The sequence below is a fragment of the Candidatus Nitrosotalea bavarica genome (assembly GCF_900167955.1).
Lineage (GTDB): Archaea > Thermoproteota > Nitrososphaeria > Nitrososphaerales > Nitrosopumilaceae > Nitrosotalea > Nitrosotalea bavarica.
The window spans coordinates 55565-112426 of sequence record NZ_FUYK01000009.1 but is presented as its reverse complement, the minus strand read 5'-3'; the positions used below and the strand labels follow the sequence as shown (position 1 = coordinate 112426).

Sequence of the window (56862 nt, the reverse complement as noted above, 5' to 3'; positions counted from 1 at the left end):
ATGATGTCATGAATATCACTAAAATAATTGGTTTTTAATTTCAGGTGTGAAATACGGTTCACAGTATGCTAAATTTAGCTGACAAACCGTTCCATTCAATTCAGCATACGCTTTGCTTTATTTATAATAAAAAACTAAAAATTCGTGGATAACCTCGATTGGATATATCCTACGCCTATCCTCCACACAGAGATTTATTGCATCATCTGAATTGCAGTATTTCTCTGCGGATGGATTTTCTTTAGGTGAATTGCCAGTGCCTGATTCGACTGCTGAAACTCACAACAAAGTGGACATTGTTCCATTTTATTTAATGCGGGTTCTTCAAAGAAAATGTATTTAAGGTTTTGCTTCAGACCTCTAAAATAATTTTATAATAAATTTTTGAAAAATAATTTTGTTATAATTTTTTGAAATAAATTAAAAATGATATTTGAGAAGATTCATCTGAATAAAATTTAGAACAATCATTGATTCAAAATTAGATTGTTTCAAAAAGAATGTAATGTATAAATTATAATTCCCACATATTAAGAACGTAAATATTATAATTTCCATAAAATTCTTGTTAAATTTTAATAAATTATACAATTCCTACTCATAGTTAAACCTTTTTATCTATGTAAACCGAAATTCTTATAAGATATAATATGGCTCGCGAATCTTTTGGTGGCGGTGGACGTTGTCCTCGTTGTGGAAAAGGTCCCATGGTAACTGATAATACTACAGGAGAAATGTTTTGTGGAGGTTGCGGTTTTGTACTTACTGAACGTGTAGAAGAATCTGGTCCAGAATGGAGATCATTTTCTAAAGAAGAACATGAAGATCGAAGTAGAACTGGAACTCCAACTTCACTAGCAATGCATGATATGGGACTTGCAACAATAATTGGTCCTGCTGACAAAGATGCATCTGGAAAACCACTTTCTGCTTCCATGAAAAGTACAATTGAGAGATTGAGAACTTGGGATAGTAGAAGTCAAGTTCATGAGCCAGTTGATAGAAACTTTAGACAGGCTTTCAGTGAGCTTGATAGATTAAAAGATAAACTTGCGTTATCGGATGCAGTAATTGAAAAAACTGCTTATATTTACAGAAAGGCACTTGATAAAGGCCTTGTCAGAGGCAGATCAATTCCAGGACTTGTAGCTGCTGCATTGTATGCGGCATGTAGAGATACTGAAACTCCAAGAACACTTACTGATGTTGCAAATGGAATTAACATAAAACGAAAGGATGTTGCAAGATGTTACAGACTTTTGTTGCGAGAACTTGATTTGAAAATGCCAGTTGTTGATCCAATAAAATGTGTTGCAAGAATTGCAAGTAAAGCCGGTTTGAGTGAGAAAACAAAAAGAAGAGCTCTACAAATCCTAAAAGATGCTGCAGAAATTGAGATTTCTGCTGGGAAAGACCCAATGGGACTTGCAGCCGCTGCATTGTATTTATCATGTGTCATGAATGGAGAGAACAAAACCCAGAAAGATGTTGCACAAGCTGCAGGAGTAACTGAAGTAACAATCAGAAATAGATACAAGGGATTGAAGGAATCTCTCAAGCTCTAAACTTTTTATAAAATTTTTTTCAATCTTTCGAATTAAAAATTATTCAATTTTTCTTAAAATTATTTTAGCAAGAATTTTTAAATTGAAAAATAGTTTTTACTTTACAGTATTTTGAAATTTAGTGGCGTGGCCCTTGTTCGTAGACAAGTAGAGATTACCTCTTTTATCCTCACCCAAGTGCGGATTCTATTATTTCAGTCTACGGAGCCACGCTCGTTTAAGCAGTAGATTTTACATCTTTCTGCATTATGTGGTATAATACATCATCATATTTATCATTTTACACATATTTTTTCATGTTTCTATAGTATTTTACTAAAATATTATAAAAAACTCTTGCATAACTTACAATCACAATATCAGTGTGATGTACCTTTTTGAAGATTCGTCAGCAATGAAGATTTTAAGATCTTATCCTCGACAAACTAATCTATACAATATATGAATTTAGAGTTAGATGAAACTCTCAGGTAAAGTCGCAATTGTTACGGGCGGCAGTAGAGGAATTGGTAAATCTACCGCAATTCTACTTGCACAACATGGTGCAGATGTCGTAATTACATCAAAGGATAAAACAAATCTTGAAAATGCAGTAAAAGAAATAAAAAATGCTATAGCAATTGTTGGTGACATTCGAAAGAGAACAGATGTAGAGAATGTTGTAAAAAGTACTCTAGAGCATTTTGGTAAAATCGACATTCTAGTAAATAATGCCGGTATTTTTCCCAAAGTAAAACCACTACATGAAATTTCCGAAGAAGAGTGGAATGAAGTAATTGATGTAAACTTGACTGGACAATTTCGTTTCACAAAAGCTGTGATACCACATTTGATGAAAACGGGTGGTTGTATTGTTAATGTTTCATCAAATGCAGGATTGAAATCATTTGAAAATTTTGAAGCAGATGCGTATACTGCTTCAAAAGGAGCATTGGTCTTGCTTACAAAGGCATGGGCAATAGAGTATGCCAAGTATAAAATACGCGTAAACTGTGTTTGTCCTGGAATTGTAGAAACCGATATGACACAGCCATATCTTGGAAATGAAATTGATAGATCAATGGCAGTAGCAGAGCATCCAATTGGAAGAATAGGAGTGCCAGAAGATGTTGCAAAAGCTATACTTTATCTGGTTTCTGAAGATTCATCGTGGATTACAGGTGCAATTTTACCCATAGATGGTGGTTCCATCACAAAATAATCACCCTAATCAAATTAATAGAACCTAGTACAAGACCATAACATGACACCAAAAAGGAGTCGTACGGTTAAGATAATCATCATGCTTTCAATTATTTGGTTTGCCTCTGCATTACCGGTACCTTTCCTAGTTGGTACTAATCCAACTCCTCAGCAATCCGAACAATTCAAAACCTATTTGGAAATAGCTCTTATAGTTGCCATACCTTTTACTGCAATGGGTATTGCTTGGACTCTCAAACCTGAACTTACTACACGTGGTTAGCCAAGAAACTCTACCGCTCCCAGTCCTTCAGGTGTTGTTTTTATCCACCTGGTCCTTCCAATTCTTTCAACTTCTATAAACTTCCATTCATTTAGAAGTGGTTGGATAATGTTTTTGTCAAGACTTGCAAATCTGGCTTGCTGAAAATTCTCTTCTCGTGCATTTACGACAATAAGTTTTTTTTCGTATGCAATCTTTGCCATTTCTTTTTTAGTGATTCTCCCTCCATTTTCTTGTATTATTTTTAAAGCTTGAACCAAAATTGGCTTTGGAGTATGAATTTCATAAGCGGGTAATTTGACAACCGATTTAAGGCCTAATGATAGTTGTTCTCCTTTTACACTAGAGTAACTTTCTGGTTCTGCATAATATGGTGTAAGTTTTGTCTTTCCCTGAAACATCATGCATGCCATCATACATGCAATTGCCTGAATTTTTGATCCCGAAGAGCAGTTAACAAAAATATCATTACCTTCTTCTTTTTGTACAATTTCTTTTAATGCTCTTAAGATTTTGAAAAGATCAAATCTGTTGGAGTATGCAATTTGTACTTCGATCTTTTCTTTTTTTAGCTGAGTTTTAATTTTCTCCATAAAACCTTGTGCCCTATCCTTTGATGGTTCTTCATGCATGAGAAGCCATACTCGGTCTGCTTTCATCTGTTTAGCAGGAATTGCAATTCTATCTATCTCAAAGCCTACTGGTGCTATGTGTATACGAAGATTTACTATTTTACTCATGTTAGTATGTATAGTTATCATACTATGGTGATGATATATAATAATTATGCATTTCATGAATAAACATGCAACAAAAATTCACATCAGAGCAAATCAAAGTCTCTGTTTATCCTAGAGTAAGATCAGTTTTTGAAAACTAGTCCTTCATCCAAGGTGTAGTTTCTAGATAATCTATTGACTTTATCATCTCATCAAATTTTGTCACGACTGCGGTCACTGCTCGAAATTCTTCATACATCATTTTTTCTTCGTCTTGTGATAGAACTTGATTTTCTGCAATATCAAAGAATTTGTCTTCCTTAGTTAGATGTTCATCAAGATATACTGCATATGCCTTTAGAAATCTTGCAACTGGCTCCCTTTGATCCTCCCCAGATTTCCATTTTTGTAAATATTTTGAAATATTCGATGCTATTCTTCTTCCAAACTCGTGTTCAATCATGAATACTCGGATCTCTTGTTTTAGAGAATCATAGGTTGCAACACATGGAAAATACTGATCTTCTTCTCTTGCATAATGTACCGCATCCAAAAATTCTGATATGATTAAAACTATTATTTCAATGTCAGAAAAGGGAATATCTTTACTCTCATAGAGTTTGACATAACATTTGATAACTATTTTTTCTAGTCTACGTATTTGTCTGTGATCGTTTCTTAATATCTCGGTTCCACTCATATCCGATTTCTGTTAATATCTCAAGGGTTTACTGTAAATAGTATTACTTTTTTTGGGTTGTATTGGATTATAGCAAAATGTGGAACAGATGAACCTACACCATAATATCCTGCAGGTCCTCCTAAACCTAATCTGATTAGATAATCGCTGGTTTGATCTATATCAATTTCTTTACTTTCCAATATATGTCCAGAGATCTTTTCATTTTTTGGTTTAATCTTGGAGTATATTTCATGAATTTTACCTCCCCTACGAGTTATTGCTGTCTCCATATGCTGATGTCCACATAGTATGATGTGATTGTTAACATGTTTTCCAACCTCATTAAAAGCAGATGATGCCTTGTAATGATATCCATGATAACTAAAGAATTCAAAGCCTTCATCAGTAAGTCGCTGCCAATTTCTTTGATAGAGCCAAGCTTCACTATCAGCATTTCTAGGAGTTATTTTCTTTGGATCCAATGGTCCTCCATGAATACAAAAAAGACCATTTTTTGGATCGACATACTCTAGATTACCAAATGTTCCATCATTATTTTGTTTAAAGAAGGAAAGATCCTCATTACTGAGCTTTTCATGTGCGTCCATACTTTCAAAAGAACTGGCGCTAACTTTTTTACCACTTAAGAATCCTTCATCATGATTTCCCATAACAGAAAAAATTGGATAATTCTTCTCAAGTGATTTTAGTTTTGAAATTACTTTTTTTGGATGAATACCACGCTCAAGTAAATCACCCAGATTGATGATTCTAGAGAAAGAGCCATATTTTTTTATAAATTCATTACTTGATACAGTATCAATTATTAGGTCAAGCGCATCGATATCAGCATGAATATCAGAAAATACTAGGTCCAATACACTATCTAATGTTTCAGCCTAATTTGAAATTTATGACATAAAATTCATTTCAATATTTGTATAGTATTTTGAATTATTGTTTTATGTATCTCAATACAACTGATTCTAGGATTTTAGAATAAGAAAGTAAAAGTTAGATCTTAGATAAATAAATCAAATTTCATATTAGTATCAATATCATAGCTTGCATCCTCATTACATTTACCCTATGAGGATGCAATCGTTTTATTATTCGGGATCAAATTTTTGGATAGATTGTTTTGGAATATGAAGATCTCGAAATATATCTGAATGAATTATCTTGGCCAAAATTTCAAGACCTACAACTGTTCTTGGGCCAGGTTTGCTAAAGTATTCATTTGAATTTACTGCATAGACTTCACCTTGTTTTACTGCTTTGAGCGAACTCCAATTTTTATTTTCAAGTAATTTTTCATATTCAAGAACAGTTCTCTTGACATCAAATCCACATGCCATTAGTACTAGAATATCAGGATCAAATTTTACTATCTCATCAATCTCCATTTTTCTTGACTTATCTCCTGTAGAGCTTATTCCATTTATACCGCCTGCTATCTCTACCATCTGAGGAACCCAATGACCAGCTGTAAACAGTGGATCTAACCATTCTATACAAACAACATTGGGTCTTGATATCTTTGGAATATTTTTGATATAATCTATTCTCTTTTGTAACTGTACCACAAAATCTCTTGCCTTTTCTTGTTTTCCTACTTTATTTCCTACTTGAATTATATTTTGTAATATATCATCAAGGTTGCTAGGATCTAAAACGAGAATTTCTGTTTTTCCTTCAAGCAATGTTACTGCCCTGTTGATTTCTCTGGTATATGGGGAACATACTTCACATATTCCCTGTGCTACAATAAGTTCTGGATTTGCTTTTTTTAGAACTTGCTCATCTAAAATGTAAATGTCTTTTCCTGTTTGTACTAGTTCTATTACTTTATTGTCAATTTCCTGACTAGACATTTTTTCTGGATCAAATGAGGCATGAATTACCCTAGGTTTTGATTTGGCATCTATTGGATAATTGCATTCATGGGTAACGGCAAGAACTTGGTCTCCTGCTCCTAGTTCGTATAATATTTCAGTTGCACTTGGAAGAAAGGAGACAATTCTAGTTTGCATTATATCATAAAATTTGATTCAATCTCTTAAGCTTTAGTAAATAAAATTTCAATCACAATCTTTTTTAAGGTATTATACCGTTCGGTACAGTACTAAATGATATATGTGTTGCAAGTGGAACTAACAAAAAAAGGTCTACAAAAGATACGAAAGGATTTGTTGGAAAATTACTTGAAAATATATGATCCGTTTATCTAGTCTCATGCCTGAAATGTAATCACGTCTAATTCAAAAATAATATTGAGTATAATTCTAGTATCATCTCTGTTTTCACTTGGTTTGTTTGTTCCATCTTTTGCTTCTCCATATGCTGTTCAGAATCCAATAGGTACAAATTCTACAAGTGCTACATCATCTGGAAATCTAGCAAGTCCTAATCCAATGGTCAAATCACCGTAACAACTGATAGAACCTCATATAGTTTTGGAGATACAATTACAATATCAGGAAGTACAATGATTTACATTTCTGGTCAACCGGTCACTCTCATAATCAAAAGTCCCATAGGAAATATTGTCCACCTTGAACAAGTGCCTCTAGGATCTGATAGAACATACTCTACATCAGTAGATGCAAACACAGCACTCTGGCAATCTTTAGGTATGTATCAGATACAAGTACAGTTTGGTAGTAATAGTAACACAGCTCAGACAACCTTTCAATTCAGCGGTTCATCTGGTGGAACTACAACAACTACATCTGGTATAACAATTTCAACTGATAAAACATCATACAATGTTGGGGATATTGTAAAAATAACAGGTTCAGGTTTTCCACCCAATAATCTTGTCGTATTAACTGGAGGCGGTGTACTAACTATTCAGGCTGATGGTAATGGAAATTTTGCCACTTCGTGGGGCGTGGCTAGCATATATCTGGAAGCCATAGTATTGAAGCAAGTAGCAAGATCAATGGTCAGATAGTAACTGCACAAATAACATTTTATGTTAATTCTGGAATTAATCCAATACCACCTCCAAATCAACCACTTCCACCACCAACAACAATGCCAACTAATTCTACTACTGCAAAAATTCCGAATTGGGTAAAAGCTGTTTTTGGCTTTTATGCACAAGGAAAATTATCTGACAGTGATTTAATCCAAGCATTACAATTCCTAATACAGCAAGGAATAATCAAACTATCTTAGATTTCATCATGGTCTTACCGGTGTCAAGAAAACTATTGATCACCAGTCATCTTGACAGAACCTGAAATTGGTATCTTTCGTCAGGATTCTCGTATCACTGGAAGTATGGGTTACAAAAAAATTCTTGTCTATATTCCCCCACTATTTTTAAGTGCAAAATCTATAGTGCTGCCTACATCTCCTCAAAACTTAAGAATAGCCCAAGCCTCGATTTGATTGATGACTGCTTTTACAGTTATTGGAGGCCCATCTTCAGAACAACTAGCAAAAAGAATAGCTTCTAGATTAAAATCAAAGTTTGTAAGATGTGAATTACGAGTATTCCCAGATGGAGAAAGCAAGATTACCCTCAAGGACAAGCCAGAGGGGAAAATAATAGTGGTCCAGTCAATTTATCCCCCAGTTGATTCTAATCTAATTCATAGTTTAGCTATTGTCTCACAAGCACGATCTTATTCTTCTCAAGTTTATGCAGTAATCCCATACATGGGATATGCAAGGCAAGACAGACAATTTCTGCCTGGTGAAATAATTACCATGGAACTTGTTGCAAAGATGTTCAAGGCGGCTGGTGCAACCAAGATAATTGTTGTAGATATTCACAGTATTACTGCATTAAAACAACTACAGATTCCTGCAAAAAATGTCAGTGCAGTAGAAGAATTGGTCAAGTATTTCAAAAAACTGTCACTCAACAATCCTCTTGTGGTATCACCAGACAAGGGAGGAATAGAAAGGGCTAGAAATTTTGCAAATCTTCTTGGTGTTGATTTTATTGCTCTAGAAAAACATCGGGACAAAAAAACTGGTAAAGTAGAGATCAAGACAAAAAAACATGATGGAGTAAAAGGACGAGACATTATTCTAGTTGATGACATGATAAGTACTGGAGGCAGTATTGTAAAAGCAGCAGAATTTTTAAAGAAACAAAAAAGTGGAAAAATTTATGCTTGTTGTACACATGCTTTACTAATTGGAGATGCAGAAAAAAATATAATAAAAGCTGGAGTAACAAAAATAATCAGCACCAATACCATACCAAGTAAGACATCTGTTGTAGATGTCTCATCAATTATTGTAAAGGCTATAGTCTGAATGTTACAAAGCTTCTTTGTATTACCAGGTCAATATGAAGACCTTGCAAGAGATGAAGTCATTTCAATATCAAAAATCTATGATCCTAAAACAAGTTCAAGCTCAGAATCAAGACTGGTTATACTAAAATCTAAAGTGTCATGGAAAAAAATTGCAAGCAGAGCAACATTTGTCAGAAATTCTGGAAACATTGTAGATACTTTTGATGACATATCAAAGATTGATCCGCCCATACCAAAACCTGTGTCATTTGTTTGTAGAACAATAAATTTGTCATCAAGAAAGCTTAGTCCGTCTTTATTAGAAAGACAAGCAGGACAAGTGCTCAAAAATAGATGGGGCTCCAAGGTATCACTATCAAATCCTCATCTTACAGTATATCTCATCATTACAGATTCAGAGCAGTATATCGGCTATGCAGACGTAAAAATTGAGCCAAAACTACCGATAAAGGCAATCAAGCATCCTCATGAATTAGACTTGAAGCTTAGCAGATGCATTGTAAACCTTTCACAGCTAAAAGAAGGAAAAACACTTTGTGATCCCTTTTGTGGTACTGGAACAATTTTGCTGCAAGCAGAGTCAATGGGAATGAAATCCATTGGAATTGATTTTGATCCATTAATGTGTGATATAACTAGAAAAAATCTTGCTGCAAATGGATTCAAGTCAAAGGTGATAAATTCTGGCTACAATGAAATACAAAATCTCAAGGGTACAATAGATGCAATAGTAACAGATCTTCCTTATGGAATTGCATCAAGGGCATCTGTCTCTCCAAAGAAACTAATCAAGGATTTTGTTTCCATATTACCAAAGAGAAAAAAGCTTGTAATAGTGTACAAAAAAGGTCTAGATGTAGAAGAAATGAACAAAGCAAAGAAATACGAGATCTATAGGCATAAGAGCCTGACGAGGGTTATTGCTGTAAGATGAAACTAGTATTTTTGGGAACATCGGCCGCACAGCCAACTGCTGAACGAGGCATGACTTGCATTTGTCTTGTATTAGACAGAGAGATTTTGATGTTTGATGCAGGAGAGGGTGCTCAAATTGCATTTCAAAAATCAAAGATTGGCTGGAATAAAAAAATGAAAATATTTGTGACACATTTGCATGGAGACCATTGTGTTGGAATTTTAGGTCTATTGCAGACAATGTCATTACAAAATAGAACAGAGTCTGTTGATATCTATGGTCCAACAGGAATTGAGGAATTTATTGCAGCAAATCTTAAGATACTAAATTTTGGTCTAACTTTTCCTATCAGAATAATTAGGATAAAGGAGGGACTAGTCTTTGAAGACTCTACGTATAGCGTTCATGTCTGTGAAGCAGAGCACTCGATTCCGGCGTATTCCTATCTCTTTACTGAAAAAGACAAGCCTGGCAAGTTTTATCCACAAAAGGCCAAGGAATTGGGCATTCCAGAGGGAAAACTTTGGCATGAACTTCAAAATGATACTGAAATCAAGATAGGAGACAAGACAATCAAGCCCTCAGATGTCATGGGAGAGAAACGAAAAGGCAAGAAGATTGGCATATCAGGAGATACAAGACCTACCCAGAAGCTTGAGGAATTTTTCAAAGATTGTGATTATATTACATTTGATTCTACTTATTCAGATACACTAAGGGATAAAGCAAAAGAAAATTATCATTCTACTGCAAAGGAAGCAGCAGAACTTGCAAAAAGAGCTAGAGTTTCCAATTTAATCTTGACACATTTTTCAGCAAGATATGAAGATGTCAAAGAGCTTGTCAATGAAGCAAAGACAATTCATGATTCAGTAATTGCAGCAAAGGATCTTTTAGAAGTTAACATCAAGTGAAATGTTTGAAAAAATATCAAACCAATTAAAGAAAGCAGAAAAAATTGTATTTGTTACAGGAGCTGGAATTTCTCAAGAGAGTGGAATTCCCACATTTCGTGGAAAAGATGGCCTTTGGAGAAAATATGACCCAATGAAACTTGCAACAATAGATGCATTTTATGAAGATCCAAAGCTTGTTTGGGAGTGGTATGAAGAAAGAAGAAAGAACATACTTGCTGCAAATCCAAATCCTGGGCATACTGCAATAGCAGAACTTGAAAAATACAAACAAGTTTCTGTACTGACTCAAAATATTGATGGACTACACCAGAGGGCAGGAAGTACCAGAGTCTATGAACTACATGGTAGTATCATTACAATAAAATGCACTGTTTGTGATTTCAAGGATAAGATAGTATCTAGTTTTTCACAACTTCCTCCACTATGCAAGTGTGGAAACATGTTAAGACCGGATGTTGTTTGGTTTGGAGAATCACTTCCACAGGATGTATGGAAGTCTGCAATAGAACAGGCTAGTTCTTGTGATGTGATGGTTGTTGTTGGAACTTCGCTTGCTGTATCGCCAGCTAATCTCTTGCCTGTATATGCCAAACAAAATGGTGCGACAATGATCGAAGTAAATATTGAGCAGACACCAATGTCATCAAGCATGGATATTTCCCTAAGATCATCTGCGGCAAGTACTCTTCCAGTTCTAGTCAGCACTATATCAGAATAGGCAATTTCTAATTTTATGTAAATTTTAGATTAATTTCATAAAGTTGATAGGAAATATTCTTTATTCGTTGATAGATGATGATAAATTATAAAGATTAAAGTATATTTATGTAATAAATCATACTAATTATTAAATAAGATGAAGACGTATAAGAAATAATGCAGAAAGATGCAAATTCTGGCAAATGAGTTTGCGTGACCCTGCGAAAAATGGTATATAGTTAAGTACAAAAAAATGTACGAATGGCAAGAGAAAGCTTTTGCCTATACAGGGTCACGCCGTTACACCTTTTCATATTTTATAAAATTTTAAAAAATAGCATTGAATTTAGTTATGATTTATTGTGATAATATGCCAGTCATAGTAGAGTTTTGTGCATTTGAAGGAGCATATGCAGAAGCATGTAAGGTTCCATAAATGGCATTATCTATAGTCATTTCAATCAAGTGTGGTGTGTTTGGAACATCTTTAACTTCAGTTGTGAATTTTGAAGAATAAAAAGTACCAGTAAATAAAATAGTAGAGTTGTTTCTCATTGTGACAATTACCGATTTTGTCTGTCCAGATGAATCATCAAAATTTAACATTGTATTGTTTCCTTGGTTTGTTGTAGTTAGTTGAACCACATTATAGTAATTTGGTAAAGTCGGTAAAGATGTACCAGCAACTTTGGAATATGGAGTTATTTGTAACCCACTTGAAGGATTTACTGCTGGAGCATCAGGTTTTGCTGTAAGTGTTGTAACTTGTACAGGATCACCAACATTTAGTGAACATTGACCAAATTGAATTATGTGGGTAAGTTCTGTCTGTCCGTTTATAACTTGAGCCATTTCAGGAACAGAAATTTCACATGTATCACCAGTCTTTTCAAAAACTTGACCGGTGTAGTTTTGTTGGTTTACATATTGTGAAGGAAGCTGGTTAACAGTAGTAGGGGTATTATTATTCAAAGAACTAGAGTTTGTACTTGTGGATGTTCCAGTAGAATTAGCATTGACGAGTTTTTCACCTACACTTATCGCCTTAATTTCTGCTGATTTAGAAGCATTGACGACATATGGATTACTAGTGATATTATCAATTTTTTCCTTGACTGTCTTAAGTGCCGGCTCAGTTTGAAAGATCTTTGATGAATTAGGTATCAAAATAATTAATGTGACCGCTATAATACCAATTATGATTAATTTGCCTATCAAACGATTGTTTGTCTTGGGATTTTCATAAAAAAGTAGAAATGTATACTATTTGAGTAAATGTGATAAATTTATCCAGTTATTCTACAATCTCAGGAGCTAGCCAATTAGATATTTTGTCAAGATCCTTAGAATGGATGATTACCTTGATTGGGCCCATGGCAGATTCTTCTGATTCTTCGCATATTGCTATAACATCAACATAGGCTGCCTGTTTATTGAGATAGAACCAAGTGGTATCGCCCTTTGTATTATACCGCATTTGCCTTCGGTAAATTCGATTAGCTCGATTTTTTTTAATTGTCTCTTGAATTTTCAAGAGGGATTCAAGTTCATTTGAAGTGGCCTTTATGCTTCCTTCTTTATACTGAAAATCGTTACTTTGGATAACTTTTGATACTGCAAGTCTTACCTTGGCTGGATCTTCTGAAGGATTAACTGTTGCATAGACTTCAATCTTGCAAGCAACTTTTGGAATTCTCAATTCATCCAACCTTTTATGACATGATATGCAGTATCAACAAGCTCTTCAATTGTCATATTGTTATTAGAGATTGTTTCATCTGCAAGAGCAATCGATTCACTCATACCAACTCCAATTTCTCTAGAGTCTCTTTTTGTAAAATCATCACGGTCAGATGGTGCATCAGTTCTACCCCTTTCTGTGAGAAACTTGTATCTAATATCTCCAGATGCATGTATGGCAAGAATTTTTACTGTACCAATTTTTTTTAAAATATTAACTTCTGCAAGTGATCTAACTCCATCCACTAGTACAACAACAGATTTTGAATTTTTAATATCATCTATTATTAATTCTGCCACAGCACCTGGGCCATTTTTTTCTCGTAGCTCAATCATGAGTTTTCCAAGATTTGATCCGGTAGGCTCTATTTTTCTTCGCGTAGCTTCTACTCTTACAGCATCTCCCATTGTAATTTTATCAAAGCCCTTTGATTTCAGACCCTCTGCTATTGTGGTTTTTCCTGCACCAGGCATTCCTGTGAGACATATGATAAGTTTAGACACACTCACAAACTTCATCTTCCAGTCTATGAAGCTACCGGAAATCATTATAGATACTATAATCTGAATTCCAATAATGCGTACTTTTATCGCCGTTGAAATTCATAATGAGGAAATACTAAATGCAATCACCAAAATTCAATCAGATTTTATGATAAAAGCAACTCCTGTAAATAAACAGAATATGCATTTCACATTACTTTTCTTAGGTGAGATTGATGAAAAGACTGCAGAAAATGTGAAAAAAGAGTTATCTTCAATTTCATTCAAACCGATCGAGATAAAATTTACCCATATAGGTGCATTTCCAAATCCAAGATTTCCACGTGTTATTTGGATAGGAGTGGATAAAGTAGCATCAGAGCAATTAATTGATCTTGCTACCCAAGTAGGAAAAAAACTAGAGCCGTTGGGATTCAAATCAGACAAACCTTTCAAGCCGCATCTTACAATATTTAGAATTAAAAACAAAGTAGATGATATTTCACAAACTCTAGAAAAATTCAAGACAGTTGATTATTTAGGTAAAGAAGTAATAACAGAGTTAAAGTTGAAGCAAAGCATCTTAACTCCAAATGGCCCCATATACTCTGATTTACAGGTGATTTTAGCAAAATGAGAAACATTTTGGAACAAGCTAGGAATGCATCAATTCCCACAAAACAAGAAAAAGAGAAAATGCAAGTGCTTTCAAATAATCTAGTCGAACTTGTAAAGAAAGAAGCTGCAAAATATCCAGAGGTTACTCTGGTTGAGCTTGGTGGGTCATATGCAAAGGGAACATGGCTCAAAGGCAAATTGGATCTTGATATTTTTGTTAAAATGAAAAAAGAAATAGAAGAAAAGCAGTTTGAAGAAATTGGCAGAAAGATTGGTTTTGATTCCATGAAAAAATACAAACCATATGTAAGATATTCTGAACATCCGTACGTTGAGGCAGAAGCAGAAAATACCAAAGTAAACGTTGTTCCTTGTTATGACGTAGAAAATGGACAATGGAAGAGTGCCGCAGATAGATCTTCTTTTCACACCAAATTCATACTTGAAAAATTAGATGATGAAAAAAAGAACGAGGTAAGGCTACTCAAAAAGTTTCTAATAGGAGTAGATATCTATGGTGCAGAAATAGCCACGGAAGGATTTGGAGGATATGTTGCAGAGGTTTTGATTTATCATTATGGTAGTTTCATTAAGGTTCTAGAGGCAGCAGCAAACTTTACTGAAGGACAAATAATAGGAAGTCCCACAAAGAAATTTGAAACTGCCCTGATATTGATAGATCCCATTGATAGTAACAGAAATCTAGGTACAGCAATTTCTGCGCAAAATTTTGGAAGATTCATACTTGCTGCAAGGGCTTATCTAAAAAAACCATCACTGGTATTTTTCAATGGAAAAAAATCATTTCCAAACACAAAGAATCTAAAAAATATCATAGTTGTCAAGTTTGATTATAAACATAGAAGCCCAGATATAATTTGGGGCCAAGCAAAAAGAGGAGCAACAGCTCTTTCAGGTCAGCTTGAGCTTGGAGGATTTCAAGTATTACGCAAGAGTGCCATAACAGATGAAAAATCAGAGGCTGCAATGCTTTTCCTATTACATTCACCAGTAATTGAAAAATCCATGGTTAAGAATGGTCCTGATGTATTTAGAAGATCAGAATCAGAGAGCTTTATTTTGCGAAATTCCAAGAACAAGTTAACATGGATTGATGATAATGGAAGGATTTTGTCGTTGCAAGAAAGAGAGTTTTATGACGCAAAAAAATTCTTGCAGTCTCTTTTAAAGAAGAATCTCTCAAAAGCTGGTATTCCAAACGGAATAATTCCAGACATGAAGCGTGGCTTTAAGGTACTAGAGGGTCATCAGGTGACAAGCAAATCCATTAAAAAGGCTCTGGCTGAGTTAACCTCTACCAATGAACTCATCTTTGGTTCCAATAAGTAAGCTTGTCAAAGAACCATATTCTCTCATCTTAGGATATCCAAAGGCTACAAAGGGCGAACTTACAAAGAGACATGCCGAGCTTAAAAAACTTGGAGTTACAGCAGTATCATTTCAAGGTGAGACGATTCTAAATAATATTCATGTCTTAGGCAAAGGCTACGTGGGAGTTGTAGTCTTGTCAAAATTGCACAAGAAAGATGTAGCTCTGAAGATTCGTAGAATAGATTCTAGCAGGTCAGAAATGAAGAGTGAAGCAAAACTTCTAAAGCTTGCAAACAAAGTAAACGTAGGTCCAAAGCTGATAGATAGCAGCAAGAATTTCATAATTATGGATTATGTAGTGGGTCAGAAAATAACTGATTGGGTTAGAGAGCTAAAGGGTAGGGGTAGTGCCGCAAAGCTAAAGTCAATTGTAAGACAAGTTCTAGAAGATTGCCATACTTTGGATACAATTCATCTTGATCATGGAGAGCTGAGCTACATCCACAAACATGTAATTGTAGGAGAATCTCCATGCATAATTGATTTTGAAAGTGGGAGTACAAATAGAAGAACTTCAAACGTTACATCAGCCACTCAATCTATATTCATAGGATCTGCTCTTTCAAGTGTTGTTAAAAATATTATAAAAATACCAAACAAGAAAAAATTGATAGACCCTCTAAAAAAATACAAGCATGAACAGTCAAGAGAGAATTTTGATCAAATCTTAAAGATGCTGGGGTTAGACAAGAGTTGAGTTTACAAGACATCAAGACAAATGCACTAAAGATTTCTCTTTTAGTAATACTTTCTGCTTTTGCAGTAGAATTTTTGATTGGAATTTATTCTAACAGTCTAGCCCTTATCACAGATAGTGTTCATGCGATATTGGATTCTATTGTAACTGTGATTTTGCTTGTTGCTGCAAAATGGTCTACAAAACCACCAGATAGGGAGCACACTTACGGTCATGGAAAAATTGAGACAATGGGAAGTTTTGTTGCAGGAATCATAATTCTCATTATTTCATCGTTTTTCATTTATGAGTCAATATCAAGATTCCAGGAACCAAAGCCAGAGGTTTTGCCAGGAGTTCTTGCAATCATAGCAGCAGCCTATACTCTAGGATCTATCTTCTTTAGGATAGTAATTCTAAGAAGAGCTCTTGAGAAAATAGAGGGTTCTTCGCTCAGAGTAGACCTTTATCATGCCCTCATGGATATGGGTGCCACTTCTGTTGCCTTGGTTGGAATTGTATTTGTAATCATGGGATTTTACCAAGGAGACTATATTGCAGCATTAATTTTGGGAGCTTTGCTTGCTACATTGAGTTTGAAGCTAATTCACAAGAGCGGTCTTGAACTAACAGATGCCGTTCCTGCAAATATGGTCAGAAGAGTACATGACATTGTAAACAATACAGCTGGAGTAATGAGGACAGAATCTGTTCAGATACGCAGATCAGGTAGTGATATCTTTACAGAAATTACAATATCACTAAGTGCTGCTTCTAGTTTTGAAGAAGCGCATAAAATTAGTGCTAATGTGGAAAAGAATATCAAAAATGCTATTGCAAATTCTAACGTAACTATTAACTTCAAGCCAACTTGGAAAGATGTACCTGCAGATTATATCATAAATAATGTTTCAACTTCAGTAAAGGGAGTAAAAGGAATTCATAATGTAAACTCTTTTTCTGCAGAAAATGGGATCTTCATAAGCTTGCATGTAATGGTTGACAGAAACATGTCACTTGAAGATGCCCATGGTGTATCCGATGAAATAGAATCTCAAATAAAGAAAGCGGTTGCAAATGTCAATCACATTACTATTCATCTTGAACCATATGTTTCAATTCCAAATAGCATTCCTATTGAAGATATTACAATAGAAGAACAAGTTACCAATATAATAAAAGAATATCCCAAAGTAAAAAAAGTTGGTCGAGTAATAACATTACATCTACAGGATATATTCAAGATTGATATTGATTGTTCATTTGAAAAAGATCTTACAATTGAGGAAGTTCATGATATAGTCTCAGAGATAGAAGGCAAAATAAAAAATCAGATAAAAAATGCCATAGTCACTATACATCCAGAGCCAAGCTAGTATGACAATTGAGGATGCAGTAGAATTTCTTCAAAAGGATCCACAATTAGCTGTCATTATCGATAGTGTTGGCAATTACAAATTGAAGCAAAAAAATCACCATTTTTCTACCCTTATAGAATCCATAATCTCTCAACAGATTGCAACTAGTGCAGCAGAAGCAATTTTTAAGAGATTCAAAAAACTATATCCAAAATTCCCAACAGCATCTGAAGTTCTCTCTACAAGAAAATCAAAGCTTCGTACAGTTGGTCTTTCAGGTATGAAGATCGAATATCTAAAGGATTTAGCAAGACATGTAGAAGAAGGGAAATTAAACATGAAATCGCTTTCAAAAATGAATGATGAGGACGTAATTACTCATCTAACTCAGGTTAAGGGAATAGGTAGATGGACAGCTGAGATATTTCTCATTTTTTCCTTGGGAAGACAGGATGTTTTTCCTGTTGATGATCTTGGTTTGAGAAAAGGAGTTCAAATATTATTTTCTTTGTCTGAGATTCCAAAACCAAAAGAGGTTGAAAAATTAGGAGAGAGATGGAAACCATATAGAACTATTGCAACTTGGTATCTCTGGAAGAGTCAGCAAAAGTTCAATAAAATTGGATGATTATTTATGAGATAAAATTATGATATCACTGTTTAATCAGATAGAATTAAAATTATAATCTATCAAACTGACAAAGTTTTTACCAATTGTTAGGTTATTTGTCAAAACAAGCGATTAAGTATTGTTTCTTCAATGTTTTATCAACCTGAATTAATATGACTACAGTTCTTGAACACTTTCCAGAGGAATTCAAACCAAGAGAAATACAAAGAGAGATCTTGCAAGGAATAGAACAACAACTCAAGTCAGGATTCAAGACAATCATCCTGTCAGCGCCAACTGGAGTTGGAAAATCTTTGATTGCGGCAACCCTGGCAAGATATTATGGTAGTTCCTTCATAGTTACTGCTTCTAAACAATTACAAGATCAGTATTCTAAAGACCTAAAATTTCTAATGCCTGTAAAGGGAAAATCAAATTTTGCTTGCCTGAAACTAATGGATCAGGAATCAATGGACAAATCAGATACAAAAAGCGCAATTCAGAAAGGTCTCACTTGTGAAAAGGGTCTTTGTGAAGAAACAACAATGAAGAATGGAAAAAAAGTCAAGGAGGTTTGCAGCTTCAAGCCAAAACTTGGGGAACCAGAGGATATCACCAAGGAGTTTTGTCATTATTATGAACAAAAATATCGTGCATTAACTTCGCCCCATTCAATCTGGAATTATGCATCATATTTTCAACTGATGAAGTTCAATAGAAAAGCCTATGCTGAATATGTCTCAAAACCAATAGCAATTTTTGATGAAGCTCATAAAGTAGAAGACCAGATAATTCAGTTCATAGGAGTTGATATCTATAATGGATATCTTTCCGAGTGCGGCATAGATGTAAAAACATACGATCTAGGAGACATCGGCATGATAATACAGTTGCTTGATGATTTAGCAAGATCATACTCAAAACAAATCCTTGATTTGCAGGAAAGTAGATCGTTTATGCTAAACCCTGATTATGTTTTGCTTTCCAAGTTAGAATCTAGATATGAAAAGATGGCAAATTCTCATGCAGAAATATTTTCAAACAAGAATAATTTTGTGGTAAATGATCCCTTCAACGATGAAAGAGGAAATTTCAGGTCAGTTTCAATTAAACCGCTGGACATTTCAAAATATGTCAAGACTTTCTTTGACATAGAGCATCAAGTATTCATGTCAGCTACAATAGACAAGGCTAGTTTTTGTGAAAATGCTGGACTTGAACCATCAGAGGTTGGATTTGTAGACACTCCAAGATCTCCCTTTGCTCCAGACAAAAGAAGAATTAATTTTCTTAATACAAAAAAACTGAGTTATTCTGCAAGTAAAGATGATGAACTTGCTGTCATTAAAAAAATTGATGATATCATGTCACAACATGCTGATGAAAGAGGATTGATACTTACTTCTTCAGAGAAGAGATGTTTTGATATAAAAAACAATCTTTCTGAGAAAAATAGGCATCGAATTAGAATCTGTCACAGTAGAAATGAGAATGGAATGACCCAAGATGAGATATTACAAGAACATTCTTTTGATGAAGACGGAGTATTGCTTTCATCATCGTTGTGGGAAGGAGTTGATTTAAAAGATGACTTGTCCAGGTTTCAGATAATAGCAAAAGTGCCATACCCAAATCTAAGTGAGAAACGAACTAAGATTAAGATGCAAAAATTTCCCTTATGGTACAAGTCTCAGACATTAACAAAGTTGCTACAGGGCTTTGGACGATCTATACGAAGCGAAGAGGATTGGGCTGTTACATATGTTCTTGACTCTGCTGCAAGTGATCTTTTGATGCAATCAAAACAGATGATTCCGAAAGCGTATCAGGATGTATTGGGATTTCCAAGTTATGCTTCAAGTATAAAATCTACATTGTAAAAAAATTCTAATTCAAAAAAGGCTCAAATGGGAAATTAATTTGCAACTATTTGTACAGATTTGTCGGGTAGATCAGTTAAGGTAAAGACAAATCTAGAACCTTCAAATTCTGTTGTTCCTTCTCTTTCCCAGTTTATCTTGTAAGATTTAATCAGGTGACCACCCACTATTGAAATTGTTTTTGGTACAGCTTCAAAGAGTTTCTCTACCTTTTCTTTGTCTCTTGTCATAAGAAGAGATCTTCGTCGCTTCATGAGATATTTGATTGCAACATTTTTGTGTTGATGTCCTTCTACCTCAATTTTCTCATCACCAAGGTCAATAGTGAATTTTCTTTTACCCATGACTAGTTACATGTATAATTCTACAAAAAATGGCTTGACAAATTGACATTAGTAAGTAGATTGTAAATAATGACAAAATCTCATGATTTGTCTCATGGTGGGGCCGGCCGGACTTGAACCGGCGACCTCTAGCACCCCAGGCTAGTATCATACCAAGCTAGACTACGGCCCCTCAAGGTGCTGGCTATTGTTGAAATTATTAAATTGTGGGATTGAATTGTAGTAAAGAATTTTGAAATTGAAAATCTAAAGCCATTTTTTCAATCTTTCTTGCTCAAACTTTTCTTTTTCTGAAAAGTGTTCTGTTGATGAAGATTGTAATTGGGTTAGTGGATCTGGAGTTGCAAACATATCAACTTGAAGATATCCAGCAGTTCCTTTTCCAGTTTCCAAAAAGCATCCCCCCTTTCCATCAAAGATTGCACGTTCCAATTCATTTTGTATTTGTGAAATGATGTTTCTTGCAACTGTTACTCCTTCTGCTTCAGCAAAAATTCCTGCTTTTGGCACTGCAATCTTGTCTGTTACCATTATTTGATTTACATCTCCTATTGCGTATACACGTTCATATTTTGTTTCGCAAGTTTTAGTCACCTCTACAAACTTTCCATTTTCTGCAAAGCCAGATTCTATTACAACTGAGGGAACCTTATGGGGAGGAACAGCAATCAAAACATCAAAACTTGTCTCAGAATTTTCAAATTTTATTTTATTAGGTTCAACCGCTACGGTTTTGTGATTTCCATGAAACTCTATCTTTTTGGATTTTAGGATTTGAAATATTTCTTCGCTTACCTGTGGTCCTCCTGCAGGAAGTGTAATTGGTGTTGGGCTGTAGAAATCAATTGTAACAGAATCACTTGCTCCTGTTTCTTCAAGAACAGACCTGATCAGAAGAGCAGCTTCAAATGGAGCAGGGGGACACTTGTATGGAAGACCAGTAATTGCAATTGCAATCTTGCCTGATTTCATTTGTCTTAGGGTATCTCTAATTTTTGGGACATCATTGATATCATAAAGAATGAGACTGTTTTCTTTAAGACCTGGAATTTTCTCTGGTGCAAGTTCAACACCTAGTGCTATTATCAAGAAATCATAATGAAATTGTCTATATTTTGTTCGGATTAATTTTCCAATTGGATCTATCTTCATTACATCTTCATTTACAAACTCAATACCTTTCTTTGTGACACTCTCTAGTGGCCTTTTAGATAATTCAAATTCTCTTGTACCATTAATTATCCAAAGTTTCACAAGGTCCATCATGAACCAGTCTTTTCTATCAATTATTATAATTCGTACATCTTGAGGAATATTCTCTCGTAATTCGTTTGCTGCAGCAAGACCTCCAAAGCCTCCTCCTAGAATTATAACATTAATTGGTCTCATGGTAATGTATCAAAACTACTTTTCTTGTGTAGTAGGTCTAATTGCAATTTCATTTACATTCATGTGAGGAGGAGATTCAAGTGCAAACATTATAGAATTTGCAATATCTTCAGCTTTAAGAGATTGAATTGCTTTTGAGTGTGTCACAAATGATTCAAGAGATTTGTCAGTAATAGTATTTGTAAGTTCAGTATCTACTATTCCTGGTTCTATTGTTGTAACTCGAATGTTGTTTCTAACAGATAGTTCTTGTCTAAGTCCTTCGCTAAAAGCCCATACTGCAAATTTAGTTGCACAATAAACACTACCTGCAGGAAAAACTACTTTTCCAGCAATCGATGAAATGTTTACAATATGACCAGAGTTTTGCTTGATCATATGAGGGATTGCAGATGAAGTGCAATACATTACTCCTTTAATGTTTACATCAATCATTTGTTCCCATTCATCTACTTTGAGATTCTTTACAAAACTCAGAGGCATTAGTCCCGCATTATTTACTAGAATATCTACCTTATTCCATTTTTTTATAGCAGCATTAATCAAATTTTCACAATCAATGCGTTTTGTTACATCACATGAAACTGTAATGCATTCTCCTCCAATTTTCTCAATATCTTTTTTGAGTTGTTCTAATTTCTCAGTTCTTCTAGCGCCAACTACAACTTTTGCACCTGCTTTTGCTATAGCAAGAGCAGTAGCATATCCTATTCCGCTACTAGCACCCGTTATTACAGCTACATGACCTTTTATCATATTGAAAACTATTTTTCATCTTGCTGTCTTGCGTAAATAAGTTTTGTTAATTGATATCTCATTATGAAAGTAATTTTTCTTACGAACACTAATTTAGTATCTTAATCAATTATAATCATGGAACAATTTGACTGCGCCTATTGTGGAAAAAAACAAGATTTACCTTTTGAATGCAATTATTGTAAAGACAAGTTTTGTGCAGAACATAGGTTACCAGAAGATCATAGATGTGTAAAGTTATTCCAAATAAGAGCAAAGAAATTTGGAGAAAAAAAGATTCAAAGAACAAAAGGAATTGGTAGGCAGAGTTTCATTAAGCGAATTTTTGGTAAATTTAGTTAATACATTACTTTCTTAGGATTAAGTTTTGAAAGTTTTGCCTGATAAAACAGAGCAAATGCCAAGGCAAGTAATACCCCAGCTGTTAGCCAATGAGCAACAGTCATTGTAAGATATGCTATTCCAAAACCTACACACATCACGGCCTGAGTTAAGAGTTTTATCCAATTTGGGATGATCTTGATTCCCCTCCAGATCATTTCTATTATAAATAATCCAGCAATAGGATACAATATAATTAGAAAGTATACATCGAGATCTATTCCGTTATGCATGATATATCACAATAGAAAGTTGTCTAATTTCTAGTCTTCCCAGCTTACCTTTACTGCTACTTTCTTTTCAATTAACGAGCGTGCATTCTCAAATGGTAAAGTAGCAACATCTTCTGATTCAAATGGTCCGTATGTCTGCAAATCTGTACCCATTATCTGATCTATTGGTTTGAGAAATCGAATTACAATTGATCTAGCTCTGTGATTTTGTCCTACTGTCTCAAGAAGCTTTAATCTTCCATTTAATGTTGCAGAGAGAATAGTATCCTTTCTTTGTCGTAGTTCATCTTCAGAATCTAAAATGAATCTCTCTTCATCAAGTAAATTTGAATAATCAATTTCATCCAGAGATGTTGCCTTTTCAATTCTGATCTTCAAAAGAATCGAAGTCATTTCTGTTATCATTTTTACTAATGATTCAGTAATCTTTGATTCTATTCCGTCATAATCATGATTTTTTAGGTCACCAAGAAATTCTGCAATGTTATGATACAGATTAGGATCTACCTCCTGAACTGAATCGTTTTCCACTTCGCGAAGAAGAATTGCATACAATGAATTTACATCAATTTTTATTTCTGACATTTCCATATCCAACAATACTTAAATCATAGACCCCTTTGTGTTATGATCAAGGTGCAAAATTGCCATATAAAGTGATTGGTGGAGAACCGGTACCAGTTTCTTATTCTGCTGAAGATGTTTTCTCAAAAATAAAGCATGATCAGATAAAATTCATAGATTTACAATTTACAGGTCTTAGAGGTAGATTCCATCATACCACAATTTCTGCAAATTTATTTACCCCTCAACAAATGCAAGATGGGCTTCCAAAACTAGATGGTTCTTCAATTGTAGGATTTGCATCAATAGAAGACTCGGATATGGTCTTAAAACCGGATCCTAGTACTTTTGCAATAATTCCCTGGTTGGAGAATTCAAAGACGGCCAGATTGATTTGTGATGTATACCGGAGTAGAAATAAAGGTAGACTAGAATCTGACCCAAGAGGTATTGCTCAAAAGACAGAAAAATATCTAAAAACTCAAGGATTTGACAATAGTTACTGGGGTCCAGAGGTAGAATTTTTTGTATTTGATAAAATTAACTGGGATGTACTTACTCCTTACAAAGGCCAATCATATTCAATAGAATCCAAAGAGGCACCGTGGAGCCAAGATGGAAAAGGATACCCAATGGCATTGAAGAAAGGATACTATCCAAGTACACCATCTGATACTTTAACAGAATTTAGAAATGATTGTGTCGAGTGCTTGAACGAATATTTTGGAGTTTTATGTGACAATCATCATCATGAAGTAGCTACTGCAGGACAATGTGAGATTGATATCAGATATGATACTCTAACTAATTCTGCAGATGGTGCTCAGACTTACAAGTATGTTATTAGAAACATTGCCAAAAAGTATGATAAAGTTGCAACCATGATGCCAAAGCCAATCTCAATGGATGCAGGTTCTGGAATGCATACTAATGTCAGCTTGTGGAAAGGTGATAAGAATATGTTCTTTGATAAAGATGACAAAGAAGAAGTCAGTCAAATAGCAAGATACTATTGTGGAGGAATTATGAATCATGCAAGAGCATTGTCTGCAATTGTTGCACCTACAACAAACTCTTATCACAGATTAGTTCCAGGTTATGAAGCTCCAGTGTATATTGCATGGAGTGCAAGCAATAGATCTGCAATAATTAGAATTCCTTCCCATTTCAGGGGAGAAAATTATGCCAAGATTAAGAGAATTGAATTCAGAGCTCCTGATCCATCATCTAACCCATATCTAGTATTTGCGGCAGTTCAAGCAGCAGGATTAGATGGGATCAAAAAGAAGATGGATCCTGGAGATCCAGTTTACGAAGACATCTACAAGATGACTAAGGCCCAACGAATTGCAAAAGGAATCAGAGATTTACCTGCAACTCTGGGAGAAGCGCTTGATGAATTAGAGGGTGATAGAAAGTTCCTCTCACCAGTTTTCTCAAATGAAACGCTTGATAAACTAATTGAGGTAGAAAGAGCAGATGATCATGAGGTTTCAATAAGACCTCATCCACATGAATTCTATCTTTATTTTGATATCTAGACTTTTCCTATTGCACCGTACACAAGGAACAATGCAAGTGAAGTTATAACCAAACCTATAATGAGATAGGCTTTCTTGTGCTTTTCAGCAGTAGCTGCTTTATAGATAGAAACAGTTCCTGCAAGACCTACAAAGAGAATTAAAGTTCCTACAATTACAATATCCCAGCTGCTGTGAGTGATTATAGGATAGAACATTCCAGAAAGCAATGCAAAGAATGCTACCAGATAAACATATTTTGCACCGGCTAGAATTTTAGTTCCACCTAACTGCATAGAATTCCTATCTAGAATAGTCAAATAAACCTTTGAGAGAAATGTGGACTTTTTAATTACATATCCATTGGTGGCATTCCGCCCATACCACCACCCATTCCGCCCATGCCTCCCATACCACCCATTCCTCCCATGCCTTCAGCTCCTGGCGGTGGTCCTGCAGATTTTGCAGTGGCAATAACATCATCGATTCTTAATATCATACATGCAGATTCAGTTGCGCATGTAATTATTTGGATCTTGACAGAAAGTGGTTCAAAGATATCAGTAGTATGCATACTTGCAACTTGACCTTTCATAACATCAATACCTGTCCATTTGTTTCCTTTGAGTTGTTTTGAACGTAATGATGCCAATGTATCAATTGGATCCATTCCAGCATTCTCAGCAAGTGTAATTGGAATTACTTCTAAAGAATCTGCAAATTTTTCTACTGCAAGTTGTTCTCTGCCTTCAAGTGTTTTTGCCCACTCTCGTAATTTTGTTGCAGCATAAGTTTCTGGAGCGCCTCCACCTGCTACTATGAATGGTTTTTCCATTACATCTTTTACAACCATTAATGCGTCATGAACTGACCTTTCTACTTCATCAACTACTCGTTGAGAACCGGCTCTTAGAAGAAGAGTGACTGCTTTTGGATGTTTGCAGCCTTCAATGAAAGTCCATTTATCAGTTTCTATTTTTCTTTCTTCCACTATTTCAGCAGAACCAAGATCTTTTTCAAATAGATCATCAAGATTGCTTATCATTCTAGCTCCAGTTGCTTTTGCAAGTTTTGTCATATCACTTTCTTTAATTCTTCTTACTGTAAGTATTCCTGCTTTTGCAAGATAATGTTGCGCCATATCATCAATTCCTTTCTGGCAAAACAAAACATTTGCACCTGAAGCAATTACCTTGTCTACCATACTTTTGATCATTCTTTGTTCTTCATCAAGAAATGATTTCATCTGTTGTGGATTTGTGATGTTTATCTTGGCATCAAACTCGGTTTTGTCTATCTCAAGTGCGTTATTGACTAGTGCAATCTTTGCATTGTCAATTCTCTTTGGCATTCCACTGTGAACAACTTCCTTGTCAAGGATTATTCCTTTGGTAAGAGAAGAGTCCTTGATAGAACCACCAGCTTTCTTTTCTACTTTAATATCATCAATATCGACTAGATAACCAACTTCTTTTTTCTCAGCAACTGCAAGTACAGATTTTACAATCATATCAGCTAGATTTGCAGAATCTCTTCTAACAAGTTTTGTCTGCATTGATGTTCTTGCGATTCTTTCAAGTACGTCTTTATCAGTTGGAGATACTTTATCAGCAATCTTTTCTAAGAGTTCTACTGCTTTTTGGGCAGCTTTTCTATAACCATCAACGACAATTGTTGGATGTACATCTTGTAAAATTAAAGACTCGGCATTTTCTAATAACGCACCTGCAAGAACTACAGCGGAGGTTGTTCCGTCACCTACTTCATTATCAGTTGCTTTTGAGATCTCAACAAGCATTTTTGCAGCTGGGTGTTGTACATCAATTTCTTTTAGAATAGTAGCACCATCATTTGTAATTGTAACATCACCTAAGGAATCAACAAGCATTTTATCCATTCCTCGTGGGCCAAGACTTGAATGAACAATTTCAGCAATCAGTTTTGCTGCAGCAATATTGTTCTTCTGAGCGTCACGACCTTTGGTTTGTTGAGCACCGTCTTTTAGAATAATAACTGGTATACCGCCAGCAGAAGATTGAATAGACATATTTGCAAGAGGTCGATTTTCCCTTATTATGTCTTATGTAGATCAAAAGCATTTACACTTGAAATAGATAATTTTCAACCAATTTTGAACGATGTTTTTAAATTAGGAAAAATGTTTAAACTAGACATGTCTCGTTCTTCACCACGATCATCTTACGACGAAGTACTTTCTTTGCTCAAGACTCATAATCAATGGTTTGCAGATTCTATTCCTCTAATTGCAAGTGAGAATGTTACAAGTCCCGCAGTCCGTGAGGCAACAGTTTCTGACTTTGCTAACAGATATGCAGAAGGTTGGCCAGGTGAACGAGTTTATGCTGGCTGTACCTACATTGATAAAGTAGAATTCAAGTGCATGGAATTAGCAAAAAAACTATTCAAGGCAGAATTTGTTGATGTAAGACCAATTTCAGGTGTTGTTGCAAATCTAGCCATCTATTCAGCATTTTCAAATCCAGGAGATGTAATGCTTGCTCCCTCAATTCCATCAGGTGGTCACATATCCCATGGTAAGAAAGAACATTCAGGTACTGCAGGTCTTGTTCATGGATTAGACATTGAGTTCTATCCATTTGATGTTGAAGAGATGACAATTGATGTTGACAAGACAAAACAAAAAGTACAAGAACTTGAAAAGGCTGGAAGAATTCCTAAATTAGCAATGTTTGGCGGTTCAGTCTTTTTGTTTCCACACCCAGTAAAAGAACTTGCAGATTTTCTAAAAGGCTATAATATGTTTGTCAATTATGATGGTGCACATGTTGCAGGTCTTATTGCAGGTGGACAATTCCAAGATCCTCTAAGAGAAGGAGCAGATGCAATGACAATGAGTACACATAAGACTTTGTTTGGTCCACAGGGTGGAATGATTTGCTCATTTGAAAAATATGGTGAAAGTATTAAAAAGGCAACATTTCCAGGAATGACTAGTAATCATCACCTACATCACATGGCAGGAAAGGCCATTGCTTATGCAGAGATGTTAGAATTTGGTAAAAAATATGCAGTACAGGTAATTAAGAATGCAAAAGCGCTTGCAGAGGCTCTTCACTCATTTGGTTTTTCAGTACTTGGCGAAAAACGTGGATTTACAAAATCTCACCAGATAGTAGTAAATGTACTTTCATTTGGTGATGGTGGAACAATTGAGGCAGATCTTGAAAAAGCAAACATTATCGTAAACAGGCAACTCATACCAGGAGATATCAAAGCTGGACGCAATTACTTCCATCCAGGTGGAATGAGACTTGGTGTTGCAGAGCTGACGCGTCTTGGTATGAAAGAATCAGATATGGAAGAAGTTGCCGAATTTATCAAAAAGGTTGTAATAGATAAAAAAGACAAGAAAAAGATAGCAACACAGGTCAAGAAATTTAGAAAAGACTTTCAGAAAGTTCGTTATTGCTTTGAAAGCAAGCATGGCGGCTATGATTACATAAAAATTCGTTAGGCAAAATCTGTAAGAATAGATTGATTGCTTTCTTCTTTACCAAAGACTAGTTCTAATTCGTCTAAGAGAGAAAGTACCCTTCCTCGAAGATATGGTGAAATCGTGTATTTATTGAGCATTCTTTTTGCAAGCTTTAGATATTTTTGTACAGATGGCCTAGTCATGGTCTGAATTAGCTTATGTCCACATTCAAGGCATTTTGCAGCAAGTGGAATTCTTCGGTAGCTTGCACCACAAGCAGTACATCGAAAAGATTGGCCAGAATAAGCTCGAAGGTTGCCCATGATATCAGGAAGTAGGTGAGTGGTCATCACCATTGATACTACCTCACTTGGATCAACTGCATTTATGATATCTGCAGTTCTAATCTGCATGTCAAGTTTTTCAAGTAATGACCCAAGTGTAGAGTAGGCACTTCTTGATTTTGATGTAGTCAAGGTAGAAGTAGAATGTGTAAAATCATGTCCAAGAAATTGTTTTTCTGTCTCTAATCTTGATTTTAGTATCTCGACGTCTTTGATCTCGCTTGCTTTATCTTTTCTAAGAGTAGCTTCAAAGAATGAAAGTGGATATGCTTTTACTACTTCAAAGTTATGAGCCTGTCTTTGCACTTCTTGAGGAATTACAATAGGTTGAACAAGTAATGGTGCATCCATCAGTCCACCTATCCTATCAGATAAGAATAATCTTGAGAAATTAAGTAGACTATCCATTAATAACATGATAGAATCTGCATCACCATCAGCATCACGTCTTTTAGCAGAATGCCATACTGCAGTTCCAAGACACACTTGGGTATTGGTATATCCAATTATTCTACCCACTATGCCAACTGATGTATGTGGTGCAAGACCAATGATGAGATGTCCTACTAGATCATCAGTACTTTTAACATTGTAAAATGGTAGACGCTCAAAAAGCTTTGAAAGTTCTCTATCTATGTATTGACAGACAAAAACAAGACTATCTCCACATTCTTTTGGAATTACAACATCTTGTACTCTAAGTTCAACAAGTTGATCAGATCTTTCAAGTGGATTTCCGTTGGTATCATGAGTATATCCCAATTCTACTAGTCTTTGCGGAGTGGTTCCAATCCAGGAAGATTTGAAGTGTGATAGAGGAGCGTTTGTTGTATCAAATCTAATTGTCCCATCTTTGAAGACATTTAGTCCAAGACTTTGCCTTATCAGACCCTTTTCAAGTGGTTCAGGTACCCTGTCTTGATTTATGAGCTCCTTTACACCTTTGAATGGCTCTTGAGCTCTAAATCCAGTTCTCTCTTGGGCAGCAATCAAGAGATCTTTGAGAGGAAATGAACGGTATGAATGACCATATGCTCGTGATTTACATTTTGCACAATAATTGGTATCAAGTTCATCTCTACATTTTTTACATATGAAAATAGTGCTTGTTTTTGTTTTACATTTGGGACATGCTATGCTAATAGTAGGAACGTTGCAATTTTTACAAAATCTATTGTAGATATTGCAGTAAAAGTCTGGCTGTTTTGCTGCCTTTAGCAAATCGCGTGATGCCCCGCCCTTATTTCCAACTGGAAATAAAGTATGAACTGGAGGTTTCATCTTTCTTAATGCAGCTTTCTCAGGTCTTCCAACTCTTACTCCAATAGACGTTGAGAATTTATTTGGAATTCGTATTCCAGATGATTGAGTTATGATTTGAGGAACAGTAAGATCTCTTTCAAGTTGAATTGGCTTTCTAAATAACAAATAGAAGAATATCTTGGCTTCTATATTTTTTAGAAGAAGAGTGTCATCTGCAACTTCATGTGGAACACCAAGTTTTTCTAGAATATCTTTTGCATTAATGGGATAAATGATAAGGTCCGATTCAACTTTCTGGGGTTTTAGAATTTTTTCAAATTCTTCAATTGTAATTTGATCCCAATAATAGAGATATTGAGGATGAAGACCAATGCCAAAATTCAATGATATTCTAAATGCTTCTTCCAGATCTGGTATCTTGTTTACATAGCTTAAAAGTTCAGTATCATTTGGTTCATATTTTGTTACTTTGTCTAGTAGTTCTTGAGCCCAAAATTCTTCTACATATCCAGTTGGTACAAGCTCTGCATTATTTTCTAGAAAATCTCCATAGCTAATCAAAATGTCACCAAGATGCAAAATCTTTGCAATCTGTGGTTTAAGATGAATTCCATGAGCAGTATCTTTAATTTTTACAACATCACCGTTAGTTAGTCTAACAATTGGTGTATCAATAGAATCTACAAAAGCTACAGTAGAGGCTTTTCCAGGAACATCAATTTTAATCTGGGTTCCAACAGCTATGGCATGATCCAATATCTCTGCAACTACGGGATGAATGCCAATTGAGGCAAATCCTGTATTACATGAGCGACCATATCTTAACCTAAATCCACCAAGTTTCTTAGGCATGGAAAGAACGGATCTTCCTGTAATCACTTCCCTCATTCGATGAGCTGCTGCATCTGCGTCACCTGTCTGGATTGCTCCCTTCAAATCCTTGAGCCAGTCCCAACCATCAAGTTTGTATAATTCTATAAGTTTGAGCAGTTTACGAGATCTGCCAATAAGACCGTCGTTTAGTACACGAAGTGCTCCTCCTCTTACTCTATTGGTACCTATTCTTACCATGTTTCTATGACTTACAATTTCTACAAGGTCAGTATCTACACCATCAAGTTCAACTGGAAGATTTGAGATGACACTAACCACATCTTGATCAGGAACATGAAATTGAAAACTTCCAACTTCTCTTTCGTATACCCTTAATTCCTCTACAAATCGTCCAGTCTCATCATCAAACGAATTTGCTTGATATTTTCCAAGTCCAGCTATCTTTCGTACATGATCTGCAATTAACATTGTAGCAGCTGCTTCTGTACCTCCTGCTGACCTGATAGGACCTGCAAATGATACCGAGAGATATTCAGAACCGTCTGAATTTTTTTTGATCTTAACCTCGCTTATTCCCTGAAGAGGAGCAATGGTAACTCCTTCGGTAACGATAGCTAGAGCCACACGTACAGCAAGGTCAAGTTTTGTCTGAAGATCAGTATCTGGTCCAGAATACTTGCCCTGTGCTATATCCTCTGCAAGTTTTAGAGCGGCTAATTCTTTTGGAGTATTTTGAATAAGAGCTCGTAGATTATCAGTTACATCAATGTCGTGCATTTTGGATACGCGGTCTGCAAGATCAAAAGCAATCTTTGGTTCTACCATCCCAGAAGAATCTGCAAGTGTTGCCTTGGCAGAAGCAGCTTGTTCAAAAATAGTAAAAACTTCTTCGGATATTTTGGTATAATAATCAAAATAGTATTGAGGCATTGGGACTTCTTTGAGTCTCAATGCTAGGTTCTCTGACATGTTATTTCCTTACAAATTGGATGGCTTTTACGATATCGGAAATGGTCTTAAAACTTCCCCCCTTCTCAATTAAAGTACCAATTACTATAGCGTCTGCACCTGCCTTAGCAATCTCTTCAGCAGTTTCTGGGCTACGAATGCCTCCCCCTACAATTAGAAATCCTTTGAAAAGCTTCCTTACAGCTGCAACCATCTCAGGTTTTACATTAGATTTGGCTCCAGAGCCTGCTTCAAGATATACAAATCGCATTCCCATGAATTGAGCAGAGAGAGCATACATGACTGCTAAACTTGGCTTGTCAAATGGAATTGTTCTTACTGAACCAACATGCCAAACGGTGGTTCCTTCACCAATAATGATATAGGCTGTAGGAAGTGCTTCAAGGCCAAATTTTAGAACACTTGGTGCCCCCAAGGCTTGTGCCTGTGAGATAAAGTATGGGTTATCCGAGTTCAAAAGCGAGCTGAAAAGTATTGCATCTGCACCAGGAACTACGCCTGTAACATTTCCAGGAAAGAGAATTACAGGAATTTTGACTGCTTTTTTGATACTAGCTACTGTCTCAGTCATGGTGAGTTGATCAGTAGCTGATGAACCACCAACTAGAACTGCAGATGCGCCATTCTTTTCAGCCTCCATTGCTAGAGTAGAAGCTAAATGTCCTGCAGAGTTTTCAGAATCGATCAATACAAAGAGTAATGTTCCCTTTTTCTTTCTAGTAGCATGAAGATAGTCTTCTGTCTTTTGCATATGCAATGGTTGAATATCTATTGATTAAAAGTTTAATTGAATAAAGTTATACAGATTTGTATAGCTATGAGCAAACCCTCTGATGATAATTTTAGTAATATTATTAGACAAATTATAAAAAAATCATTATTTACTGAGAGACAAATTGAAATTATTTTAAAACGTAAGAACCTTGCAGACTCGCAGTTTACTATTAGTAAAGGGGCATTTTATCGACAAGTAAGCCAATCTAGGGACAAGTTAATTGCTCTATGCTATTCGTGGATCCTTCTTAGAGGTCTAGGCGTGCTTAGTTCTGATGATATAGATGTAATAAATCGCCTCTCTGAGCAGATCTCTGTGATAAAAAGTAGTGATGTTTTTCCTGAACGTGAGGAAGAAGTCATGGTTGTGATACAAGAGCTACTAAATCGAACATGTAAGTTGTAATTTAGGTTCAAAAATAGGAATAATCCACAAAGCGGTTGTGATATGTTGTGATAAAATATGTTTGATATTGATATGCAAGATGTAAAATAATTTTACTCAAATATGATAAATCACATCATTTGACGTTACATGTGATGTTAGTAGATATCCCAGATGTAGGAGTGATTTTAGGCGTGTTTGCATCTTTTATTGGTGGACTTGCAGCAGTTATAATATACAACAAGGTAAAGCCACGATTAATATCAGAGTCAGAAAATGCAAAAATTCTAACAGAACGTCTACAATATTATGAAAATTTACTAATAGATATGAAAATTCGTTTAGATTCATTAGAAATAACACCAGAGCCACAGGAAATTCCTCAGGCACAAATTCCAAAGCAAAAGGAGCAAAAAATACAGCAAGAAGATCCGATAGTGGTCAAAGAAGAGAAACCAAAGGAAAGAATACAGAATATGCAGTATGGTAATGCTACTGATCATGTTCTACGATTAATCACAGAAAAACCAATGACATCACGTGACATTCAGGTCACAATAGGAAGGACTAGAGAACACACATCACGTATGTTAAAGAAGTTATTTGAGGACGGTTTGGTTGAAAGAGACATGTCAACAAAACCCTTTACTTACAAAATAACTGAGAAAGGCCTTACAAGGATAGGGGTCGTAAAAATGGTCTCGGCTCAATAATTTTTGATTCTAATAGTTATCAGATCAAGAAATTAGATTTTCATTTTAGATTATTTTTGTTTAATTTGATAATCAGACACTCCATTTTTTATCAAAGTCATAGAAAATCATTATAATTTAATAATTATAGTTAATAGTAAATTCTTAAATTATTGTTCTTATAATCTAATAACATGTCTAATGAACAATTAATCAAAATTACCACTGCAGGAACGATTTCTATCCCTAAGGACTTTAGAAAATTTCTTGAACTTCAGAAGGGAGATTATGTCAAAATAACTATTGATGGTGATCACCTGGTGGTCAAAAAGGTAGTAATTTCCTAAGTCGTACTCTTTTCCCTCTGGGCTATCTTTAGTATCTGGTAGGCCCATTCTTTTCCCTGTCTCTCCCTTACTACCTTACCCTTTACGGCAAATCTAGAGAGATATGTGGAGATCACACTTAGTTTGATTGGTTCTGTGTATTCATCCTCATATTTTTCCAAGATCATAGATGATGTGAACTTGCCTATTGGGAAATTCTTGTCTATAATATGCCATATCTTGGCTCCTATGGAATCTAATTGAGCAGCCGTTTCTGGCTCTTCTATATTTATTAAATTCATCAATTCAAATATCTTTAGCATCTTCTCACGTGTAACATTGCCTTCCAGGCTAAAGTTATACTTGGCACCATCCGAATCTTCCAAGTCTATTCTTATTCTTTTTCGAGCCATTGGGATCGATCTGGTTCACTGTTAACACTTGAATAGATCATAGAAGATTTGTTAACACCTAGGTTTGTTAACATTCACTGCCTAGGCCATGCCTGGGTGTTTCTAGTATCTTCACAGGCTCTTTGACGTTTATATCTAAATAACCCTAGATTTCATGCCTAGAGTGGAAATAAGGGGGTTGCCTTTTGGATGTTAACAATGTTAAGAGCCATCTTCACGCCTGGACTGGAAATAAAGGGGTCATTTTGGTCTTTTTGAGTTAAAAATTAACAGAATGTTCACCTGGTTGTTAACATCATCTTAGGAAGACTCACACACCTATACTTCCACTCTAGCTTTATTAAAAAAATTTTTTAATGAAAATAATAATAAAAATAATTAATGATATACTAAATTTGGTTTAGTTATTCAATTCTAATTTGATTAGTATGGTAGAATCCATATGTGGATAGAGAAGAAACAGTGGTGTGTGGGTCATTGACAAAAGATCCAATTGATAAATTATTAGATGATGCAGAAAGTGGCAAGTCATTATTCAAAAATCGTGAAGTCCTACATTATTCATTTATCCCTAACATAATCCTACATAGAGAAGAAGAACAAAAAAAGGTCACTCAATCATTATTACCTTTATTAAAAAAATCACGTCCATCCAATCTACTTGTTTATGGAAAACCAGGAACAGGTAAAACTCTAGTAGTAAAAAAGGTCCTAGGTAAAATACAAGAACGAGTAAAAGACAACTCTTTTCCTATTCATCTACTTTATGCAAATGCAAAAGAAGAGACTACACTCTATGGATTACTAGTAAAACTCGGAAGACAATTAGGTCTTACATCACAAAAAGAATTACCTTCTACAGGACTTTCAATTAGCGAAGTATTCAATCGTATTATTTCAGCAATTGAGAAAGATGGTCTAAACACGGTATTTGTAGTAGATGAGATAGATTATCTTGTAGAACTTGTGTCTAAATCAGGCAAAGATGTATTCTATTCATTAACAAGAGCTAATGAGAGGCTGAAAAAAGGCACATTGACTCTAATAGGAATCTCTAATGATCTTACATTCAAAGAACGACTAGATCCTAGAGTCTTGAGCAGTCTAAGTGAGGAAGAAGTTGTTTTTACCAATTATTCAGTCGGTCAGATTAAAGAAATTCTAGAAGAGCGCATCAAGGCTGGCTTTATCCCTAATTCTGTAGAGCAGGCAGCCATAAACCTCTGTTCAGCCATGTCTGGACAGGAACATGGTGATGCAAGAAGAGCCATAGACCTGTTAAGAGTGGCAGGTGAAATAGCAGAACGTGAACAATCAGATACAGTAAAGGAAGATCATATACGACGAGCCTCCCTTAAGATGGAAGAAGACAAGGAGACTACGGCATTGAATTCATACCCATTACATGAAAAATTGCTAATATTGGGAGTAATGAAAGCAGGCGGAAATACTACAGGTGAGATATATCATTCATACAAAAACCTCTGTAAGATTACCAGACAAAAAGAACTCACCCAACGTAGAATTACACAGATGCTAAGCGAGATAGAAATGACCGGACTTATCACAGGAAAAATTATTCATCAAGGCATGCATGGACGAACCAAAAAATACAATCTTACACTTAATGCTGATACTGTAAAAAAAGCGTTTAAAGAAGATCTAACTCTAGAAGATCTTTTGTAATTTTAACTAGAATTTTCAGTAAAGTCTTTTGTAAAAACCTTCATTGTGGCAAGATTTACAATAATAGCTATTCCAGGTGTGGGACTGATTCCAACACTGGTCTGAAATGGAGTCTGACTCTGCCATGCACCAGAGTTTACAATTAAAGTTCCTTTGTACATATCAAGATCAACAACATGTATGTGCCCAGAATGAAAGATATCTGGAACTTCTGATATTACCATAAAGTCTTCTAATTCTGGTGCAATTGGTGTTCTCTTACCATATATTGGACTCAAGTGTCTAGTCTTGAGTAAAACTCGCATTGCTTTTGCTGGTTGTGCATAACTTAGCCCTGGAGTACTACCTACAACATCATCAAGACTTTGACCGTGAAACATCAGAATCTTTACCCCATTTAGCTCAAGCATTGAAGGATTACCTAACATAAAAAAATTCTCTCTATTCCAAAGATGCATGTTATGTTTTTCTGGAATTGCTGGCTGTGGAAGAGCTCTTCTTCCTGGATCGTGGTTTCCAGGAATGATGAATACTTTGATGTGTTTTGGAATCTTGTCTAAAAGCTCGGTAGCCTTTGCCATCTGCTCGTTAACATCTAACAGTAAGAGTTCCTTATCCTGATTGGGAAATATGCCGATTCCATCAATTATATCTCCACCAACTAGTACAAACCTGACTTTTCTTGCTACTGGATCAGGACTTGAAAGCCATGAAACAAACTCTGTAAACTCTTTTTCCATAAAGAACTTACTACCTACATGCAAATCGGAAATCAAAACAGCATAGGTTTCAGTCTTTGACCGATTTGCTATATGATCAGGTATGTCTGGGACGAGAAGCTCTTTTACAAAAAATCCTCCATTTTTACCACTTGCAATTGATATCATCACAAACTGATCAATTAGTAGAGAATTTGCAGTTTCTTGTATCTCCTTATTGAAAATTAATAGTTCTATAGAGCCTGACGGATCATCAATGACTAGTTTTGTCACGTCTCTGTCTATTCTTCTATCCATTAACAGACCTACAATGTAGGTTTCTTCATCCAATTTACCATTAGTCACGTTTGCAATGGGAGTCAGTTTCTTTGACTGTGAGCGTTGCATCATAATTTTGAGCAGTTTTGAATATCTACTCCGAAATAATGCCGTAAAACCATCAATCCCTTCTGCAGATGTGACCTTTTTTGTAGGATCAAACAAAATTACATGTTCATTTTCAATACTATCGTCTATTTCTGATTCTACAAACATTTTGAGGTCACTCTGATTTATCAAAAACATATTTTGTTTAGCCTTTTCTCGTACAACTTGTTTGATTATATTTTGAAGTTCTTTTACATCGATCTTTTCTAATATCTTAAATGCGTCAGGATGAATCTGAAATCCTTTACTTAATGCATAAGTTATAGCGGAAGAGACCTCTTCTTTCAACAAGGTCTCATAATACAACTTTTAATTAAATCTGTGCCAACCACCAACCTCAAATATAGTTCTCTTAAAAAAGAATTATTGTTTAGAAATAGAAGAATTTTGGTATTTTTAATTTTTGTTGGAATTTTTTCATTATCTTATTCAATTGGAAGTCAAAGTAAATTATCTGATGAAGAATCACAATCATTTCTTAAAGAATTTCAAAAAGTAGTTCAAGGAATTGATGCTATAGGAATTTTTGAACATAATGCATCAGTTGCATTACCGATGTTTATTCCAGGTTTTGGTCTGGCTTGGGGTGCATTTGCAGCCTGGTCGACAGGAGTTGCCTTTGAAGCACTAGTAACTACAACTCCAGCACTTGCAAAAATTCCTCCATTGGCATTGATTTACTTGTCTCCATTTGGTGTGATGGAGCTTGTCGCATATTCAATTGGAATGTCAAGAAGCTTTTTGCTGATAAATACTATAATTAGAAGAAAACCTCTAAAAAACGAGCTTCGTCAGACTGGTATAGAAATAGGAATTGCTTTGGCTCTCTTACTTGCAGGGGGATTTATTGAATATGCCATGATTCAACAATTTGGTTCAAGTGTAGGTCACATAAAATCTAGCTTGTAAAAACAATCAACCGGGAATTGCCTAATTGTGTGATAAATTATACCCAGTAATTAAATATCCAACTAGGAATTAGCTAGTCTAATGAAGAATGTATTCCTGTTTCTAATGGTAATTACAGGACTTGTTACTATACTATGCTTACCTCATGCATATTCTGATTTTCCCCCTAATAGCCAATACGTAATCAAAGCTTTTGGATATCTTTCCGGTAACCAAACCATTCTTGATTCTAGTATTGCATTAGAACTTACTGTAGGTTCCAAGAATGGAAGTACCACACAATCTACCCTTGATAATGGTCTTGTTACTATAGCACATGTTCAATATCTAAATTCAGGAATTTGGCAAACCCCAATCTTACGAGATGGAAAATATTTCGTCATCAAGGGAGATGCACAAGATGAAAATGGAAATATAATTCATCTAAATTTGTTTGGTAGAATCATAAATAGTAACCAAGAGGGTTCGGTCTATACCATAACAGGCAAGATTACCGGTTCTGAAACTATGAAAGTAAGCTATAGTGCTAAAATAATATCTACTAATACCGTAACTACAAAACCAACAACAATTCCTACCACACAAAGCCAACAATCATCTTCAAACATAGTGAATGTAAGCATCGTATATCACGGATCTGACTTTTATAATCAAGTCCACTTTAACCCGTCAAGTATACAGGCAGCTGTTGGTACTACAATAGTTTGGATCAACAATGATGTAGTTCCTCACAGAATAATGAGTGGTATAGCTAAAGCAACTACTGCTGATCAATCAACTCCAGTATTTACTGCAGATGGGAAAATTGACAGTGGAATTTTAGCTCCAGGACAATCATTTCAATATACAATAACTGCTTTTAATACTACAAATAGACTTACTCCAACAATGGCACAGATCTATAACATTCCTCCTGAACAAACGCTAGGTGACATTACTTTCTTTGATCCTACATATCCATTTATGATAGGAATCATATCACCCTTGACTCCACCTCCACCTGCCCAAGGAAGTATGGTTCAGATGACTATCATTCAAGGTGCATCTGATCCAAATAATCTACAATTTCTATCACCTTCATCTATTCGAATAACCTCTGGAACAACATTGAAATTCATAAACAATGATTCTGTTCCACATAGAATACAAACTGGTCAAATAATTAGTACATCACAAGGCGGAGCAAAAGGATCTGCTCCTGCAAAACAGCCTCAGTTTACTCCTGATGGAATGTTCGATACTGGTATTATTGCTCCAGGACAATATTACACACTTACAGTTACGAAAACTGGTACTATACATATTTTTGATCCTTCATTTACTTGGATTAATGGAGTAGTTGTTTCATCATCAACTTCCTCATCTACTTCAATATCTCCAATTCAGATTAGCATAGCTTTAGGTTCATCATTAGCAAATGGCGCATCTACGCAGCAACAATTTAATCAATACAATTCATACTATTATCCAGAAACCGTACAGATAGTTCCTGGTACTCCAATCATTTGGGTAAACAATGATTCTATTGTTCACACAATTCTCAGTGGAGTAAGTACTCAGAAAAATGGCAATCCGTTTACACCTGATGGAAAGATAGTAAGTGGTCCAATTACTCCTGGTCAAACATATACTGCAATAATCAATGATACTGGAATAATCAGATTCTATGATCCGCAATATACTTGGATGAATGGAGTGATAATTTCAATGCCTCCGACCCAATCATATGTACTTGGAACACCACCTAATCTTCGTTAAATTATTTAAAATTAATGTACGACTCTAGTTTTGTCTGATCAAAAACCATCACAGAAAGATCAGAGAATTGTTTTACTTCCAAATCTTTTACTTTACCTACAAAATGTGTCTCTTTATCAGTAGTTAGAAACTCAAAGACGTGAACTTTCATATTTGAAGTGTCAAAACCTTGGTCTTTCAAGTAAGTTGCTATTTCAGATTGCATAAAATGTTTTGAAGGCTCTTTTGGCCAAGGTCTTGGTACTAGTATAACACTAAATCCATCAATAAGTGCCTTTTGAAGCTCAAGCTTCTTTTCTTCTATGCTTGTAGAAATATGCATTGTGATGACCTTGCTTTTATCGATTGGTACTCTTGCCTTTGATGCAGCTACTTGAATAGAACTAATTCCGGGAATAATTTGTACGTCTCCAAAGATCTCAATTAATCTATCAACTACTTCTGATTCTGAAAAATTCACATCTCCCGTAAAAGGAATAACACATGTCTTGTTACCTATGGTCTTTGAGACTTTTTGGTATGCATCCTCTTGGTCTTTCATAGTAACTTCATGAATCTCTTTATTTTTCAAGAGTGTCTCTATCGTATTTAATGTGTATTTGTAACCAATTACAATATCGGAATTTAGTACTATCTCCTTTACAATTTCGGTTACGTATTTTGGCGAACCTGGTCCTACCCCAACAGCAAAGACTTTACCCATGGTTTCATTTTTGTGATCTTTAATATATTTCACTAACAGATTGTGTTTCTCAAACCTTTTTTAGCTACTTAACACTGTAAAAATCAATGAAGTCAAAAAATTATCGAGTATTTTTTGGTCTATTGGCCCTCGTTGCTATAATAGGTGTAGCATCAGAAACTTCAATCATGACAGCTTCAGCACAGTCTACGATAACTAGTCATTGTACTGCATATCGACCTTGCTATAACATATGTGGAGATCATGTTTGTGCTCCTGGTGAACTTGCCCAGATGAAAGCACAATCAGCTCAGCCACAGAGTAACAATACTGGAGCATCAACAACCCCAGTAAACTCTACTATGACAACACAATCAACAGGTGTGATCATCGGCGGAGTGGTTTCATACATGGATTTAGCTTCGGATGGAACAGCAGTAATAGTAAGAACGGGTCATCCAATTAGTGGACAAACATTAGCAATAGGTATTGGATTCAGAGATACAAATGATAATTTTGTACAAAACCAGAATTATGCAATCATTATTACACAAGATGGTAATACAGTGTTCTCAAATCCAAAAGGTAACGCACCAACTGGAACAGATACTCTAACTACTCCTGCTCTCTCATCTAATAGTCCAGTTAACATTATGGTGACACTTAATGGAATAGGTCCAACTACTGCAGACCCATCAACATGGACAGGTGTTAAAGGCGAAGTACTTAGCTTTTCACAAGTTACAGATGTCAAGACACCAACCATGCCAATGTCAAATATGACAATGCCACAACAAAATGCAACAGTTCCAGAGTTTGGTCCAGTAGCATCAATAGTTCTTGCAATTGCCGTATTGAGTGTCGTAGTATTTGCTGTCAAGACTAGAATAATTCCAAAATTCTAAACTCTCTTCTTATTTTTAATGATCTGGTAGTTCTAATTTTTATTCATAAAAGTATCTTTTTACCAGACATCATCAACTTCATCAAGTTCTTTGAATTCCTCAATAGGCTTTTCACGCATAACCTTCAATCTTGCGATATCTCTATCAAAAAACAAATCTATTGTCCAATCAAGAAATATTCTCACTTTTTTATCAAGTCGAGGAATTTTTGAAAGATAAATTACTCTCCATAATATCCATGCAAAAATTCCATGTAAATGAATGCCAAACATACTTGCAATTGCACTTCGTTTTCCTATTACTGCCATTTGTCCTCTAGGTGAATAAACGAATTTTTCTTTCTCTTTATTCATAATTATCGCATAAAGATTTTTTGCAACAATTTTAGCTTCTGATTCTGCATTTTGTGCTGTTGGTGGGAGAGGCCTGTTTGTATTTGGATCAATAATATAACAACAATCTCCTATTGCAAAAACTTCAGGAAAATTAACAGCTTGAAGAAATTCATCTACTACAATTCCACCTCTGTTAGTTTTAAAGACCGATTTTTTTATAATATTCACAGGTGTTACACCTGCAGTCCACACCAAGGTCCTTGTTTGTATGGCGTTTACTATAATCTGTTTACTAGGATCTTCTGTGGGTGGACGAGCATCATCAATTATTACTTCATCACCTGAAAAACTAGAAAGTTTTGTACTCACCTTCACCTCAATTCCACGTTCATGAAGTTTTTCTAAAGCAAATTTTGCAAGCTTTTCATTAAAACCTGGAAGTATAGCTGGAAGTGCCTCAAGAACAATTACTCTAATATCGGTTTTCTCAATATTAGGATAATATTTTCTTGCATCATGTAATAAATCCATTAATTCTCCTGCTGTTTCTATACCTGCAAATCCACCTCCAACAATTACAAAAGTAAGCAAACTTTTCTTGAAAATAGGATTAGTTTCATTATCTGCTTGCTCAAGCATATCTATGACTCTATTTCGTAGTACAACTGCATCGTTGAGAGTTTTCATTGAATAAGCTAATTTCTCTAATTGATCCATTCCAAAGAAATTTGTCTGACTGCCAAGGGCCAATACAAGATAATCATAATGTAGAGAAATTCCACGTTTTTCTTTTGTACCGCTTAGAGTTACAGTTTTTCCGTAAGGATCTATATTCTTAACTTCTGCCTCATAGAACTTGGTCCTTTTCAATAGTGTTCTAACTGGAATTACAATATGTCTAGTCTCAATGGTTCCTGAAGCTACTTGAGGAAGCATTGGTGTAAACAAGAAAAAATTATCCACACTTACTAGACTGATCTGAACATCATTTTCATTTGGAAAATACGATTCAAGTTTTCTTACACACTCAACCCCTGCAAATCCACCTCCTAAAACAAGGATTCTTTTGGTTTCTGACATGTAAGATATCTGAAGTCTATTCATGGGGATAAAAAAGGTAGTTTTGAGTCTCATAGAGCTGATCATTAGAACATTTGAGCGAAAGGTAAAATATGCTCATTTACAGGATCTAGGATATGAAGAAAGAGTATATTGTCACACGAATAGATGCATCACCGGATGGATCTCCATATGTAATACTCTCGCTTTCTACGTCCAAAGATTTTAGAGAACAAAGTACACCCGCATCACCTTTTGGTGCAGGAGGAGTAATGGGCTTTACAAATATGGATGATATGGTAAAAAACCTCAACAAGATGATGTCTGGAGGAGGTATGGGTCAGCCTGGTAACGTAACCTCAATCAAGCTTGACATGCACGAGTACAAAGAACTAAACCTTGGAGTGGGAGACAAAGTCTTCCTAGAAGTAACAAAAGCAGAATCTATTGGTGTTTAGAAAGGTTATTCTAGTAATTATTGACGAGAAATTTCTCTTCTTAGAATTTGATATGCCCTAGCTGCGTCCTTTTCATATAAGACTGCAACTATATGGTCTTGTCCGAAGAACGCATTAAAAAGCTCGATTCCATTATCATGTAGAATCTCAGATACGTACGAAACTACCTCAGAACTGTGCTCATTTTCGGGAATATGTATGGTTATTTTTGCTAGTCCAGCTTGGGAGGAATTTCTATGTGATGAAAAAGATTCTAAAATTTTTCTTACATCACTTATATCTTCAGTTAAAAATCTAAACGAGTCAGTAGATCTAAAAAATTCGTAATCTGGATCAATTCTCATAAATCTATCCATCAAATCTACGGCATCTTTCATTTCAAAATCATCTGAGAAAAATTTAATGTCAACAATTCCATCAGTTAGAGAAAGTCTTGCATTTTTTAGTACTGTTTCATTTTGCATCTCGTCCTTTTTTTCAAAGGAATCTGCATACCTTTTAATTGCAACAACAATTGTATTGGGATTTACTGGTCCTCCCACATACGACTCGACCTCCTTTTGGAGTTTTATTGCAAGTGATGTGTAATTTATCAAACCCATCTTGATACAGTCGTAAATGGATCTATTTTTTGTAATTATCTCTCTTACTGCATCAGGAACAGAAAGATTCTGAGTTCGCATAGGGTAAATAGCACTACTAATTATATTAATTTATGTAATAAGATGATTCATTATTTCATAATATTTATATAATGTCATACCTATTACATTATATGCATAACCATGACATAACTGACTGGGATGAATTTGATCATCTCTTCCAAAAAATGATGCAACCTTTCAAAAGACTAGATACAATTTGGGACAACATGGAAAGTTCTGACAACACGCAAACATTTGGTCCTTACTACTACGGGTACTCTATGACTGTAGAACCTGATGGAAAACCTGTGATTAAGGAATATGGAAATGTTCGACCAGGTCTTTTACCTACATCGGAGATAAAAGAACCATTTGTAGATGTTATTGTAAATGACAAGGAAAAAGTTCTCAAAATTGTAGCAGAAATGCCTGGAGTAGAAAAGAATAACATAGAAATCGAAGTCGTAGGACAAACTGTAAATCTTGATGCAGAAAATGGTGATAAAAAGTACCATGAAAAAATTCCAATAAAACAAAAGGTTGACGAAGATTCTGTCAAGGCAACATATTCTAATGGAATCTTGGAAGTAAAGTTCAGACTCAAAGAAGAGGATCAACCGCAAGGAAAGAGGGTGACGGTCGAATGACTTTATTTTTTATGGTGATAAAATTATGAGCGAAATTACATTAAAAATTGCAGAGGCAGCCCAAAGACATGTGGGAAAAGGAATAGCTGTAGTAGATCCAAAAATTGTTGAAAACAATGGATGGGAAACTGGCCAAATTCTTGAACTAGTTGGAAATAGAAAAAGTCATGTTAAACTCTGGTCTGGTTCTACTCCAGATTACGACACAGGAATAATCAAAATAGATGGAATTACACGTCATAACATAGGAGCAGGAATAGGCGAAAAGATTACAGTAAAATCTGTTGATGCCGAAGAAGCTGAACAGATAACCCTTTCACCTATTGAAAAACTAGGTGAAGAAGGACTTCAAGAGTATATGCAAACATACTACATGGGTCATGTGTTAACTTCTGGTGATACATTAATTGTAACCACACAGTTGGGTGGAAAAACACAACTTGTTGTAAGTGGTACTAAGCCATCTGCAAAACCTGTCATTATATCAGAACAGACCGAGTTCAAATTGGGAGCCATGACTAAAGCCATTGATAATTCTATTCCAAGGATAACCTATGATGATCTTGGCGGACTAAGAAATGAAGTTCAGAAGATCCGAGAGATGGTAGAACTTCCTATGCGACACCCAGAACTATTTGAAAAACTAGGAGTTGAGGCACCAAAAGGCGTATTGCTTTACGGACCACCCGGAACAGGAAAGACACTTTTAGCAAAAGCAGTGGCAGGAGAAACTAATTCTCACTTTACTTCCCTTAGTGGTCCTGAAATTATTGGAAAATTCTATGGAGAAAGTGAAGAGCGATTACGGGATATATTCAAACAAGCAGAGGAAAATGCACCAAGTATTATATTCATTGATGAAATTGACTCGATAGCTCCAAAGAGGGAAGAAGTAACTGGAGAGGTAGAAAAGAGAATTGTATCACAGCTTCTAACTTTGATGGATGGAATGAAATCAAGAGGCAAGGTAGTTGTAATTGCGGCAACAAATAGGCCAGATTCAATTGATCCGGCATTACGAAGACCAGGAAGATTTGATCGTGAAATAGAGATTGGAATTCCAGATCAACAGGGAAGACGAGAGATACTAAATATTCATACAAGAGGTATGCCAATTGAAGAAAAAGTAAACTTGGATCAGATTGCAAGAGTTACTCATGGATTTGTAGGAGCTGATTTGGAAATGCTTGCAAAAGAAGCTGCCATGAGATCCCTTCGAAAAATTCTACCTGATTTGGATCTAGAAGCAGAAAAAATTCCAAATGAAATTCTTCAAAAAATTATCATTACAGATAACGATTTCAAAGATGCACTAAAAGATGTTAGACCGTCTGCACTACGAGAAGTTCTAGTTCAGATACCAGATGTTACATGGGAAGATGTAGGCGGCTTGGAATCATTAAAAGAGGAACTCTATGAAGCCGTGGAATGGCCACTCAAACACAAAGAAGCATTCGAGTATACTGATGTTGCAACTCCCAAGGGAATCTTACTTTATGGACCACCCGGAACAGGAAAGACACTGATTGCAAAGGCAGTAGCACACACCTCTGAATCTAATTTTATTAGCATCAAAGGTCCCGAACTATTATCAAAATGGGTAGGTGAATCTGAAAAAGGAGTTCGTGAAATATTCAGAAAGGCACGTCAAGCTGCTCCATGTATCATATTTCTTGACGAGCTTGATTCATTGGCTCCAAGTCGAGGCTCAGGGGGCTCTGACTCTAATGTCACAGAAAGAGTAGTGTCCCAACTACTAACTGAAATAGATGGACTTGAAGAATTACATAACGTATTGATAATTGGTGCAACCAACAGAGTAGATCTTATCGACAGTGCATTACTAAGACCAGGAAGATTTGATAGAATCATTGAGGTACCATTGCCGGACACAAAGGGACGTGAAAACATATTCAAAATACACACAAGAAAGAAACCACTTGCAGAAGGCATCGACTTTACAAAGCTAGTACAATTGACTAATGGCTTTAGCGGCGCAGAAATAGAAGGAGCGTGCAATAGAGCTGCTATGAGTTCCATACGAAGATATGTGAATAAAAAAGAAAAAAATGTAAAATCAATTAAAATAACTCAGGAAGACTTGGAAAATGCAATCCAGAAGATGCGACCACTTGCTGTAAAACCAAAATCAGTAGTAACGCCAGCAATTATATGATAAATTGAGTAATGTATAATGACGGCAAAGGAAGCAATTCTCTATCAAAAATTACCTAACGACAAGGTTCGATGTACAGCATGTGCTAGATACTGCGAAATTGGAAAAGATCAGGTTGGTCTATGTGGAATTAGAGCAAATAACAATGGCAAACTTGATCTTCTTGCATATGGTAAAGTAATCACTGGTCATGTAGATCCAATTGAGAAAAAACCTGTAACGCATTATAGGCCTGGTACAAGCATATTTTCTATTGCCACAACTGGTTGCAATTGGTTATGCAAATACTGTCAAAACTATGACATCAGTCAACGAAGAAAGATAGAAGGAACTGATATGACACCTCAAGAAGTAGTTGATTCAGCAAAACAATCAGGTGCTGATGGAATTGCGTATACTTACAATGAGCCATCTATATTTATTGAGTTTGCACGAGACTGTGGAGTAATTGCAAGAAAAAACGGATTGTTTAACATATTTGTCTCCAATGGTTATGATACTCCTGATACAGTCAACATGATGAATGAATTTCTTGATTGTATTACAATAGATTTTAAAGGAAATGCAGAACCTCAATTTTCACGAAAATATATTGGAATTCTAGATCCTCAACCAATATTTGATACCCTTAAGGAAATTCATAGCAAAACAAAGATTCACGTGGAAATAACTGACTTGGTAGTGCCACAAGTTGGTGACAATTTAGAATATGCTCGAAAGTTATGTAAATTCATCTATGATGAGTTTGGACCTGACATGCCAATACATTTTCTTAGATTTCATCCAGATTACAAAATGATGGACTTTGAGCCAACACCAATACCTACACTTGAGAAACATTATGAAATTGCAAAGGAGATTGGGCTCAATTATGCCTATTTAGGAAATGTCCCAGGTCATAGTCTTGAAAATACATACTGCCCTCAGTGCAAGAAAATTGTAGTCAAAAGATACGGTTTTGATATACAAGGGTGGTATATTGACAATAAAAATAACTGTAATTTTTGTGGTAATAAAATAGCAATTGAAGGAAAACTTTCTGAAAATTACAAACAAAATCGATTCCAGTTTATTCTATAAAGTAAAAATCCAATATCATCAAAAATCAATTTTGGAATTTTAATCAAAGGTTAAATATCGTGTAACTCGAATTAATGCATGCCAACTACCTACATTTTGATTAATTCCGATCTAGGCTCTGATGTTGAGATAATTCAAAAAATAAAACAGATACTTGACAACGAAAATGGTATACAGTATGAGGTCCAAGGGGTGTATGGCGTATACGATATCATAGTCAAGATTACAGCAGATTCGATGGATCTTCTAAGAAGTATAATCACAAATAAGATTAGAAAAATAGACAAGGTTTACTCTACTTTGACTATGATGGTAATTGAAGAGCAAGAAAGATAACTTAGCCTCTTTTTATTGCATCAGCTACGGTCTGAATTTCTGATTCTGTATTGAAGAAATGGGGAGAAGCCCTTACAATCTTTTTAGTAAAAATATCTCTTACCGCAAGTATCATGTTCTCTTTTTCGAGTCTAGCAACCAAAGTCTTGGAATCTTTATCTTGAATAGAAAATGAGACTATGCTTGTCCGTTTTTCCTCCTTCTCTGGTCCATACAGAGTTATACCATTAATTTTGGAAATCTCCTCACGTAATAGATTAGCAAGCATGATGTTTCTTTCTCTAATGGTTTTCATTCCTATTTTTTTCAAATAACTTAGTGATGCTTCAAGACATGCAACACCTGACCAGTTACGAAAACCTGCCTGAAATCTAGCAGGCATTTCTTTATACACGATCTTATTTTCATGAAAGATTGCAGATTCTCCACCTACCTGAAGTGGTTCTATAAGTTCACCTGAATCTCTTCTACAAAAGAAGACTCCCATTCCCATTGGACCACATAACCACTTGGATCCATTAAAGGACATGAAATTACATTTTATTTTATTTACATCTACATCACTAATACATCCTACAGTTTGTGCTGCATCGACAAAATATGGTATGTTCTTCTCTGAAAGGATCTTACCAATCTCTTCAACTGGAAGTATTGCACCAGTGTTAAACAATGCATGACTTAATGCAACAAGTCCTGTTCTTTCATCTATTGTATTCTTAAATGAATCAAGTTCAAAGTAACCTGTTTCATCTGCGTGAAGATTTCTTAACTCAACTCTCTGGCCTACTCTTACCCATGGATAATGATTAGCTGGGTGTTCATGAGTCGATCCACGTATCACAATATTGGAGTTTGAATTCATTTTCAATCCATTTGCTACAAAGTTTATTCCATCAGTTACACTCTGGGTAAGTATTACTTCCTCTGGCCTACATTTGATTAATTCTGAAATTTCCTTACGCAAATTAGTCAGTCTTTCTCTTACATAATTATCAGAAGCCGCTGAGTCAGGACCAAGTTCATTATACTTTACTAGAAAATCACTCATTGCTGATATGCTTGATCTTGGCATTCTAGAAGTAGAAGCATTATTGAGATAGATTTTCTCTTTGTATGGAAAATCTTGGGAATAATCTAAATTCATTATTATATTACAATCTACTAGTCTTTGTATTGTTTAAAAATCCTAATGGTGACTTGGACTCATCTAAATTAAATTTGCAAACAATACTAGAACAGGACCTTATTAATTCTGTATTTTACGCTGATCCATTTTTGAAGGCAGGATTTATCTCCAAGTTAGTTCAAAATACAAAACTTGAAGTCTTGTACTTGGATCTTGATCTACTATATAGCGGATACGTAGTCTCTGGAATACTCCCTACACAAAAAAATGTAACTTTGTTTCAACCTACTACTGAAACTTTACATCAAATACTCAAAGAGATCCTAGTCAAAGCAAGTCTATCACAGACTATAATCATTATAGATTCACTTAACGGACTTTTTAATATCTTAAATCGGAAAAAGAACATTGGAAAAGCTATCATGTCTATCATTATGTTACTTACAAGTATAGCAAAGATCACTAAATCTTACCTTGTTGTTGCAAGCATGGTTAGATTCAAAAAGGAAGAGGGATGGATCTTGTCACCTACAGGTAAGCGTCTGATTGAAACAAAAAACAGCAAGAAAATTCTTCTTGAATATGGAGTAGATGGTATTGTAATGAGCATGCCTAGCGATTCAAGCAAACTTGTTATCTCTTCAAATTTGATTCCACTAGTCTAGTCTTTTTATTATGTGATATCCAAACTGAGTTTTTATAATATCTGAGACTTTTCCTTTTTCCAGTGCAAATGCCGCTTTTTCAAATTCTGATATCATAGCTCCTCTAGAAAAAAATCCAAGATCTCCACCCCTCTTTTTTGAGACATCTATTGAATATTCTTTGGCAAGATTTGCAAAACTCTCACCTTTTGCAATTCTTGTCTTAAGATCTTGTGCAATACTTAGTTTTTCAACTAAAATATGCGCACAATGAATTTTACTTCCCATGATATTTTAGATTAATAATAAATTATAAAAAACATCGGTTCAGATAATTCTCATTCTAAAGATTTGGAATAAGCTGATCGCAAATTAACGGTGTTATAAAATTTCCAAACGCCGTTATAACATGGCATTTTTCAGCAAGTTATATTAAGATCTTTTCTCGAAGTACACAACATGCCAGTCGGAATTATTCCAGATATAGGCGAACAAATGTGCATAGGTTGTGCACTCTGCGTAGAGATCTGTACAACACTAGGCCCAGACGTATTAAGAGTAAAACCAGTAGAAGGTTGGAAGAGAGGTAAAGCATTTGTATTTTATCCAGAGAGATGCATTTCAGATGGTGCATGCATAGGTGTATGCCCAACAAAAGCAATCTTTTGGATGAGACCAATGGACTTTACTGTAGGTCAACCAGTACCACTCTACAGAAACTCTATATTCGTCAAGGGTTGGACCGAACTAATCGATTAAGTCCTAACATCAAAATCTCTTTTTATTATTTTTAATTTCTCTACTTAGTTTTCTACATATATGGATCCTCTGCTTATGATATATTGTGAGTAAACCTGGAAATATTTGGAGAAAAGTACATGGCAAAATTGCAAAGAAACCTACTAATTTTAGTTGGTTGATTAATGACAAGTTAGCCGGAAGTGGAATGCCTACTTCTCTTTCTGAAATAGATTGGATACAAAAACAAGGAGTAAGATCTATTATTACAATGACTGAGAACTCACTTCCTGAATCATGGGTAAAAAATGTAAAATATCTTCATGTTCCAACAGAAGATTTCTCAGCACCTGATATGGAACAAATTGATGAAGCAATTGAGTTTATACAAAATAGACTTGAAAATAATGAACCTGTAATGGTTCATTGTGCTGCAGGCATTGGAAGAACTGGTACAATTCTTGCCTGTTATCTTGTAAAATATCATAAACTTTCAGCAAAAGATGCTATACAAAAAGTACGAAAAGAAAGACCTGGTTCTATCCAGTCTGAATCTCAAGAAATAGCAATCAGTCTATACTACAAGTTCCTTAACAAGTAGTTTATTCTGGTATTGATTTAGCTACCATCTTGCCATTTTCTAGTTTGATGAAGAGAAACCTATTGTCTTTGAAGATCAAGGTTATCTGATCTTCTTTTTCTGACTTGTCTTCAACTTCTAGTAATTCTTGTCCTCTAATTCCATCGAATTTTGCCATATCGATACATCAATAATTCCATTTATATCCTATTTGGTAACTTCGATCTCGATTTCCTTAGAGTTTACAGTTTCATCAAATGGTTCTGCATAATCATGTTTGAACCAAGACACATGAATCTCAGCTCCTATCTTATGTTTACCAACTCCAAGATCAGATGCATTGAACTGTATTTTTTCATCAAAATCAAGAAGCAACTGTTGTGCATCCACTTGATTTTTTGGAATGAACGGTTCGAAATTCTTGGATATCTGTACCCAAACTTTCTTCTCTCCCATCTGAGTCAGCTTTGGATTACGTGTCCAAAAAAGGGCAACTTTCTTGTACGTCTCTATGGGCTTACCAATCTCTTTCTTTCTAAGCCCACTAGTATGGAGCTTTACCCCATATCGCAACTTGAAGGCATTGTCGTGATTATTGTAAGCTTTTTCCCAATTTTTCTCATTGAATGCTTCCCGGAAGGCTCCTGTTATAGAGAATTTTACGTCTATAGCAACGTTATCATCTATTTTTGGTTTATCAGGAGATTTCTCAAGAGAAACTTCACTTATTGCATTTTTATCGCTAGTCAACAATTGGTAATGGTTTATATCCTCAATAAGTATTTTTTTGACTTACATGGATGTTCAACTGAAGAAATCTTCGCCAAAAGAGGTTCAATTGGACATAAGAAAATCAGACATTAGCACTCTTTACATAGTCCAATATGAGATGCTCAAAGATCCGACTGTAGAGTTTGCAGGTGTAGTCTTGAAACATCCATTGACCAAACAACTCTCAATGCGAGTAAATACTTCAAAAGGAAATCCGGTGAAGGAAATTGAGAAAGCAACAAAGACTGCTATAGAGTACACTGATGAATTAAAAAAAGCAATTTTTTCTAAAATTAAGGGTGTTTAAATGAAATTCTGCCCCAAGTGTCAGGCTCGATTAAAGATAGATAGCTCTGACTCTGAATTTGTATGTCCAAAATGCGGATATAGTGAAAAAGGAAACAAGATAACAAAAGAAGTAAAAAATGAAATTGCTCCCTCAATCATCTCTTTGGATGAAAAAGAAATGAAAGAGGCATTACCAACAATTAAGATCGAATGTGAAAAGTGCGGACATAATGAAGCTGTTTGGTGGATGCTTCAGACAAGAAGTGCAGATGAACCTACCACCCAGTTTTATCGATGTGTTAAATGTAGCTATACTTGGCGCAACTACGCATAAGGTTTAACTTGAACATTCTGGAGATCTGAGTAAGTTTGGTATTTTCTGCAAAGACTGGAGGTTCTGAAGAATGGAAAGCTGTCATATCAGCCATATCAACTCTAGTTGAGGAAGCTACATTTGAAGCAACAGGTGAAGGAATTGCTTTTAGGGGTATGGATCCATCACATGTAGCACTAATCGATATTGCTTGGCCTAATTCTGCATTTGAAAAATATGTTTGTGATCAGGATGTTAAGTTTGGAGTCAGAATAGACGAGTTTTCAAAATTGATCAAAAGAGCTGATAAAAAAGACAATATAGAAATTAGCATTTCTGAAGATAATCTTTTACTTGTTACAATAGGTAAAAATAAAAAATACAAGATGAGATTAATTGAAAGTTCAGCAACCGATACACCACTCCCAAAAATTACTTACAATGCAAAAGTGGGAGTTACATCTGGAGAATTTGATAAAATACTTGGTGATATCCAAGTAGTATCAGAATATCTCTCAATTAATGCTACTCCTACAAAAGCAGAATTTTCAGGACGCGGTGATTCTGGTGAGGCAATTATAACACTTGAAAAAGGGATGCCTGAAATACCAGAGATTGAAGTCAAGGAAGATAGCAACGCAACCTATAGCTTGGAATATCTCAATAGTATAGTAAAAGCGGTAGGTACGGTTGCAGGCACCGTAGTTTGTGAATTTTCAAGTAAAATGCCACTCAGATTAGAATTTAAGGTTGCAAACATTGGAAGAATTCACTTTTACCTTGCTCCTAGAGTTGAAAGTTAAAAGATTTTAAGGATAATAGGGCGAGGTTATACTGATTTGAAACTTGTTCTAAAATTTGGAGGAACCTCTGTTTCCTCTCCACAAAATATACGAAACGTTGCAAGTCTAATAAAAAAACTAACAAAGGAACATAAAATAATTCCAGTGTTTTCTGCCATAAGTGGAGTTACCGACGATTTAATCCGAATAACAAATTTAATTCAAAACAGAAATAAAGAAGCTGCAAACTCACTTGTAAAAAAAATTATCAAAATGCATATTGATATTGCAAATCAATGTGTAAAGAATTCAAAGATAAAAAAAGAATTACTAGATAAGATGAAAACAGATCTTGATGAACTTCAAGATCTATTACATGGAATGCTACTACTTGGAGAAGTCACACCACGATCTTCTGATTACTTGATCTCATTTGGTGAGAGATTATCCATCAATTTGATTACTTTTACATTAAATGAAATAGGTGTGAAAGCGGTACCTATGACAGGGAAAGATGTAGGAATAGTTACAGATTCTAATTTTGGAGGAGCAAAACCCCTTATGGACACTACACGACTACATGTTTCTCATACCGTAGAAAATCTCTTGCAAAAAAAGATCATGCCAGTAATTGGAGGATTTGCTGGTGCAGATCAACATGGTAACATAACTACATTTGGTAGAGGGGGTTCTGATTACACGGCAACAATTATCGCATCTAGTATCAAGGCTGATGAAGTTTGGTTGATGAGTGATGTAGATGGTTTGATGACAACTGATCCAAAAATTGTAAAAAATGCTAAACTAATCAAAGAAGTATCATATATTGAAGCAATGGAAATGGCACTATTTGGTGCAAAATATATTCATCCAAGAGCACTTGAACCACTTGTTACAAAAAAAATTCCTTTACGTATACGAAATACGTTTAATGTAGATAATTCTGGTACACTAGTTACTGCTACTCCACAAGCTGATACTCAAAAGATGGTAAAGTGTGTAAGTACAATTAGACATACTGGACTCATTGATGTTCGAGGTGGAAGTATGGTTGGTGCTCCGGGTACTGCAGCAACAATATTTTCTATTCTTGCAAAAGAAGGAATTAACATAATGATGATATCTCAAAGTCCATCAGAATCATCTATATCGATAATTGTAAAAAAGAATGATTTGGATAAAGCAGTAAATGCACTTGAAATGAACCTGCTTGGAAAGATCATAAAAAAAGTGGATGTTACAGTGGATGTATCCATAATTGCCCTCATAGGTTCTGGAATGAGGGGAATGGCAGGAGTTGCTTCCAAAGTATTTACAGCTGTAGCAAAAAAAGGCATAAATGTAATAATGATAGCACAAGGTTCTTCTGAGCTTAATCTTGCTTTTGTAGTCAAAGATTCTGACTGTAATGTAGCAGTACAGGCATTACATGATGAGTTTGAACTTGGAAAATAGGCAAAGTTATTTCTAAAAGCATATTTATGTAAATTGAATATTGAGAGCGTATGAATAGACTCCTGCTTTTATCAATTATGGCAATAGTTGGAGTTCTGATAATTTCTATTCCATTACTTAACAATCAACTTGCCAATGCAGGTTCAACAAAAAAAATTCAGTTTACTCAAACAATTACATCATCACAAGATCCTGGACTTGGTCATAATACAGAACAGATGGCAATAATCTTGCCGCCAAACAGCGGTTCTATTTATCATGGTTCAATTACATATAGCTCAAGTCAACCAGTTCAAATTGTTGTTTTACATCAAATCGATAAGAGTGATTCAAAAGGTCAACCAATTTGGACAGTAGATAACAATACATTTTATGCTCTAACAACAATTGATTCAAATTCAAATAGCGGCAGTTTAGATTTCACAGGTTCTGCTATCGGTCTTCATTCTACAAATTCTAGTCAATTTACTGCAACTGTAAGTGTAGACGGTTGGATAAGAGTAATAACCCCTGAAGTAGGTCAGACTACACCACTACCAACTGAGAATTATACCATAAAACTTGTAAAAAGTACTATTCCGGTACAGATACCCATGCATGAAGGAATAGTAAACGGAAAAACTGTTTACTATATAATAACAGATTCAAGCAACGAACTTGTTGCTAATACTATTTCAGACAAACAAAACTGGAAAGTTCATCTTTCTCCCGTCTTGGCCCATGCTCCGCTAATATCATTTGGTAACATGTTTGTCTTTACAAATGGAATTACTGGTAATGGAACAGATGGCTATCAAGATGATGTGTTATCATTTACACCCTCTGACAAACAATATAGTCCATTAAGCAAAGTGGTTGAAGTATCTTGGAATATAGGACGGGGACCATTCATTCTTAATTCTACACAAGCAATTCTTGATGCAAACATGACAGGAAAAATAAGATTGGTTGTGACTGATACAATTATGAATACTCCGGAGATAATATGGGATAATGGCGCATTGAATGTAAGAACCAACAAAGTCTTGTCAGATCAGACATCATATCTTGGTGGACAAGTACTTGACATCAATATGGATAACATGACAGCTACCTTTGTAGGACACAGGGGATGGGGTCCTGATGGAAAAACAATATACTATATCATAACTTCAGGAACTCCTGAAGGACCTACCCAGACTATGAAAATTCAAAATGTACCTTCACTTTCAATTCTTGAATCATCTTCAAGAGATCTCTATCACTTTGCTAATGGTTTACAAGGTGCTGGACCATTTGGTTACCAAGAAGGAATATCTAGTGCACAACCAGGTGATTCTACTTACAGTCCTATTTGTAAAGTCTCAATAATAACTTGGAATGATCCTCATAATGCAAAAATTCTAGAAAATAAAAATGACATTGACTATGAAATATCATCTGGAGAAATAACAGTGCAAGAGGCATCAGTTCTTGACAAGAATTACATCCTTGATTGTCCAATCATAGACAATCCATAAAATCATGAAAAGGGATAAATTTACTTTGAAAATATCATAAGTTTGAATGACCGGTAAACTGTTTATCGTAGGTGTAGGACCAGGTCATCATGATCATATGACTTTTCGAGCAAAGCAAGCAATTGAAGAAAGTGATACAATTGTTGGATATGAGACATATGTTAACTTGGTTGCAGATCTAATAGAAGGCAAAGAAGTTCAT

65 protein-coding genes and 1 tRNA gene (1 of these 66 running past the window's edge) are annotated in these 56862 nt (G+C 35.3%); 40 read left to right on the top strand and 26 right to left on the bottom strand.

Annotation, left to right across the window (positions count from 1 at the left end; genetic code table 11):
* The first annotated feature begins 650 nt into the window (after window positions 1-650).
* From C0Q33_RS06820 to C0Q33_RS06810, 3 genes are all read left to right on the top strand, one after another.
* The gene (locus C0Q33_RS06820; RefSeq protein ID WP_101477848.1) at window positions 651-1565 is read left to right on the top strand and encodes a transcription initiation factor IIB; all 915 of its coding nucleotides are present in this window, start codon (window positions 651-653) and stop codon (window positions 1563-1565) included.
* Window positions 1566-2022: 457 nt separating this feature from the next.
* Entirely contained in the window at window positions 2023-2766 is a 744-nt protein-coding gene (locus C0Q33_RS06815; protein WP_101477847.1) for an SDR family NAD(P)-dependent oxidoreductase, read from the top strand.
* Window positions 2767-2808: 42 nt separating this feature from the next.
* Window positions 2809-3030 (top strand): hypothetical protein, encoded by a 222-nt coding sequence (locus C0Q33_RS06810; protein ID WP_101477846.1) that lies wholly within the window; start codon window positions 2809-2811, stop codon window positions 3028-3030.
* On the opposite strand, the gene C0Q33_RS06805 is transcribed toward C0Q33_RS06810, so the two are convergent.
* From C0Q33_RS06805 to C0Q33_RS06790, 4 genes are all read right to left on the bottom strand, one after another.
* Window positions 3027-3770, bottom strand: a complete 744-nt coding sequence (locus C0Q33_RS06805) for an HFX_2341 family transcriptional regulator domain-containing protein (protein WP_245867369.1) — start codon at window positions 3768-3770, stop codon at window positions 3027-3029. The genes C0Q33_RS06810 and C0Q33_RS06805 overlap by 4 nt on opposite strands.
* Before the next feature lie 136 nt (window positions 3771-3906).
* Window positions 3907-4449, bottom strand: coding sequence for a hemerythrin domain-containing protein (locus C0Q33_RS06800; protein WP_101477844.1), 543 nt, complete (start codon window positions 4447-4449; stop codon window positions 3907-3909).
* A 20-nt stretch (window positions 4450-4469) separates the two neighbouring features.
* A complete protein-coding gene (locus C0Q33_RS06795; protein WP_101477843.1) occupies window positions 4470-5309 on the bottom strand; it encodes a metallophosphoesterase in 840 nt (279 codons plus the stop codon).
* A gap of 231 nt (window positions 5310-5540) precedes the next feature.
* Window positions 5541-6464 (bottom strand): cobalamin-binding protein, encoded by a 924-nt coding sequence (locus tag C0Q33_RS06790; RefSeq protein ID WP_101477842.1) that lies wholly within the window; start codon window positions 6462-6464, stop codon window positions 5541-5543.
* A 240-nt stretch (window positions 6465-6704) separates the two neighbouring features.
* Between C0Q33_RS06790 and C0Q33_RS09305 the strand changes: the two genes are divergently transcribed.
* The 7 genes from C0Q33_RS09305 to C0Q33_RS06765 all read left to right on the top strand — a co-directional run bounded on the left by C0Q33_RS09305 (window position 6705) and on the right by C0Q33_RS06765 (window position 11262).
* The gene (locus C0Q33_RS09305; RefSeq protein WP_165776464.1) at window positions 6705-6863 is read left to right on the top strand and encodes a hypothetical protein; all 159 of its coding nucleotides are present in this window, start codon (window positions 6705-6707) and stop codon (window positions 6861-6863) included.
* Window positions 6864-6919: 56 nt separating this feature from the next.
* Window positions 6920-7387: a hypothetical protein gene (locus tag C0Q33_RS06785; protein ID WP_101477841.1), complete on the top strand. Its 468-nt coding sequence runs from the start codon at window positions 6920-6922 to the stop codon at window positions 7385-7387.
* 83 nt (window positions 7388-7470) lie between these two features.
* Window positions 7471-7614: a hypothetical protein gene (locus C0Q33_RS09300; RefSeq protein WP_165776463.1), complete on the top strand. Its 144-nt coding sequence runs from the start codon at window positions 7471-7473 to the stop codon at window positions 7612-7614.
* Between the two features lie 219 nt (window positions 7615-7833).
* Entirely contained in the window at window positions 7834-8709 is an 876-nt protein-coding gene (locus C0Q33_RS06780) for a ribose-phosphate diphosphokinase (protein WP_101477840.1), read from the top strand.
* On the top strand, window positions 8710-9645 hold the full coding sequence (locus C0Q33_RS06775; protein ID WP_101477839.1) for a TRM11 family SAM-dependent methyltransferase: 936 nt from the start codon (window positions 8710-8712) through the stop codon (window positions 9643-9645).
* Window positions 9642-10541, top strand: coding sequence for a ribonuclease Z (gene rnz / locus C0Q33_RS06770; RefSeq protein WP_101477838.1), 900 nt, complete (start codon window positions 9642-9644; stop codon window positions 10539-10541). The genes C0Q33_RS06775 and rnz overlap by 4 nt, the downstream gene beginning before the upstream one ends.
* Window position 10542: 1 nt before the next feature.
* Window positions 10543-11262: an SIR2 family NAD-dependent protein deacylase gene (locus C0Q33_RS06765; RefSeq protein ID WP_101477837.1), complete on the top strand. Its 720-nt coding sequence runs from the start codon at window positions 10543-10545 to the stop codon at window positions 11260-11262.
* A 338-nt stretch (window positions 11263-11600) separates the two neighbouring features.
* On the opposite strand, the gene C0Q33_RS06760 is transcribed toward C0Q33_RS06765, so the two are convergent.
* The 3 genes from C0Q33_RS06760 to C0Q33_RS06750 form a co-directional block, all read right to left on the bottom strand.
* Complete coding sequence (locus tag C0Q33_RS06760) at window positions 11601-12461, bottom strand: hypothetical protein (RefSeq protein ID WP_101477836.1); 861 nt, start codon at window positions 12459-12461, stop codon at window positions 11601-11603.
* A 76-nt stretch (window positions 12462-12537) separates the two neighbouring features.
* On the bottom strand, window positions 12538-12942 hold the full coding sequence (locus tag C0Q33_RS06755) for an RNA-binding domain-containing protein (RefSeq protein ID WP_165776462.1): 405 nt from the start codon (window positions 12940-12942) through the stop codon (window positions 12538-12540).
* Complete coding sequence (locus tag C0Q33_RS06750) at window positions 12939-13532, bottom strand: AAA family ATPase (protein ID WP_245867367.1); 594 nt, start codon at window positions 13530-13532, stop codon at window positions 12939-12941. The genes C0Q33_RS06755 and C0Q33_RS06750 overlap by 4 nt, the downstream gene beginning before the upstream one ends.
* 28 nt (window positions 13533-13560) lie before the next feature.
* Here C0Q33_RS06750 and thpR point away from each other — a divergent pair, with 28 nt between their 5' ends.
* The 6 genes from thpR to C0Q33_RS06720 all read left to right on the top strand — a co-directional run bounded on the left by thpR (window position 13561) and on the right by C0Q33_RS06720 (window position 20000).
* The gene (gene thpR, locus C0Q33_RS06745) at window positions 13561-14103 is read left to right on the top strand and encodes an RNA 2',3'-cyclic phosphodiesterase (protein WP_101477834.1); all 543 of its coding nucleotides are present in this window, start codon (window positions 13561-13563) and stop codon (window positions 14101-14103) included.
* Window positions 14100-15434 carry a CCA tRNA nucleotidyltransferase gene (gene cca, locus C0Q33_RS06740; RefSeq protein ID WP_101477833.1) on the top strand — a complete coding sequence of 445 codons (1335 nt, stop codon included), beginning with the start codon at window positions 14100-14102 and terminating at the stop codon, window positions 15432-15434. The genes thpR and cca overlap by 4 nt, the downstream gene beginning before the upstream one ends.
* A complete protein-coding gene (locus C0Q33_RS06735; protein ID WP_101477832.1) occupies window positions 15406-16173 on the top strand; it encodes a protein kinase in 768 nt (255 codons plus the stop codon). Before cca ends, C0Q33_RS06735 begins: the two co-directional genes overlap by 29 nt.
* Complete coding sequence (locus C0Q33_RS06730) at window positions 16170-17528, top strand: cation diffusion facilitator family transporter (protein WP_101477831.1); 1359 nt, start codon at window positions 16170-16172, stop codon at window positions 17526-17528. The genes C0Q33_RS06735 and C0Q33_RS06730 overlap by 4 nt, the downstream gene beginning before the upstream one ends.
* Before the next feature lies 1 nt (window position 17529).
* The gene (locus C0Q33_RS06725; protein ID WP_101477830.1) at window positions 17530-18138 is read left to right on the top strand and encodes a DNA-3-methyladenine glycosylase family protein; all 609 of its coding nucleotides are present in this window, start codon (window positions 17530-17532) and stop codon (window positions 18136-18138) included.
* A 155-nt stretch (window positions 18139-18293) separates the two neighbouring features.
* Window positions 18294-20000, top strand: a complete 1707-nt coding sequence (locus C0Q33_RS06720) for a helicase C-terminal domain-containing protein (protein ID WP_101477829.1) — start codon at window positions 18294-18296, stop codon at window positions 19998-20000.
* A gap of 35 nt (window positions 20001-20035) precedes the next feature.
* Here C0Q33_RS06720 and C0Q33_RS06715 read toward each other — a convergent pair whose 3' ends face one another.
* The 4 genes from C0Q33_RS06715 to C0Q33_RS06700 all read right to left on the bottom strand — a co-directional run bounded on the left by C0Q33_RS06715 (window position 20036) and on the right by C0Q33_RS06700 (window position 22489).
* Window positions 20036-20344 (bottom strand): hypothetical protein, encoded by a 309-nt coding sequence (locus C0Q33_RS06715; protein WP_101477828.1) that lies wholly within the window; start codon window positions 20342-20344, stop codon window positions 20036-20038.
* A gap of 95 nt (window positions 20345-20439) precedes the next feature.
* Window positions 20440-20516 (bottom strand) — tRNA-Pro (locus tag C0Q33_RS06710).
* Window positions 20517-20590: 74 nt separating this feature from the next.
* The gene (locus C0Q33_RS06705) at window positions 20591-21733 is read right to left on the bottom strand and encodes an NAD(P)/FAD-dependent oxidoreductase (RefSeq protein ID WP_101477827.1); all 1143 of its coding nucleotides are present in this window, start codon (window positions 21731-21733) and stop codon (window positions 20591-20593) included.
* Between the two features lie 15 nt (window positions 21734-21748).
* The gene (locus C0Q33_RS06700; RefSeq protein ID WP_101477826.1) at window positions 21749-22489 is read right to left on the bottom strand and encodes an SDR family oxidoreductase; all 741 of its coding nucleotides are present in this window, start codon (window positions 22487-22489) and stop codon (window positions 21749-21751) included.
* A 117-nt stretch (window positions 22490-22606) separates the two neighbouring features.
* Between C0Q33_RS06700 and C0Q33_RS06695 the strand changes: the two genes are divergently transcribed.
* Window positions 22607-22831: an AN1-type zinc finger domain-containing protein gene (locus C0Q33_RS06695; protein ID WP_101477825.1), complete on the top strand. Its 225-nt coding sequence runs from the start codon at window positions 22607-22609 to the stop codon at window positions 22829-22831.
* Here the strand turns inward: C0Q33_RS06695 and C0Q33_RS06690 are convergent.
* Complete coding sequence (locus tag C0Q33_RS06690) at window positions 22828-23103, bottom strand: hypothetical protein (protein WP_101477824.1); 276 nt, start codon at window positions 23101-23103, stop codon at window positions 22828-22830. The two genes, C0Q33_RS06695 and C0Q33_RS06690, sit on opposite strands and share 4 nt — an antisense overlap.
* A gap of 30 nt (window positions 23104-23133) precedes the next feature.
* A complete protein-coding gene (locus tag C0Q33_RS06685; protein ID WP_101477861.1) occupies window positions 23134-23688 on the bottom strand; it encodes a DNA replication complex subunit Gins51 in 555 nt (184 codons plus the stop codon).
* A gap of 59 nt (window positions 23689-23747) precedes the next feature.
* Here C0Q33_RS06685 and glnA point away from each other — a divergent pair, with 59 nt between their 5' ends.
* Window positions 23748-25208 carry a type I glutamate--ammonia ligase gene (glnA, locus tag C0Q33_RS06680; RefSeq protein ID WP_101477860.1) on the top strand — a complete coding sequence of 487 codons (1461 nt, stop codon included), beginning with the start codon at window positions 23748-23750 and terminating at the stop codon, window positions 25206-25208.
* On the opposite strand, the gene C0Q33_RS06675 is transcribed toward glnA, so the two are convergent.
* Window positions 25205-25483: a hypothetical protein gene (locus C0Q33_RS06675; protein WP_101477823.1), complete on the bottom strand. Its 279-nt coding sequence runs from the start codon at window positions 25481-25483 to the stop codon at window positions 25205-25207. The two genes, glnA and C0Q33_RS06675, sit on opposite strands and share 4 nt — an antisense overlap.
* Window positions 25484-25539: 56 nt before the next feature.
* A complete protein-coding gene (thsB, locus tag C0Q33_RS06670) occupies window positions 25540-27234 on the bottom strand; it encodes a thermosome subunit beta (protein WP_101477822.1) in 1695 nt (564 codons plus the stop codon).
* A gap of 126 nt (window positions 27235-27360) precedes the next feature.
* On the opposite strand from thsB, the gene C0Q33_RS06665 reads away from it, so the two are divergent.
* Window positions 27361-28683: a serine hydroxymethyltransferase gene (locus tag C0Q33_RS06665; RefSeq protein ID WP_101477859.1), complete on the top strand. Its 1323-nt coding sequence runs from the start codon at window positions 27361-27363 to the stop codon at window positions 28681-28683.
* On the opposite strand, the gene C0Q33_RS06660 is transcribed toward C0Q33_RS06665, so the two are convergent.
* Both C0Q33_RS06660 and C0Q33_RS06655 read right to left on the bottom strand, forming a co-directional pair.
* Window positions 28680-32054, bottom strand: a complete 3375-nt coding sequence (locus C0Q33_RS06660) for a DNA polymerase II large subunit (protein WP_101477821.1) — start codon at window positions 32052-32054, stop codon at window positions 28680-28682. The two genes, C0Q33_RS06665 and C0Q33_RS06660, sit on opposite strands and share 4 nt — an antisense overlap.
* A gap of 1 nt (window position 32055) precedes the next feature.
* A complete protein-coding gene (locus tag C0Q33_RS06655) occupies window positions 32056-32805 on the bottom strand; it encodes a geranylgeranylglyceryl/heptaprenylglyceryl phosphate synthase (protein ID WP_245867365.1) in 750 nt (249 codons plus the stop codon).
* A gap of 66 nt (window positions 32806-32871) precedes the next feature.
* Here C0Q33_RS06655 and C0Q33_RS06650 point away from each other — a divergent pair, with 66 nt between their 5' ends.
* From C0Q33_RS06650 to C0Q33_RS06640, 3 genes are all read left to right on the top strand, one after another.
* Window positions 32872-33234, top strand: a complete 363-nt coding sequence (locus tag C0Q33_RS06650) for a hypothetical protein (RefSeq protein ID WP_101477858.1) — start codon at window positions 32872-32874, stop codon at window positions 33232-33234.
* 134 nt (window positions 33235-33368) lie between these two features.
* A complete protein-coding gene (locus C0Q33_RS06645; protein ID WP_101477819.1) occupies window positions 33369-33926 on the top strand; it encodes a winged helix DNA-binding protein in 558 nt (185 codons plus the stop codon).
* Window positions 33927-34099: 173 nt separating this feature from the next.
* The gene (locus C0Q33_RS06640; RefSeq protein WP_101477818.1) at window positions 34100-34252 is read left to right on the top strand and encodes an AbrB/MazE/SpoVT family DNA-binding domain-containing protein; all 153 of its coding nucleotides are present in this window, start codon (window positions 34100-34102) and stop codon (window positions 34250-34252) included.
* Here the strand turns inward: C0Q33_RS06640 and C0Q33_RS06635 are convergent.
* Window positions 34249-34644: a hypothetical protein gene (locus C0Q33_RS06635; protein WP_101477817.1), complete on the bottom strand. Its 396-nt coding sequence runs from the start codon at window positions 34642-34644 to the stop codon at window positions 34249-34251. The two genes, C0Q33_RS06640 and C0Q33_RS06635, sit on opposite strands and share 4 nt — an antisense overlap.
* Window positions 34645-35088: 444 nt before the next feature.
* Here C0Q33_RS06635 and C0Q33_RS06630 point away from each other — a divergent pair, with 444 nt between their 5' ends.
* Window positions 35089-36330, top strand: a complete 1242-nt coding sequence (locus C0Q33_RS06630) for a Cdc6/Cdc18 family protein (protein WP_245867362.1) — start codon at window positions 35089-35091, stop codon at window positions 36328-36330.
* A 2-nt stretch (window positions 36331-36332) separates the two neighbouring features.
* Here the strand turns inward: C0Q33_RS06630 and C0Q33_RS06625 are convergent, their stop codons facing one another.
* Window positions 36333-37763: a DNA-directed DNA polymerase II small subunit gene (locus C0Q33_RS06625; protein ID WP_101477816.1), complete on the bottom strand. Its 1431-nt coding sequence runs from the start codon at window positions 37761-37763 to the stop codon at window positions 36333-36335.
* A gap of 78 nt (window positions 37764-37841) precedes the next feature.
* Here C0Q33_RS06625 and C0Q33_RS06620 point away from each other — a divergent pair, with 78 nt between their 5' ends.
* Together C0Q33_RS06620 and C0Q33_RS06615 are read left to right on the top strand one after the other, a co-directional pair.
* Window positions 37842-38384, top strand: a complete 543-nt coding sequence (locus tag C0Q33_RS06620; protein ID WP_101477856.1) for a stage II sporulation protein M — start codon at window positions 37842-37844, stop codon at window positions 38382-38384.
* A gap of 81 nt (window positions 38385-38465) precedes the next feature.
* Window positions 38466-40142 (top strand): cupredoxin domain-containing protein, encoded by a 1677-nt coding sequence (locus C0Q33_RS06615; RefSeq protein ID WP_133121032.1) that lies wholly within the window; start codon window positions 38466-38468, stop codon window positions 40140-40142.
* Window position 40143: 1 nt separating this feature from the next.
* Here the strand turns inward: C0Q33_RS06615 and C0Q33_RS06610 are convergent, their stop codons facing one another.
* Entirely contained in the window at window positions 40144-40845 is a 702-nt protein-coding gene (locus C0Q33_RS06610; protein WP_101477855.1) for an SAM-dependent methyltransferase, read from the bottom strand.
* A gap of 86 nt (window positions 40846-40931) precedes the next feature.
* Here C0Q33_RS06610 and C0Q33_RS06605 point away from each other — a divergent pair, with 86 nt between their 5' ends.
* A complete protein-coding gene (locus tag C0Q33_RS06605) occupies window positions 40932-41729 on the top strand; it encodes a hypothetical protein (protein WP_101477814.1) in 798 nt (265 codons plus the stop codon).
* Window positions 41730-41788: 59 nt separating this feature from the next.
* On the opposite strand, the gene C0Q33_RS06600 is transcribed toward C0Q33_RS06605, so the two are convergent.
* Entirely contained in the window at window positions 41789-43144 is a 1356-nt protein-coding gene (locus C0Q33_RS06600; RefSeq protein ID WP_101477854.1) for an NAD(P)/FAD-dependent oxidoreductase, read from the bottom strand.
* 116 nt (window positions 43145-43260) lie between these two features.
* On the opposite strand from C0Q33_RS06600, the gene C0Q33_RS06595 reads away from it, so the two are divergent.
* A complete protein-coding gene (locus C0Q33_RS06595) occupies window positions 43261-43581 on the top strand; it encodes a hypothetical protein (protein ID WP_101477813.1) in 321 nt (106 codons plus the stop codon).
* A gap of 17 nt (window positions 43582-43598) precedes the next feature.
* On the opposite strand, the gene C0Q33_RS06590 is transcribed toward C0Q33_RS06595, so the two are convergent.
* Window positions 43599-44264, bottom strand: coding sequence for a hypothetical protein (locus tag C0Q33_RS06590; RefSeq protein ID WP_101477812.1), 666 nt, complete (start codon window positions 44262-44264; stop codon window positions 43599-43601).
* Between the two features lie 92 nt (window positions 44265-44356).
* Between C0Q33_RS06590 and hsp20 the strand changes: the two genes are divergently transcribed.
* The 4 genes from hsp20 (at window position 44357) to C0Q33_RS06570 (ending at window position 48464) form a co-directional block, all read left to right on the top strand.
* The gene (gene hsp20, locus C0Q33_RS06585; protein WP_177996820.1) at window positions 44357-44872 is read left to right on the top strand and encodes an archaeal heat shock protein Hsp20; all 516 of its coding nucleotides are present in this window, start codon (window positions 44357-44359) and stop codon (window positions 44870-44872) included.
* 25 nt (window positions 44873-44897) lie between these two features.
* Window positions 44898-47048, top strand: coding sequence for a CDC48 family AAA ATPase (locus C0Q33_RS06580; RefSeq protein ID WP_101477811.1), 2151 nt, complete (start codon window positions 44898-44900; stop codon window positions 47046-47048).
* Between the two features lie 18 nt (window positions 47049-47066).
* Window positions 47067-48128, top strand: coding sequence for an AmmeMemoRadiSam system radical SAM enzyme (gene amrS / locus C0Q33_RS06575; protein WP_101477810.1), 1062 nt, complete (start codon window positions 47067-47069; stop codon window positions 48126-48128).
* A 78-nt stretch (window positions 48129-48206) separates the two neighbouring features.
* On the top strand, window positions 48207-48464 hold the full coding sequence (locus tag C0Q33_RS06570) for an Lrp/AsnC ligand binding domain-containing protein (RefSeq protein WP_101477809.1): 258 nt from the start codon (window positions 48207-48209) through the stop codon (window positions 48462-48464).
* Window position 48465: 1 nt separating this feature from the next.
* Here C0Q33_RS06570 and C0Q33_RS06565 read toward each other — a convergent pair whose 3' ends face one another.
* Window positions 48466-49608 (bottom strand): aminotransferase class V-fold PLP-dependent enzyme, encoded by a 1143-nt coding sequence (locus tag C0Q33_RS06565; protein WP_101477808.1) that lies wholly within the window; start codon window positions 49606-49608, stop codon window positions 48466-48468.
* Between the two features lie 29 nt (window positions 49609-49637).
* On the opposite strand from C0Q33_RS06565, the gene C0Q33_RS06560 reads away from it, so the two are divergent.
* Window positions 49638-50255 carry a hypothetical protein gene (locus C0Q33_RS06560; RefSeq protein ID WP_133121031.1) on the top strand — a complete coding sequence of 206 codons (618 nt, stop codon included), beginning with the start codon at window positions 49638-49640 and terminating at the stop codon, window positions 50253-50255.
* Here the strand turns inward: C0Q33_RS06560 and C0Q33_RS06555 are convergent.
* Window positions 50247-50522, bottom strand: a complete 276-nt coding sequence (locus tag C0Q33_RS06555; RefSeq protein WP_101477806.1) for a peptidylprolyl isomerase — start codon at window positions 50520-50522, stop codon at window positions 50247-50249. The two genes, C0Q33_RS06560 and C0Q33_RS06555, sit on opposite strands and share 9 nt — an antisense overlap.
* A 171-nt stretch (window positions 50523-50693) precedes the next feature.
* On the opposite strand from C0Q33_RS06555, the gene C0Q33_RS06550 reads away from it, so the two are divergent.
* Both C0Q33_RS06550 and C0Q33_RS06545 read left to right on the top strand, forming a co-directional pair.
* A complete protein-coding gene (locus C0Q33_RS06550; protein ID WP_101477805.1) occupies window positions 50694-50993 on the top strand; it encodes an NADH-quinone oxidoreductase subunit I in 300 nt (99 codons plus the stop codon).
* Between the two features lie 85 nt (window positions 50994-51078).
* On the top strand, window positions 51079-51573 hold the full coding sequence (locus C0Q33_RS06545) for a dual specificity protein phosphatase 23 (protein ID WP_101477804.1): 495 nt from the start codon (window positions 51079-51081) through the stop codon (window positions 51571-51573).
* A gap of 1 nt (window position 51574) precedes the next feature.
* Here the strand turns inward: C0Q33_RS06545 and C0Q33_RS09295 are convergent, their stop codons facing one another.
* Both C0Q33_RS09295 and C0Q33_RS06540 read right to left on the bottom strand, forming a co-directional pair.
* Window positions 51575-51730: a hypothetical protein gene (locus C0Q33_RS09295; protein WP_165776461.1), complete on the bottom strand. Its 156-nt coding sequence runs from the start codon at window positions 51728-51730 to the stop codon at window positions 51575-51577.
* A gap of 29 nt (window positions 51731-51759) precedes the next feature.
* On the bottom strand, window positions 51760-52302 hold the full coding sequence (locus C0Q33_RS06540; protein ID WP_101477852.1) for a hypothetical protein: 543 nt from the start codon (window positions 52300-52302) through the stop codon (window positions 51760-51762).
* Window positions 52303-52348: 46 nt separating this feature from the next.
* Between C0Q33_RS06540 and C0Q33_RS06535 the strand changes: the two genes are divergently transcribed.
* The 6 genes in view from C0Q33_RS06535 to cobJ are tightly spaced (at most 50 nt apart) and all read left to right on the top strand, a layout consistent with a single transcriptional unit that may run on beyond the window.
* Entirely contained in the window at window positions 52349-52630 is a 282-nt protein-coding gene (locus tag C0Q33_RS06535) for an RpoL/Rpb11 RNA polymerase subunit family protein (RefSeq protein WP_101477803.1), read from the top strand.
* Window positions 52631-52945 carry a transcription factor S gene (locus tag C0Q33_RS06530; protein ID WP_101477802.1) on the top strand — a complete coding sequence of 105 codons (315 nt, stop codon included), beginning with the start codon at window positions 52631-52633 and terminating at the stop codon, window positions 52943-52945.
* A 35-nt stretch (window positions 52946-52980) separates the two neighbouring features.
* A complete protein-coding gene (gene pcn, locus C0Q33_RS06525; RefSeq protein WP_101477801.1) occupies window positions 52981-53727 on the top strand; it encodes a proliferating cell nuclear antigen (pcna) in 747 nt (248 codons plus the stop codon).
* A 36-nt stretch (window positions 53728-53763) separates the two neighbouring features.
* Window positions 53764-55161: an aspartate kinase gene (locus C0Q33_RS06520; RefSeq protein ID WP_101477800.1), complete on the top strand. Its 1398-nt coding sequence runs from the start codon at window positions 53764-53766 to the stop codon at window positions 55159-55161.
* 50 nt (window positions 55162-55211) lie between these two features.
* On the top strand, window positions 55212-56660 hold the full coding sequence (locus C0Q33_RS06515) for a DUF7482 domain-containing protein (protein WP_133121030.1): 1449 nt from the start codon (window positions 55212-55214) through the stop codon (window positions 56658-56660).
* A gap of 46 nt (window positions 56661-56706) precedes the next feature.
* Window positions 56707-56862 carry the start of a precorrin-3B C(17)-methyltransferase gene (gene cobJ, locus C0Q33_RS06510; protein ID WP_101477798.1) on the top strand. Its footprint extends 633 nt past the window's final position, so 156 of the gene's 789 nt are visible here — the first part of the coding sequence; its start codon is at window positions 56707-56709; the stop codon falls past the right edge of the window.

Coding starts and splice junctions, on each gene's coding strand:
- rnz (WP_101477838.1), top strand. CDS start 9,642: ATGAAACTAGTATTTTTGGGAACATCGGCCGCACAGCCAACTGCTGAA.
- thpR (WP_101477834.1), top strand. CDS start 13,561: ATGCGTACTTTTATCGCCGTTGAAATTCATAATGAGGAAATACTAAAT.
- C0Q33_RS06775 (WP_101477839.1), top strand. CDS start 8,710: ATGTTACAAAGCTTCTTTGTATTACCAGGTCAATATGAAGACCTTGCA.
- C0Q33_RS06690 (WP_101477824.1), bottom strand. CDS start 23,103: ATGCATAACGGAATAGATCTCGATGTATACTTTCTAATTATATTGTAT.
- C0Q33_RS06780 (WP_101477840.1), top strand. CDS start 7,834: ATGACTGCTTTTACAGTTATTGGAGGCCCATCTTCAGAACAACTAGCA.
- C0Q33_RS06615 (WP_133121032.1), top strand. CDS start 38,466: ATGAAGAATGTATTCCTGTTTCTAATGGTAATTACAGGACTTGTTACT.
- thsB (WP_101477822.1), bottom strand. CDS start 27,234: ATGTCTATTCAATCTTCTGCTGGCGGTATACCAGTTATTATTCTAAAA.
- C0Q33_RS06735 (WP_101477832.1), top strand. CDS start 15,406: ATGAACTCATCTTTGGTTCCAATAAGTAAGCTTGTCAAAGAACCATAT.
- cca (WP_101477833.1), top strand. CDS start 14,100: ATGAGAAACATTTTGGAACAAGCTAGGAATGCATCAATTCCCACAAAA.
- C0Q33_RS06535 (WP_101477803.1), top strand. CDS start 52,349: ATGGATGTTCAACTGAAGAAATCTTCGCCAAAAGAGGTTCAATTGGAC.
- C0Q33_RS06590 (WP_101477812.1), bottom strand. CDS start 44,264: ATGCGAACTCAGAATCTTTCTGTTCCTGATGCAGTAAGAGAGATAATT.
- amrS (WP_101477810.1), top strand. CDS start 47,067: ATGACGGCAAAGGAAGCAATTCTCTATCAAAAATTACCTAACGACAAG.
- C0Q33_RS06660 (WP_101477821.1), bottom strand. CDS start 32,054: ATGTCAGAGAACCTAGCATTGAGACTCAAAGAAGTCCCAATGCCTCAA.
- C0Q33_RS06605 (WP_101477814.1), top strand. CDS start 40,932: ATGAAGTCAAAAAATTATCGAGTATTTTTTGGTCTATTGGCCCTCGTT.
- C0Q33_RS06640 (WP_101477818.1), top strand. CDS start 34,100: ATGTCTAATGAACAATTAATCAAAATTACCACTGCAGGAACGATTTCT.
- C0Q33_RS06685 (WP_101477861.1), bottom strand. CDS start 23,688: ATGTCAGAAATAAAAATTGATGTAAATTCATTGTATGCAATTCTTCTT.
- C0Q33_RS06655 (WP_245867365.1), bottom strand. CDS start 32,805: ATGCAAAAGACAGAAGACTATCTTCATGCTACTAGAAAGAAAAAGGGA.
- C0Q33_RS06645 (WP_101477819.1), top strand. CDS start 33,369: ATGTTAGTAGATATCCCAGATGTAGGAGTGATTTTAGGCGTGTTTGCA.
- C0Q33_RS06675 (WP_101477823.1), bottom strand. CDS start 25,483: ATGCAGTTAGGTGGAACTAAAATTCTAGCCGGTGCAAAATATGTTTAT.
- C0Q33_RS06820 (WP_101477848.1), top strand. CDS start 651: ATGGCTCGCGAATCTTTTGGTGGCGGTGGACGTTGTCCTCGTTGTGGA.
- C0Q33_RS06695 (WP_101477825.1), top strand. CDS start 22,607: ATGGAACAATTTGACTGCGCCTATTGTGGAAAAAAACAAGATTTACCT.
- C0Q33_RS06610 (WP_101477855.1), bottom strand. CDS start 40,845: ATGGGTAAAGTCTTTGCTGTTGGGGTAGGACCAGGTTCGCCAAAATAC.
- C0Q33_RS06810 (WP_101477846.1), top strand. CDS start 2,809: ATGACACCAAAAAGGAGTCGTACGGTTAAGATAATCATCATGCTTTCA.
- C0Q33_RS06665 (WP_101477859.1), top strand. CDS start 27,361: ATGTCTCGTTCTTCACCACGATCATCTTACGACGAAGTACTTTCTTTG.
- C0Q33_RS06785 (WP_101477841.1), top strand. CDS start 6,920: ATGATTTACATTTCTGGTCAACCGGTCACTCTCATAATCAAAAGTCCC.
- C0Q33_RS06715 (WP_101477828.1), bottom strand. CDS start 20,344: ATGGGTAAAAGAAAATTCACTATTGACCTTGGTGATGAGAAAATTGAG.
- C0Q33_RS06805 (WP_245867369.1), bottom strand. CDS start 3,770: ATGAGTAAAATAGTAAATCTTCGTATACACATAGCACCAGTAGGCTTT.
- C0Q33_RS06580 (WP_101477811.1), top strand. CDS start 44,898: ATGAGCGAAATTACATTAAAAATTGCAGAGGCAGCCCAAAGACATGTG.
- C0Q33_RS06650 (WP_101477858.1), top strand. CDS start 32,872: ATGAGCAAACCCTCTGATGATAATTTTAGTAATATTATTAGACAAATT.
- C0Q33_RS06800 (WP_101477844.1), bottom strand. CDS start 4,449: ATGAGTGGAACCGAGATATTAAGAAACGATCACAGACAAATACGTAGA.
- C0Q33_RS06635 (WP_101477817.1), bottom strand. CDS start 34,644: ATGGCTCGAAAAAGAATAAGAATAGACTTGGAAGATTCGGATGGTGCC.
- C0Q33_RS06750 (WP_245867367.1), bottom strand. CDS start 13,532: ATGATTTCCGGTAGCTTCATAGACTGGAAGATGAAGTTTGTGAGTGTG.
- C0Q33_RS06530 (WP_101477802.1), top strand. CDS start 52,631: ATGAAATTCTGCCCCAAGTGTCAGGCTCGATTAAAGATAGATAGCTCT.
- C0Q33_RS06705 (WP_101477827.1), bottom strand. CDS start 21,733: ATGAGACCAATTAATGTTATAATTCTAGGAGGAGGCTTTGGAGGTCTT.
- C0Q33_RS06555 (WP_101477806.1), bottom strand. CDS start 50,522: ATGGGAAGTAAAATTCATTGTGCGCATATTTTAGTTGAAAAACTAAGT.
- C0Q33_RS06720 (WP_101477829.1), top strand. CDS start 18,294: ATGACTACAGTTCTTGAACACTTTCCAGAGGAATTCAAACCAAGAGAA.
- C0Q33_RS09300 (WP_165776463.1), top strand. CDS start 7,471: ATGCCAACTAATTCTACTACTGCAAAAATTCCGAATTGGGTAAAAGCT.
- C0Q33_RS06790 (WP_101477842.1), bottom strand. CDS start 6,464: ATGCAAACTAGAATTGTCTCCTTTCTTCCAAGTGCAACTGAAATATTA.
- C0Q33_RS06700 (WP_101477826.1), bottom strand. CDS start 22,489: ATGATAAAAGGTCATGTAGCTGTAATAACGGGTGCTAGTAGCGGAATA.
- C0Q33_RS06515 (WP_133121030.1), top strand. CDS start 55,212: ATGAATAGACTCCTGCTTTTATCAATTATGGCAATAGTTGGAGTTCTG.
- C0Q33_RS06765 (WP_101477837.1), top strand. CDS start 10,543: ATGTTTGAAAAAATATCAAACCAATTAAAGAAAGCAGAAAAAATTGTA.
- hsp20 (WP_177996820.1), top strand. CDS start 44,357: ATGCATAACCATGACATAACTGACTGGGATGAATTTGATCATCTCTTC.
- C0Q33_RS06565 (WP_101477808.1), bottom strand. CDS start 49,608: ATGAATTTAGATTATTCCCAAGATTTTCCATACAAAGAGAAAATCTAT.
- C0Q33_RS06600 (WP_101477854.1), bottom strand. CDS start 43,144: ATGTCAGAAACCAAAAGAATCCTTGTTTTAGGAGGTGGATTTGCAGGG.
- C0Q33_RS06570 (WP_101477809.1), top strand. CDS start 48,207: ATGCCAACTACCTACATTTTGATTAATTCCGATCTAGGCTCTGATGTT.
- C0Q33_RS09295 (WP_165776461.1), bottom strand. CDS start 51,730: ATGGCAAAATTCGATGGAATTAGAGGACAAGAATTACTAGAAGTTGAA.
- C0Q33_RS06595 (WP_101477813.1), top strand. CDS start 43,261: ATGAAGAAAGAGTATATTGTCACACGAATAGATGCATCACCGGATGGA.
- C0Q33_RS06725 (WP_101477830.1), top strand. CDS start 17,530: ATGACAATTGAGGATGCAGTAGAATTTCTTCAAAAGGATCCACAATTA.
- C0Q33_RS06550 (WP_101477805.1), top strand. CDS start 50,694: ATGCCAGTCGGAATTATTCCAGATATAGGCGAACAAATGTGCATAGGT.
- C0Q33_RS06815 (WP_101477847.1), top strand. CDS start 2,023: ATGAAACTCTCAGGTAAAGTCGCAATTGTTACGGGCGGCAGTAGAGGA.